The 57,671-nt window shown below is 72.8% G+C and carries 40 protein-coding genes (2 of these 40 cut by a window edge); 25 read left to right on the top strand and 15 right to left on the bottom strand.

The window, feature by feature from the left end:
* On the top strand, positions 1 to 655 hold the 3' end of the coding sequence (gene argG, locus ACZ562_RS19765) for an argininosuccinate synthase (RefSeq protein ID WP_471180529.1). 800 nt of this gene lie to the left of the window's left edge; only the last 655 of its 1,455 coding nucleotides appear in the window; the start codon falls outside the window, past its left edge; the stop codon is at positions 653 to 655.
* A 162-nt stretch (positions 656 to 817) separates the two neighbouring features.
* Here the strand turns inward: argG and ACZ562_RS19760 are convergent, their stop codons facing one another.
* Entirely contained in the window at positions 818 to 1,402 is a 585-nt protein-coding gene (locus tag ACZ562_RS19760; RefSeq protein ID WP_471180526.1) for a CGNR zinc finger domain-containing protein, read from the bottom strand.
* Between the two features lie 85 nt (positions 1,403 to 1,487).
* Here ACZ562_RS19760 and ACZ562_RS19755 point away from each other — a divergent pair, with 85 nt between their 5' ends.
* Together ACZ562_RS19755 and ACZ562_RS19750 are read left to right on the top strand one after the other, a co-directional pair.
* Positions 1,488 to 2,384 (top strand): alpha/beta fold hydrolase, encoded by an 897-nt coding sequence (locus ACZ562_RS19755; protein ID WP_471180524.1) that lies wholly within the window; start codon positions 1,488 to 1,490, stop codon positions 2,382 to 2,384.
* A gap of 204 nt (positions 2,385 to 2,588) precedes the next feature.
* Positions 2,589 to 3,980, top strand: a complete 1,392-nt coding sequence (locus ACZ562_RS19750; protein ID WP_471180523.1) for a Tat pathway signal sequence domain protein — start codon at positions 2,589 to 2,591, stop codon at positions 3,978 to 3,980.
* A gap of 135 nt (positions 3,981 to 4,115) precedes the next feature.
* Here ACZ562_RS19750 and ACZ562_RS19745 read toward each other — a convergent pair whose 3' ends face one another.
* Genes ACZ562_RS19745 through ACZ562_RS19700 form a run of 10 tightly spaced genes read right to left on the bottom strand, consistent with a single transcriptional unit; the run spans position 4,116 to position 12,813 of the window.
* On the bottom strand, positions 4,116 to 4,247 hold the full coding sequence (locus ACZ562_RS19745) for a DUF6893 family small protein (protein WP_471180521.1): 132 nt from the start codon (positions 4,245 to 4,247) through the stop codon (positions 4,116 to 4,118).
* An 8-nt stretch (positions 4,248 to 4,255) separates the two neighbouring features.
* On the bottom strand, positions 4,256 to 5,020 hold the full coding sequence (locus tag ACZ562_RS19740) for a hydrogenase maturation protease (protein WP_471180518.1): 765 nt from the start codon (positions 5,018 to 5,020) through the stop codon (positions 4,256 to 4,258).
* Complete coding sequence (locus tag ACZ562_RS19735) at positions 5,017 to 6,042, bottom strand: hypothetical protein (RefSeq protein WP_471180515.1); 1,026 nt, start codon at positions 6,040 to 6,042, stop codon at positions 5,017 to 5,019. Before ACZ562_RS19735 ends, ACZ562_RS19740 begins: the two co-directional genes overlap by 4 nt.
* Entirely contained in the window at positions 6,039 to 6,737 is a 699-nt protein-coding gene (locus ACZ562_RS19730) for a DUF6084 family protein (protein ID WP_471180513.1), read from the bottom strand. Before ACZ562_RS19730 ends, ACZ562_RS19735 begins: the two co-directional genes overlap by 4 nt.
* Positions 6,734 to 6,940: a hypothetical protein gene (locus ACZ562_RS19725; RefSeq protein WP_471180510.1), complete on the bottom strand. Its 207-nt coding sequence runs from the start codon at positions 6,938 to 6,940 to the stop codon at positions 6,734 to 6,736. Before ACZ562_RS19725 ends, ACZ562_RS19730 begins: the two co-directional genes overlap by 4 nt.
* Positions 6,925 to 7,575 carry a DUF5947 family protein gene (locus tag ACZ562_RS19720; protein WP_471180508.1) on the bottom strand — a complete coding sequence of 217 codons (651 nt, stop codon included), beginning with the start codon at positions 7,573 to 7,575 and terminating at the stop codon, positions 6,925 to 6,927. The genes ACZ562_RS19725 and ACZ562_RS19720 overlap by 16 nt, the downstream gene beginning before the upstream one ends.
* A complete protein-coding gene (locus ACZ562_RS19715) occupies positions 7,572 to 8,102 on the bottom strand; it encodes a NifU family protein (protein WP_471180505.1) in 531 nt (176 codons plus the stop codon). Before ACZ562_RS19715 ends, ACZ562_RS19720 begins: the two co-directional genes overlap by 4 nt.
* The gene (locus ACZ562_RS19710) at positions 8,099 to 9,904 is read right to left on the bottom strand and encodes a nickel-dependent hydrogenase large subunit (RefSeq protein ID WP_471180503.1); all 1,806 of its coding nucleotides are present in this window, start codon (positions 9,902 to 9,904) and stop codon (positions 8,099 to 8,101) included. Before ACZ562_RS19710 ends, ACZ562_RS19715 begins: the two co-directional genes overlap by 4 nt.
* Before the next feature lie 48 nt (positions 9,905 to 9,952).
* Entirely contained in the window at positions 9,953 to 11,011 is a 1,059-nt protein-coding gene (locus ACZ562_RS19705; protein ID WP_471180501.1) for an NADH-quinone oxidoreductase subunit B family protein, read from the bottom strand.
* 50 nt (positions 11,012 to 11,061) lie between these two features.
* Positions 11,062 to 12,813, bottom strand: a complete 1,752-nt coding sequence (locus ACZ562_RS19700) for an enoyl-CoA hydratase-related protein (protein WP_471180978.1) — start codon at positions 12,811 to 12,813, stop codon at positions 11,062 to 11,064.
* A 145-nt stretch (positions 12,814 to 12,958) separates the two neighbouring features.
* Between ACZ562_RS19700 and hypA the strand changes: the two genes are divergently transcribed.
* The 6 genes from hypA (at position 12,959) to hypE (ending at position 18,949) form a co-directional block, all read left to right on the top strand.
* On the top strand, positions 12,959 to 13,312 hold the full coding sequence (gene hypA / locus ACZ562_RS19695) for a hydrogenase maturation nickel metallochaperone HypA (protein ID WP_471180499.1): 354 nt from the start codon (positions 12,959 to 12,961) through the stop codon (positions 13,310 to 13,312).
* Positions 13,312 to 14,133, top strand: a complete 822-nt coding sequence (gene hypB, locus ACZ562_RS19690) for a hydrogenase nickel incorporation protein HypB (RefSeq protein WP_471180496.1) — start codon at positions 13,312 to 13,314, stop codon at positions 14,131 to 14,133. Before hypA ends, hypB begins: the two co-directional genes overlap by 1 nt.
* A complete protein-coding gene (hypF, locus tag ACZ562_RS19685) occupies positions 14,130 to 16,481 on the top strand; it encodes a carbamoyltransferase HypF (protein ID WP_471180495.1) in 2,352 nt (783 codons plus the stop codon). The genes hypB and hypF overlap by 4 nt, the downstream gene beginning before the upstream one ends.
* Positions 16,481 to 16,780, top strand: a complete 300-nt coding sequence (locus tag ACZ562_RS19680) for a HypC/HybG/HupF family hydrogenase formation chaperone (RefSeq protein WP_471180493.1) — start codon at positions 16,481 to 16,483, stop codon at positions 16,778 to 16,780. The genes hypF and ACZ562_RS19680 overlap by 1 nt, the downstream gene beginning before the upstream one ends.
* The gene (gene hypD / locus ACZ562_RS19675; protein ID WP_471180490.1) at positions 16,777 to 17,880 is read left to right on the top strand and encodes a hydrogenase formation protein HypD; all 1,104 of its coding nucleotides are present in this window, start codon (positions 16,777 to 16,779) and stop codon (positions 17,878 to 17,880) included. Before ACZ562_RS19680 ends, hypD begins: the two co-directional genes overlap by 4 nt.
* A gap of 79 nt (positions 17,881 to 17,959) precedes the next feature.
* On the top strand, positions 17,960 to 18,949 hold the full coding sequence (gene hypE, locus ACZ562_RS19670) for a hydrogenase expression/formation protein HypE (protein WP_471180976.1): 990 nt from the start codon (positions 17,960 to 17,962) through the stop codon (positions 18,947 to 18,949).
* 42 nt (positions 18,950 to 18,991) lie between these two features.
* On the opposite strand, the gene ACZ562_RS19665 is transcribed toward hypE, so the two are convergent.
* Positions 18,992 to 20,617 (bottom strand): glycosyltransferase family 2 protein, encoded by a 1,626-nt coding sequence (locus tag ACZ562_RS19665; RefSeq protein ID WP_471180488.1) that lies wholly within the window; start codon positions 20,615 to 20,617, stop codon positions 18,992 to 18,994.
* 477 nt (positions 20,618 to 21,094) lie between these two features.
* On the opposite strand from ACZ562_RS19665, the gene ACZ562_RS19660 reads away from it, so the two are divergent.
* The 5 genes from ACZ562_RS19660 to ACZ562_RS19640 all read left to right on the top strand — a co-directional run bounded on the left by ACZ562_RS19660 (position 21,095) and on the right by ACZ562_RS19640 (position 33,716).
* Positions 21,095 to 21,961 carry a DUF4132 domain-containing protein gene (locus ACZ562_RS19660; protein ID WP_471180485.1) on the top strand — a complete coding sequence of 289 codons (867 nt, stop codon included), beginning with the start codon at positions 21,095 to 21,097 and terminating at the stop codon, positions 21,959 to 21,961.
* The gene (locus tag ACZ562_RS19655) at positions 21,958 to 26,871 is read left to right on the top strand and encodes a DNA-binding protein (protein ID WP_471180483.1); all 4,914 of its coding nucleotides are present in this window, start codon (positions 21,958 to 21,960) and stop codon (positions 26,869 to 26,871) included. Before ACZ562_RS19660 ends, ACZ562_RS19655 begins: the two co-directional genes overlap by 4 nt.
* Before the next feature lie 94 nt (positions 26,872 to 26,965).
* Entirely contained in the window at positions 26,966 to 28,126 is a 1,161-nt protein-coding gene (locus tag ACZ562_RS19650) for an ATP-binding protein (RefSeq protein ID WP_471180480.1), read from the top strand.
* Positions 28,123 to 31,782, top strand: a complete 3,660-nt coding sequence (locus ACZ562_RS19645) for a vWA domain-containing protein (RefSeq protein ID WP_471180478.1) — start codon at positions 28,123 to 28,125, stop codon at positions 31,780 to 31,782. Before ACZ562_RS19650 ends, ACZ562_RS19645 begins: the two co-directional genes overlap by 4 nt.
* Positions 31,779 to 33,716, top strand: a complete 1,938-nt coding sequence (locus ACZ562_RS19640; RefSeq protein WP_471180475.1) for a hypothetical protein — start codon at positions 31,779 to 31,781, stop codon at positions 33,714 to 33,716. The genes ACZ562_RS19645 and ACZ562_RS19640 overlap by 4 nt, the downstream gene beginning before the upstream one ends.
* Positions 33,717 to 33,746: 30 nt before the next feature.
* Here the strand turns inward: ACZ562_RS19640 and ACZ562_RS19635 are convergent, their stop codons facing one another.
* The 3 genes from ACZ562_RS19635 to ACZ562_RS19625 form a co-directional block, all read right to left on the bottom strand.
* The gene (locus tag ACZ562_RS19635; RefSeq protein ID WP_471180472.1) at positions 33,747 to 34,361 is read right to left on the bottom strand and encodes a TetR/AcrR family transcriptional regulator; all 615 of its coding nucleotides are present in this window, start codon (positions 34,359 to 34,361) and stop codon (positions 33,747 to 33,749) included.
* A 28-nt stretch (positions 34,362 to 34,389) separates the two neighbouring features.
* Positions 34,390 to 36,453: a galactose-binding domain-containing protein gene (locus ACZ562_RS19630; RefSeq protein WP_471180470.1), complete on the bottom strand. Its 2,064-nt coding sequence runs from the start codon at positions 36,451 to 36,453 to the stop codon at positions 34,390 to 34,392.
* Between the two features lie 368 nt (positions 36,454 to 36,821).
* Complete coding sequence (locus tag ACZ562_RS19625; RefSeq protein WP_471180468.1) at positions 36,822 to 37,412, bottom strand: TetR/AcrR family transcriptional regulator; 591 nt, start codon at positions 37,410 to 37,412, stop codon at positions 36,822 to 36,824.
* 45 nt (positions 37,413 to 37,457) lie between these two features.
* Here ACZ562_RS19625 and ACZ562_RS19620 point away from each other — a divergent pair, with 45 nt between their 5' ends.
* The 11 genes from ACZ562_RS19620 to ACZ562_RS19570 form a co-directional block, all read left to right on the top strand.
* Positions 37,458 to 37,871 (top strand): hypothetical protein, encoded by a 414-nt coding sequence (locus ACZ562_RS19620; RefSeq protein WP_471180466.1) that lies wholly within the window; start codon positions 37,458 to 37,460, stop codon positions 37,869 to 37,871.
* A 733-nt stretch (positions 37,872 to 38,604) separates the two neighbouring features.
* Complete coding sequence (locus tag ACZ562_RS19615; RefSeq protein WP_471180463.1) at positions 38,605 to 43,239, top strand: trypsin-like peptidase domain-containing protein; 4,635 nt, start codon at positions 38,605 to 38,607, stop codon at positions 43,237 to 43,239.
* A 45-nt stretch (positions 43,240 to 43,284) separates the two neighbouring features.
* On the top strand, positions 43,285 to 43,950 hold the full coding sequence (locus ACZ562_RS19610; protein WP_471180461.1) for a 4Fe-4S single cluster domain-containing protein: 666 nt from the start codon (positions 43,285 to 43,287) through the stop codon (positions 43,948 to 43,950).
* Positions 43,947 to 45,356, top strand: coding sequence for a hypothetical protein (locus ACZ562_RS19605; protein WP_471180459.1), 1,410 nt, complete (start codon positions 43,947 to 43,949; stop codon positions 45,354 to 45,356). Before ACZ562_RS19610 ends, ACZ562_RS19605 begins: the two co-directional genes overlap by 4 nt.
* Positions 45,353 to 47,197, top strand: coding sequence for an AAA family ATPase (locus ACZ562_RS19600; RefSeq protein ID WP_471180456.1), 1,845 nt, complete (start codon positions 45,353 to 45,355; stop codon positions 47,195 to 47,197). Before ACZ562_RS19605 ends, ACZ562_RS19600 begins: the two co-directional genes overlap by 4 nt.
* A complete protein-coding gene (locus tag ACZ562_RS19595) occupies positions 47,194 to 49,074 on the top strand; it encodes a hypothetical protein (RefSeq protein WP_471180454.1) in 1,881 nt (626 codons plus the stop codon). Before ACZ562_RS19600 ends, ACZ562_RS19595 begins: the two co-directional genes overlap by 4 nt.
* Positions 49,075 to 49,115: 41 nt before the next feature.
* Positions 49,116 to 50,210 (top strand): hypothetical protein, encoded by a 1,095-nt coding sequence (locus ACZ562_RS19590; RefSeq protein ID WP_471180451.1) that lies wholly within the window; start codon positions 49,116 to 49,118, stop codon positions 50,208 to 50,210.
* On the top strand, positions 50,207 to 53,521 hold the full coding sequence (locus ACZ562_RS19585; protein WP_471180449.1) for a hypothetical protein: 3,315 nt from the start codon (positions 50,207 to 50,209) through the stop codon (positions 53,519 to 53,521). The genes ACZ562_RS19590 and ACZ562_RS19585 overlap by 4 nt, the downstream gene beginning before the upstream one ends.
* A complete protein-coding gene (locus ACZ562_RS19580) occupies positions 53,518 to 55,053 on the top strand; it encodes a hypothetical protein (protein WP_471180446.1) in 1,536 nt (511 codons plus the stop codon). The genes ACZ562_RS19585 and ACZ562_RS19580 overlap by 4 nt, the downstream gene beginning before the upstream one ends.
* A complete protein-coding gene (locus tag ACZ562_RS19575; protein ID WP_471180443.1) occupies positions 55,050 to 56,318 on the top strand; it encodes a hypothetical protein in 1,269 nt (422 codons plus the stop codon). Before ACZ562_RS19580 ends, ACZ562_RS19575 begins: the two co-directional genes overlap by 4 nt.
* A protein-coding gene (locus ACZ562_RS19570) for a vWA domain-containing protein (protein WP_471180441.1) crosses the window boundary here: on the top strand, positions 56,315 to 57,671 show its 5' portion. The gene runs 293 nt beyond the window's last position; 1,357 of the gene's 1,650 nt are visible here — the first part of the coding sequence; the start codon lies at positions 56,315 to 56,317; its stop codon lies off the right edge, out of view. The genes ACZ562_RS19575 and ACZ562_RS19570 overlap by 4 nt, the downstream gene beginning before the upstream one ends.

Here is a 57,671-nt window from a genome sequence, read left to right as displayed (position 1 = left end):
CGGCGGCCGCCACGGCCTCGGCATGTCCGACCAGATCGAGAACCGGATCATCGAGGCCAAGAGCCGCGGCATCTACGAGGCGCCCGGCATGGCCCTGCTGCACGCGGCGTACGAGCGCCTGGTCAACGCGATCCACAACGAGGACACCCTCGCTCAGTACCACAACGAGGGACGCCGCCTCGGCCGGTTGATGTACGAGGGCCGCTGGCTGGACCCGCAGTCGCTGATGATCCGCGAGTCGCTGCAGCGCTGGGTCGGCGCGGCCGTCACCGGCGAGGTCACCCTGCGGCTGCGGCGCGGTGAGGACTACTCGATCCTCGACACCACGGGCCAGGCGTTCAGCTACCACCCGGACAAGCTGTCCATGGAGCGCACCGAGGACTCCGCGTTCGGCCCGTTGGACCGGATCGGCCAGCTCACCATGCGCAACCTCGACATCGCCGACTCGCGCGCCAAGCTGGAGCAGTACGCCGGGCTCGGCCTGATCGGCACCGGCAGTCCCGCCATCGGTGCCGCCCAGGCGGCCGCGACCGGCCTGATCGGCACCATGCCGGAGATGCCGGAGGGCGGCGCCGAGGCCATCGCCTCCCGCGGCGAGGTCTCCGAGGACGAGGAGCTGCTGGACCGCGCCGCGATGGAGTTCGGCACGGACTGACCGGCCCGTCGAGCGGAATGCTCGGCACCCCCGAGGACGATGCACCACCGGAAAGGCCGGCTCGACGCCCACCGCGTCGAGCCGGCCTTCGCCTTCTCCGCTCTCCCGGCCCCCCTCGGTTTCACCGGCACCGCACTCCGCCCGACGGGCCGGCCGCGTTCACTACTGCCCGTCGGCGGGCTGTTTGTGGCGCTGGTAGTAGCGGGCCACCCGGGCGCGGTTGCCGCAGCGGGCGGGAGAACACCAGCGGCGGCGGGGGTGGGCCGGCAGGAAGAGCATCACGCAGTCATGGGCCTCGCACTGTCTGACCTTGCCGATGGCGGGGTCGGTGAGCAGGTCTGCCGCGGCATCGGCCAGCAGACCAGCGAGGCGGACACCGAGTGGGCCGGTGCGACGGAGCGCGGACGTGACCGTGCTGCCGTCCCAGGAGAGTTCGCGTACGGCGGGCGCGGTGCGCTGGGCCTCGGTGAGGGCGCGCAGGGCGGCTGCGGGAGGCACCTGCCCGTGCAGCAGGGCCAGGACCGCCTCCTCGGTGTGGGCGCGTACGGCGTGGATGGCGGCGAGGTCGGCCTCTGCCGGTACGGCGCTGTCCGTCTCCGGGGCGAGCCGGTCACCCTCCAGTGCCAGCCAGATGGCCAGACGCTCGGGTGTGTCGAGCAGGTCGGTACGGCCGTCGGCGCCCGCGGGGCGGGTGTTGACGAGGTCCAGGGCCAGGGGCTCGCCAGTCATCGGTTCGGTGTCACGCACGCGACTAACGGTACATGAGGCAGTTGACGCATTAGAACCTGGCGGGCTATATCTAATGCACCATCCAGCCAAGGAGGCATGTGAAATGACGGTCCCCGCCGCTCTTTCCCGCATCTCGGTACCGGCCCGTGCGACGCATCGCTTCGTCGAGGTCGACGGCGTGGAGGTCTTCTACCGGGAGTCACTCCCGGAGCGCCCCGACGCCCCCGTCCTGCTGCTCCTGCACGGCTTCCCCTCCGCATCGCACCAGTTCCGGCGGTTGATCGACAGCCTGGGCCGGCACTACCGGCTGATCGCCCCCGACTACCCCGGCTTCGGACACACCCGCACCCCCGACGGCTTCACCTACTCCTTCGAGCGCCTGACCGACATCGTCGAGGGCTTCACCGAGCGGCTCGGACTGACCCGGTACGCGATGTACCTCTTCGACTTCGGCGCCCCGGTCGGCTTCCGCCTCGCCCTGCGCCACCCCGAGCGGGTGACCGGCCTGGTGGTGCAGAACGGCAACGCCTACACCGAGGGCCTGTCCGACGCCGCCCGCGGCCTCACAGCGCTCACCCCGGACACTCCCGGCGCGGAGGAGACCATCCTCGACCTGCTCTCCCTCCCGGCCACCCGTGCGCAGTACGAGGGCGGCACCGCCGACCCCACGCTGGTCGCGCCGGAGGGCTGGCTGCTCGACCAGCACTTTCTGGACCAGCCCGGCCGCGATCAGGCCCAACTCGCCCTCGTCTACGACTACAAGAACAACGTCGCCGCCTACGCCGGCTGGCACGCCTGGCTGCGGGAGCACCGCCCGCCCGTGCTCATCGCCTGGGGCACCGGCGACCCCTTCTTTTCCGAACCCGGCGCCCGCGCCTACCTGCGCGACGTACCCGACGCGGAACTCCACCTCTTTCCCGCCGGCCACTTCGCCCTGGAGGACCACCTCCCCGAAATCGCCCCGCTCATCGCCGACTTCCTCGACCGCCTCCCCACCTGACCCTCCCACCCGACCCTCCGCTCCCGCCCGCCGGCCACGAGGCCACGCCTGTGTCCACTGCACCTTCCTCCTGATGCGTGTCACAGGCGTTGACCCCAAACTGACAGAACAGCAACAATGAGCGCCCAACGCCGTGAGAGCGCTCTCAAAGCCTGCCTCACATCTCCACGTCCCGCACGAGACCCGCGACTTCCAAGGAGATCGATGACCGGCAGCCAAGGCCCGGTATTCAGCCGCCGCGCGCTCATCGGGACCGGACTCGGCGTCGGCGCCGCTGTCTTCACCACCGCCGGCTCCGGCGCGGCCCGGGCGACGGAGCACCCGTACGCCGCCAGAGCCTCAGCCCAGCGCCGGGCGTATGCCTTCCTCGACGCCGCCATGGACGCCTACCCGGATCACGGCACCACCCGCCTGGCCCAGAGCTACACCGACCAGGCCGGCCTGTTCAGCACGGCGTTCACCTACGACAACGCCCTCGTGATCCTGGCGAACCTCGCGTCTCGCACCAAGGACGGCCGCTCCCGCGCCACGGCGCTGGGAGACGCGCTCCTCTACGCCCAGTCCCACGACCCCGCGTACGATGACGGCAGACTGCGCCAGGCCTACAACGTCGGGCCGTACACCTACTACGACGGTTCGCCGCAGCCGGACGGCTTCGTCCGGGCGGACGGCACGGCCAACGTCGGAACCCAGTTCGGCTTCACCGGCACGGCGGTGGGCGACATGGCCTGGGCCGGCATCGCGCTCGGCGCGCTCGCCCGCCGGACCGGGAAGCGCCGTTACCTCACCGGCGCCGTACGGATCGGCGAGTGGATCGACCGTGCCGGCCGCACCGACGAACCCCTCGGCGGCTACAAGTTCGGAGTCAACGGGGCCAACGAGAAACTGCCCTTCACCGCGACGGAGCACAACACCGACCTGGTCGGTCTCTTCGGACACCTCGCCCGACTCACCGGGGACCGGGTGTGGCTGGAGCGGCGCGCTCGTGCCGAGTCCTTCGTCAAGAAGATGTGGGAGCCGTCCGGAGGCTTCTTCTACACCGGTACGAACGACGGCGTGACGGTCAACAAGTCTCCGGTTCCCGAGGACACCCAGACCTGGACCCAACTCGCCCTGTCCTCCCCCGCCCATTCCCGCTCGCTGGACTGGGCCCGGACCGAACTGGCCGTCCTTGACACGGCGGACCGGCGCAACAGCACGGTGCCCGCGGGCCAGTCGTACGAAGGGGTCACGTTCAGCTCCGCAAGCCTCCTGGCGAACGAGGACGCCCCGATCGCCGAGTTCCAGCCCAAGCCCGACCGCAACGGAGTGTGGTTCGAGGGAACGGCCCACCTGGCGCTCGCCCTGCGCAACCGGCACGCCCCAGGAGACGAGACGCGCTCCCGGCGTCTCATCGCCTCCATCGAGCGGGCACAGGACCTGCTCGGTGGCGACCAGACCGTCGGGGGCAAGGCGCTGCCGGCCGAGTCCGGAATCGTCTCGGCGAGCAGTCCGCTCGGGACCGGTTTCGGGTTCGGCTACTACCCCTACCGGCACACGGGGTCCACGGCCTGGTACCTGATGGCAGTGGCACGGGCGAACCCCCTGCGGGCCTGACCGGAACGACGAGGCTGCCGCACATGAGCAACACCGAGCGGGGGTGGAGAGAGCACCTGCGTTCCCCCCACCCCGCGGGGCCGTCGGCGCAGCCGTCGCAGTCCGTTCGACGCCTTGCGCGACGGCCGCCGGGGATCACATGCTCTTCAGTCTCAAGTAGCGGCGGGCCTCCGGAAGTTCGGTCAGGGCGATCGCGGCCAGGGCGGCCGTGACCGCTCCCACGACGGCTCTCACTACTTTGGCGGGGATGAAGATGCCGTTCTTCATGGCGGGGTTCACCTCCTCTCGGCGGCGTCGGTGAGGATGTCGGCGACCACGGACTCGACGAAGGGCACGGAGCGCTCGACGGCGTCGCGGACCGGTTCGCTGAGGCCGACCACGACATCGACTTCGTCGCCGTTCATGCGGACCTGCGGCTCGCAGCCGACGACGAGTACGCGCGGCAGCTGTCCGTCGCCCAGGCTCCGGGCGAGGGCGAGGACCTTGACGGGGTCCATGGCATGCGCCTCGGGGGCGCCCCCGGCGGGCAGTTCCGCGAGGTCGGGTTCGATGAGGCTGAGCGTCCCGGGCGGCTGGCCGTGGGGGGTGGCGTCCAGCAGGACGACGGTGTCGTAGCCGTCCAGCATGCGGTAGGCGAGGTCCATTCCGCGGATGCCGAAGTCGGCGACGTGGACGCCGTCGGGGAGCGGCCGGCGGGCCAGGGCGGCGGCGGCCTCGGGGCCGAAGCCGTCGTCGGCCATGAAGATGTTGCCGACGCCCGCGACGAGCACACGGTGGCCCGGCGGGTCGCCGGCGGGCCCGGTGAGCGGTTCGAGTTCGTCGGGGGCGAAGAAGAACCGGTGGCCGATCTGGCTCGCGGAACCGAGGTCGCGGCCCGGGTCGCCTTCGAGGACGACGGCGACGTGCACCTGTCCCTCGAAGTCCTCCTCCACGGCGGCGACTTCGGCGATCCGCCCGGCCAGCGCCAGGTCCATGATGTCCGCCCGCCGGGACGGCCGCAGCCGCACCCGTGTGCCAGGACGGTAGGAGACGCCGTTCACTTTCCCTCCCCCGGGGCCGCGTTGAACTCGCGGATGGTGCCGTGCAGGGCCATCAGGTCGTCGGTGCCGAGCCCGGCGCAGCGCTCGAGGATCTCTCGCGCGCGCGGGTCGCTCGCCCGCGCCTCGGCCCGTTCCTCCTCGGTCAGGCTCAGCACGCTCAGCACCAGCAGCTGGTCGATCTCGGTTCCGTCGAAGAGGTCGCCCGGGCTCTCGGGCGCGACCCGTGGGAAGTCGTACAGCGTGACCGGCGAGGACAGCACGGTGTGGGCCCGGCCGTCGCCCTGGTCGGTGCCGACCAGTACCGGCCAGGTGCCCTCGTTGCCGCAGGCGGCGGCATGGTCGCGCAGCGCAGCGGGCGGGTCGAGGAGGGAGAGGAAGCTGCCACGGTCCGTGTGCAGCACGGTGTGGGTGGAGACGAAGGCGTACGAGGCCGCGGCCTCCCTCGCGTGCCGGGCGCCGGGGTCCGGCACCGGGCAGGGCGTGCTGTTGGCGATCCGCACGGTCAGCCGGCGTACGCCGTCCGCGACCGGCTCGGCCGTGACCTCGACCGTACCGGTGAGCCGCTGCCAGCTCCGCACGAGGCAGGCGGGTCCGCCCGGCAGTTCCTCGGTGTCGGTGCCCTCGGGGATGTCGACGGCCGCGGTGCCGGGGGCACCGGTCAGCACGACCTCACGTTCGGTCACCTCCTGCCAGCTGACGTAGCGCTCCCCGGCCACGGTCAGTTCGTCGACGGGACGGCCGTCCTGGGTCACGGTGCGGTCCACCACCTGGAGGAAGCGCACCCGCACCGTGAGGTCGTCGGCGGGCCCCTCGTGGAGCACCTGAGTGGTCATGGTGGCCCGTTCGCCGAGCGCGCCGGCGCAGGCGGAGGGGAAGACACCGCCGAAGGTCCAGCGTTTGGCGTTCTTCAGCGCGGACCGGCGGTAGGGCCACAGCAGGTAGCCCTCGTAGAGGCAGGTCCGGGTGATCTTCTCGACGTCCGAGAGGCCGGCCGAAAGGTCCGAGTGGTCGGTGAGGGTCATGTGGTGGAGGTTCCCGAGTGGTGGAGGGCGGCGCTGTCGAGCAGGGCGCGCACGGCGTGGTCGGGGGTGCCGAGGACGTGCCGGGCGCGGTAGGCGTCGAGGCGGTCGTAGGTCTCACGGGACAGCCGCAGCCAGGGGCTGTCAGCGTGGTATCGGTCGGTCAGGGAGTGCCAGAGCTCGGCGGGCAGTGCGTATCGGGTGTCGCCGTCCGACCAGGAGATGCGGGAGGCGGTGAGTGCGCCCGAGCCCGGGGCCCGGTGGAAGACGGTGCCGCTGAACAGGAAGTCGAGCGGCAGGTCGCCGTCGCCGACGGCGCGCAGGTACTTGGTGAGGGCGAGCTCGGTGTCGTACGAGCACTCGACGGGGATCTGTACCGTCGTGCGGTCGTCGAAGGCCGGGACGTGGACCGTGGTCCGCGTCCAGGTGAGCGGGCGCATGCCGGCCGCCCACTGCTCGGGCGCCCCGAACAGCTCGCACAGCGCCTCCTCGGCCTGCGGGCCGTAGCGGCGGCGGGCGACATCGATGCGGATGACGGTGGTCAGGGCGACGGAGCTGACGGGTCCGCCGCCCGTTCTTGCGATCTCCAGGCCGAAGCGGAGGGTGGGCAGCGCGGCGAAGCGCTCCTCCTCCGCTCCGGTGACGGTGAAGGCCAGATCCGGCGCCGCGGGAGCGGACAGCGCGGGCGGCGCCGTCATGCCGGGGAGAGATTCGGCATGTCCGGCAGGACCGGGTTGTGCTGCCGGGCGTTGATGCCGGTCGAGCGGCGGGCCGTCGAGCGGTCGTCGCGGCGGTGGCCCGGCTGACGCTTGTAGAAACCCCGGTGGTTGCCGCGCCGTACGCCGGCGACGTGCGCGGGCTTGTCGGGCTCGACGTCGGGTTTGCCTACGGTGATGCCCATGCCGCCTCCTCGGTGGTGATGGGGGTGGGTTCGGTCAGTCCTCGGAAGAAGTCCTCGACCCGCTGCCACACCTCAGGGCCGCCGTCCAGTCCCTTCCAGTGTGCGCGCACGACGGCGACCAGGCGGTAGCAGTCGTCGAGCGGGAGCAGCCAGTGCTCGCTCGCCCCGTGGGCCCGGTACACAAGCAGGGCCTGCACGTCTGGGATCAGCTTCGGCAGGTCGGGATGGCACTGCTCGACCTCCCGCCAGCTGTCCGGCAGGACGGTCGCGCGCAGTGCGCCCAGAGGGCTCGGATAAGCCGCGGTGACCTCCCCGCTCTCGCCCGAACGGGTGAAGAAGGCGAGAGAGACGGGGACGCCGAGGCTCGCCCATACGGCGTCCTCGACGCGGCAGCCGTCGAGCCGCCGCCGCTCCTGCGGCAGCAGCCGGAAGCCGCCGGCCGAGGTGGCGTCGTGGTCGAACAGCACGGCGCAGGCGCGGCATGCACAGGAGACGGCGCCGGTGGCGGGCTGGAGCACATGGCGGTGCGGGACTCCCGGGGGCAGCGGCTCGGCGCACAGGTCGCACCGCTCCTCCCGGGTGTCCTGTCCCTCGGCCCGGGCGGCCTGCCGGGCCACGCGCCGCAGCCCGCTCATCCGCAGGCACCTCCGGCGACGGGCGTACGGTCGCGGAACAGCGCGTCCACGGGGATCAGCGCCCCCTCCCCCGCGCCGCTGTCCACCTGTACGTCCTCGACCTCCGGTGCCCGGGCGGCGAGGGCCTCCCGTACGGCTTGCTCGCTCCCCGCGGAGCCGCAGCCGCCTCCCTGGATCCGGACCCGTACGGCACTTCCGGACAGCTCCAACAGCTCGGGAGGACCGGGCAGTTCGGCGAGCGCCTCCCGCACCCGGGTCTCGACCGGGTCGGGGTGCAGGTCGTGGACGAGCAGGAGGTGGCCGACCAGTTCGTCGGCGGCCAGCTGTCCCAGGAGGTCGGGGTGGTCGGCCAGTTGGGCGGTGATCCGGCCCAGGCACTGCCCGTAGAGTCCGACGAGTGTCTCGACGGTCTGGGCGGCCCGGGCCGCCGCGAGGCCGTCCGGCAGGGTGTCCAGGCCGGACAGCCGTTCCTCGGCCAGCGCCACCTGGCCGCGGGCGAACGCCTCGTCCCAGGGTTCCCAGGTCATCCGCGGTCGCCCTGGTCCGCGAGGGCGCCGAAGGTCGGCGAGTGGGACTGGGTGAGGGTGCGGCCGCCGCCGAGGTACATGTGGACGCCGCACGGCAGACAGGGGTCGAAACTGCGGACGGTGCGCATGATGTCGATGCCCTTGAAGTTCTCCGGCCCGTTCTCCTCGAAGATCGGGCAGCCCTGCACCGCGTCCTCGTAGGGCCCCGGGGTGCCGTAGAAGTCGCGCGGGCTGGCGTTCCACGGGGTCGGCGGGTAGGGGTGGTAGTTGGCGATCTTGCCGTCGCGGATCACCATGTGGTGGCTGAGCACACCGCGCACGGCCTCGTGGAAGCCGACCCCGATCGCGTCCTTGGGCACCTTGAAGTCCTGGAAGGTCTTCGTGACACCGGAGCGGACCTCGTTCAGGGCCTGGTCGACGAAGTGCAGCGCCATGCCCGCCGCGTAGGCGACGAAGTACATGCGGGCCCGGTTGCGCTCGATGGTGTTGGGGAACGGCGGCGGGTTCCACTCCAGCCGGACCTCTGGCGAGGACGGGGTCCTGGGCAGGTCGATCTGCACGCTGTGCCCGGTGGAGCGCACGTACGGGGTGTTGACCTTCCCGGCGAGAGCGGTGGCCCACAGGCGGGCGATGGGGCCGCCGCCGGTGTCCAGGGCGAGGAAGTCACTGGTGCGCTTGTCGAACCAGCGCGGGCTCATCACCCAGCTGTAGTTGCCGCCGTCCAGGTCACGCTTCTGCGGTGCGGGCAGGGTGGTCTGGTTCCAGGGGTGGCGCTTGTCGACCGGGTTGCCGAGCGGGTCCTTGTCGACGAAGGTCTCCTCGCCCGTCCAGTCCTCGTAGTAGGAGCTGCCGAGCAGGATGCGCATGCCGAGGTTGATGTCGACCAGGTCGGTGGTGACGAGCTCGTTGTCGACCACGATGCCCGGGGTGACGAACATGCTGTTGCCCCACTCGTTCATCTTCTTGTAGCTGTAGTCGACGACCTCGGGGTCCTGGAAGGCACCCCAGCAGCCGAGCAGGGTACGGCGGCGGCCGACCTCCTCGTAGCCGGGCAGGGCCTCGTAGAAGAAGTCGAAGACGTCGTCGTTCATGGCGACGGCCCGCTTGACGAAGTCCAGGCAACGAGTGAGGCGGACCAGGTAGTCGGTGAACAGCTGCGGGGTGGCGACCGTGCCGACGCCGCCCGGATAGAGGGTGGAGGGGTGCACATGGCGGCCCTCCATCAGGCAGATCATCTCCCGGGTGAGGCGGCTCATGACGAGCGCCTCCTTGTAGGTGGCGCCCTCGAAGGGGTTGTACGAGCTCATGATGTCGCCGATGGTGCGGTGCCCGTGCTGGTCGCCGCGCGGCGCGGGGGTGCGCTCGGCCCGCTCCCACACCCCCGGGTTGGTCTCCTTGACCATGCGTTCGCAGTAGTCGACGAAGACCATGTTGTCCTGGAAGATCGTGTGGTCGAACATGTACTCGGCGGCCTCGCCGAGGTTGACGATCCACTCGCCGAGCGGCGGCGTCTTCACCCCGTACGCCATGTTCTGCGCGTACACCGAACAGGTGGCGTGGTTGTCCCCGCAGATGCCGCAGATGCGGCTGGTGATGAAGTGTGCGTCGCGGGGGTCCTTGCCCTTCATGAAGACGCTGTAGCCACGGAAGATCGACGAGGTGCTCTTGCACTCCACGACCTCGCGCGCAGTGAAGTCGATCTTCGTGTAGATGCCCAGGTTGCCGACGATCCGGGTGATGGGGTCGAAGGCGACATCCGTGAGGATGCGCTGCTCCGCGGGGGCGGCCTGCCTCGTCGTCACTGGACGGGTTCCTTTCGCATGAAGGACGTTCGCTGAGTTCGGGGGGGGTTACTTGCCGGGCCGGTAGCGCGGAGCGAAACCGGAGGTGAGCTGCGGGCGGTTGTGCCGCCACTTGGGCTCACGGTTGACGGAGCGGTTGGTGATGGCGCGCAGGGTGCGCACGAGCGGGCCGTAGGAGGAGGCGAGGAAGCCCGAGGAGAGGCTGCCGCCGGGGGGCTCGTCCATGAACGGCATGAACTTGTCCGGGAAGCCGGGCATGGTGCAGCCGATGCAGATGCCGCCGACGTTGGGGCAGCCGCCGATGCCGTCCATCCAGCCGCGCTTGGTGACGTTGCAGTTGACGACCGGCCCCCAGCAGCCGATCTTCACCTGGCACTTGGGCGAGTTGTAGTCCTTGGCGAAGTCGCCCTGCTCGTAGTACGCGGCGCGGTCGCAGCCCTCGTGCACCGTCTTGCCGAACAGCCAGGTGGGCCGCAGCTGCTCGTCGAGCGGAATGGGCGGGGCCATCCCGGCGGCCTGGTAGAGCAGCCAGGTCACGGTCTCCATGAAGTTGTCGGGCTGGACGGGGCAGCCGGGCACGTTGACGATCGGCAGTCCGCCGGCGGAGCGGAAGTCCCAGCCCAGGTAGTCGGCCAGGCCCATACAGCCGGTGGGGTTGCCCGCCATGGCGTGGATACCGCCGTACGTGGCGCAGGTGCCGACGGCGATCACGGCGAAGGCGCCGGGGGCGAGGCGGTCGATCCACGTGTTGAAGGTGATGGGCTCGCCCGTGCGGGGGTCGTTGCCCATCGAGGTCCAGTAACCCTCGCCGTTGATGCGCTCGTTGGGGATCGAGCCTTCCACGACGAGGACGTACGGGGCACCCAGCTCGCCGTCGGCGGCCTGGTGGAACGGGCGGGTGAAATCGTCGGCGCTCTCGTAGGCGAGCACCTTGTTGTGCAGGACGACCTTCGGCAGTCCCGGGATGGCGCCGAGGACCACGTCTTCCAGACTGGGCAGCGATGCCGCCGTGACCGAGATGGTGTCGCCATCGCAGCTCATGCCCTCGGAGGTCCACAGGATGTGAACCTCGTCCACGGCCGTGGGGGCCTCGGTGTCGGTGCTCATGGAATCCCTTCCTGACGGCGTCCCCCGCAGCAGGCTGACATAACAGTCATTCAGTCACCATTCGGACACTCCGTTCGGAGATGTTCCGGCGTCCCGTTCGGCCGTCGCTTGCGTACGAAGGCGGAGCGCAGCGCGTGGTAGGGAGCTTCCGGGTCGTCGAAGACGGCACGCATGCGCGCCAGCTCGGCAGCGCGGTAGGCGCTCAGCGGTCGTACGGCCTCGTCGCGCTCCCGCGCGACCTTCTTCGCTCCCAGCCGGGCAGGCAGCCCCTGCGACCGGGCCAGCCGGTCGGCCATTCGGGTGATCTCTCCCGCGAATCCGCTCGGGGCGCACTCCACGACACGGTCCACCAGCCCGAGGGCCTCGGCGGCGTGGGCGGTGAGCGGCAGCGCGTCCTCGGTGAGCCGCGCGGCGAGGGCCGGGCCGACCCGGCGCGGCAGGGTGTAGGTCCAGTACTCGGAGCCGTACAGGCCCATCAGGCGATAGTGCGGATTGAGGAGGGCACCGCGGCGGCACCAGACCTCGTCCGCGGCGAGCGCCAGCATGGCGCCGCCCGCGGCCGCGTTGCCGGGGAGGGCCGCGACGACGATGCGGTCGGTGGTGGTGAGGATCTGCTCGACCAGGTCGTCGATGGCCTCGATGTTGGCCAGGGACTCGGCGGCGGGGTCGGCTGACGCCTCGATGACGTTGAGGTGGATGCCGTTGGAGAAGAAGTCCCTTCTTCCGCCCAGGACGATGACGTCCACCGGGCGGGTTCGGGCGTGGCGGTATGCGGAGAGGAGCCGTCGGCACTGGTCGGTGCTCATGGCTCCGCCGGGGAAGCGGAAGCGTACGTAGCCGACGGTTCCCTGTTCCTCGTAGGCGATGTCGAAGTGGCTTCCGCCTGTTGCTGGCCGGCCGCGGGTTGTGGTGGGTTGCTCGCGCAGTTCCCCGCGCCCCCATCGTCGCTCCCGTGCGTCGTCGGGTGCGGGGTGTACCTGCGGCAGCAGATCGCCCAGTGCCTGCGTCGCCGGGAGCTTGAACGTCGGCGAGCCGCCCGCCCTGCGGCGGGGGCGTAGCTCGGGAATCCATACGGCGCCGTCTCGCGTCGCTCGGCAGATGGCGCCATGGCGCGTGGCCAGGATCTCGCCCGGAGTTCCCGTGAGCCGGTCCTCCGCGTGGCCGCCGTGGAGGTACCACTCGCCGCCGAGGAACGTGTCGAGGACACCCGGCTGTGAGTCGGCGGCGCGGAGTTTGCGCAGCACCGTGTCCGTGGTGTCGCGGTCCCAGTCGATGCGGCGCTCCTCCTGGCGCAGGTAGGGCTGCCACGTGTGGGCGGGGGGCGTGACCGGTGTGAAGGTGCCCGAGGCGAAGCGTTCGACGGCGAGCAGGACCGCCCGGAGGGCCGCGTCGGCCAGTTCGCCGCGGTACAGGTCGCTCTTGCCGACGCCCGGGGGCACGGTGAAGTCGGCCGACGCCCACACCGGTCCGGCGTCCATCTCGGCGACCGCCTGAAGGACCGTCACACCCCATCGTTCGAGGCCGGCCTGCACCGCCCGGTCGAGGGACGACGGGCCCCGGTCGCCGGGCGGTCCCGGATGCACGATCAGGCAGGGGTACGCCGACCAGACCTCTTCCGGGACGGCGGTCGTCAGCATGGGCGCGATCACCAGCTCGGGCGCGTGACGGCGCACCGCGGCGATGAGCCGCTCGTCGTCGCCGAGGGCCAGCTCCACGGCGACCGGGTGCCCGAGATCGCGCAGCTCGGCGAAGACCCGCTGCGTGAGGCTGTTGAACGCGCTGGCAAGGAGCAGAATCCGTATCACGCGCCGATGCTGCCCGGCGACCGCCGCACTGTCTGCGAGGCGCGCCCCGCAGACCGTGCGCTTGGGCCGCCCGGGGGAAAACACACTCCGTCCCCTGCCACGTGCCGGACCGGGGCTTCGGCCGTGCCTACCGTGGCGGACCATGCACGAGCTGTCGATCGCCGCCGCCGTGGTGGAGAGCGCCGAGGGCGTCGCCCGCGAACACGGGGCCGACGCGGTGGCAGGCGTGACGCTGCGGATCGGTGAACTGGCGGGCGTGGTCCCGGACGCACTGCGGTTCTCCTTCTCACTGGTCGCCGAGGGCACCGCACTTCAGAGCGCCGAGCTGGTCATCGAAGAGGTGCCGGCCCGGGCCCGCTGCGGCGGCTGCGACGCCCGCTTCGCGGTCGGCTCACCGCCCGCGCTGTGGTGCCCGCACTGCGACGCGGCGGCGGCCGAACTGCTGAGCGGGCGGGAACTGGAACTGGCGGAGGTACGAATGGCAGGGAGCCCGTGATGTGCCGAAGCGTCGACGTACGAACGGCCGTACTGGCCAAGAACGATTCCCTGGCGGCGCAGCTCCGCGCCGACCTGGCGAAACGGCGGGTGACCGCGGTCAACCTGCTCTCCAGTCCCGGCAGCGGCAAGACCGCGCTCCTCGAGCTGGTGCTGCGCCGTGCCCGGGAACGCGATGTGGCCGTAGCAGCCCTCACCGCGGACCTGGCCACGGAGAACGACGCCCGCCGCCTGGCCCGGTCCGGAGCGCCGGTGAAGCAGGTGCTGACCGGCGGCCTGTGCCATCTGGAGTCCGCCCAGCTGCGCGGGCTCATCGACGGCTGGCTCCCGGAGGCGACCCGGCTCCTGTTCGTCGAGAACGTCGGGAATCTCGTCTGTCCCGCCTCCTACGACCTGGGCGAGACGCTGCGCGTGACGCTCATGTCCGTGACGGAGGGCGAGGACAAGCCGCTGAAGTACCCGACCGCCTTCGGGGCGGCCCATCTCGTGGTGCTGACGAAGACCGATCTCGCCGACGCCGCCGGCTTCGACGACTCCGCCTTCACCTCGGCCGTGGAACGCGTGAACCCAGGGGTGGAGATCCTGCGCACCTCGGCCCGTGACGGGCGCGGTGTCGACATCCTGCTCGACCGCGTCCTCACCGTCGCCGACGGAGCGGCGCCGCACGCGCCCCTGCTCGCGGCAGACCATCTGCGCAACCACGGGCACCACCACGGTCCCGCCCATGACCACGGCGACGCCCGCGCGGACGACCACGACCACGGCACCGCCCACCCCCCGGGGCACGCGCACGGCCGCGCGACCCGGCCCGCCACCGCGTGACCTCCACGACGACGGCCCGGGACACGGCGGACCCGCCGGCAGTACGGCGCCGGGTCATCGTGCGCGGGACCGTGCAGGGGGTCGGGTTCAGGCCCTTCGTGCACGGTCTGGCGGCGGAGCTGTGCCTCGCCGGCCATGTACGCAACGGCGGCGAAGGCGTGATCGCCGAGGTGGAGGGCGCCCCGGAGTCCGTGGCGGAGTTCTGCCTGGCCCTGACCGAGAGGCCGCCGCCCCTGGCCGACGTCCAAGAGGTGACGTACGAGAGCGTCCCGGCCGTCGGCGCGCCCGGCTTCGTCATCCACCCTTCCGACGGCAACGGCACGAGCCTGACGCTCATTCCTCCGGACACCGCGACCTGCCAGGACTGTCTGCGGGAGCTGGCCGACCCGGCGGACCGCCGCCATCGGCACCCCTTCATCACATGCACGCACTGCGGGCCCCGCTTCACCATCTCCACCCGTCTGCCCTACGACCGGGCGACGACCACGATGGCCGCCTTCGATCTGTGCCGGCAGTGCGCCACCGAGTACGCGGACCCGGCCGACCGCCGTTTCCACGCCCAGCCGGTGGCCTGCCACGACTGCGGGCCCAGGCTGCGGCTCACCGTTCCCGGCGGGCGTCCGTACGAGGGCGGGACGGCGCTCGCCGAGGCGCGGCGGATGCTGGCGCGGGGATCCGTGCTGGCCGTCAAGGGGCTCGGCGGCTACCACCTGGCCTGCGACGCCACCGACGAGCGGGCGGTCGCCGGCCTGCGCGAGCGCAAGGAGCGCGGCGGCAAACCGTTCGCCGTCATGTGCGCCGACCTGGCCGCGGCCGAGCGGCTGGCCCACGTCGGACCGGAGGAGGAGGCGGCGCTGACGGGCCGTCGGCGGCCGATCGTGCTGCTGCGCCGCCGGGCGGGGGCCCGCGGGCTCGCCGACGCGGTGTGCCCGGGCAGTCCGGACGTCGGCGTGCTGCTGCCGTACACCCCGCTGCACCGGCTGCTGTTCGGTCTTCCGGGCGATCCGCCGGGCCCCCAGGTACTGGTGATGACCAGCGGCAACCGTTCCGGGGAGCCGATCGTCACCGACGACGCCGGGGCTCTGGAGAGGCTCGCCGGGATCGCCGACGCCTGGCTGTGGCACGACCGGGTCATCGAAATGCCCTGTGACGACTCGGTGGTCCGGGTCCGCCCGGACGGGGGCGGCGAGGTCGTGCTGCGCCGGTCGCGCGGCCATGTCCCGGAGCCGGTCGCGCTGCCCGTCGCTGTCGCCCCGGCGCTCGCCGTGGGCGGTGACCTGAAGAACGCCCTGTGTCTGGGAGCGGACGGCCGCGCCTGGTTCTCCCCGCACATCGGCGACATGGGCGACCTGGCCACCGTCAGGGCCTTCGAGCGCGCCGGGAGCCGTCTGCGGGCGCTGACCGGGATCACCCCGGCTGTGCTGGCGGCCGACAGGCACCCGGGCCACCACTCCGCCCGTTGGGCACGGCGTACCGCAGCGGCGGGCGGTCTCCCGCTGCGTCTGGTCCAGCATCACCACGCCCACATCGCCTCGGCCATGGCCGAGCACGGCCTGGACGGCGATGCGCGGGTCATCGGCGTCGCCTTCGACGGCACCGGTTACGGCGACGACGGGGCGGTCTGGGGCGGCGAGGTGCTGATCGCCGGATACGACGGCTACCACCGGTTCGCGCATCTGCCGTACGCCCAGCTCCCCGGCGGTGACGCGGGCGTGGCCAACCCGTGCCGCACGGCTCTGGCCCGGCTGTACGCCGCCGGCCTGCCCTGGCACGCGGGCCTGCCCTGCGTCGCCGCCTGCGCCCCGGACGAACTGCGTCTGCTGCGCCGGCAGTTGGACCGCGGGATCGCGTGCGTGCCGACTTCCAGCATGGGCCGGCTCTTCGACGCGGTCTCCTCCCTGACCGGGATCTGCCACCGGGCCCGCTACGAGGCTCAGGCGGCCATCGAGCTGGAGGCCGCGGCGGTCCTCGCGTGGCCGGAGGAGACCGGGGCGTACGCCTTCACCCGCGGTCTGGACCCGGGCCCGGTGCTCGCCGCGATCGTGGCCGACCTGCGGCACGGCGTGCCGGTGCCGGTGATCGCCGCCCGTTTCCACCGCGCGGTCGCGGCGGCCGTGGCGGAGGTCTGCCGGTCCGCCCGCCGGGAGACGGGAGCGGATGTGGCCGCTCTGTCGGGCGGGGTGTTCGCCAACACGCTGCTCGACACCGAATGCGCCGCGCTGCTGGCGGCGGACGGTTTCACGGTCCTCCGCCACCGGCGGGTGCCACCCAACGACGGCGGACTCGCGCTCGGCCAACTGGTCGTGGCGGCCCGGACGAATCGCTGCGAACGACAAGGAGAACGCTGATGTGCCTGGCGGTACCCGGCCGCGTGGTCGGGATCGAGGACCGGGACGGCACGCGCATGGCGCGGGTCGACTTCGGCGGGGTGGTCAAGGACGTGTGTCTGGCCTACGTCCCGGACGCGGAGGTGGGCGAGTACGTCATCGTCCACGTCGGCTTCGCGCTGCAGCGGCTGGACGAGGAGTCGGCCCGCGCCTCACTGGAGCTGTTCGAGCAACTCGGGCTGCTGGAGGAGGAGTTCGGCGACGCATGGGCGCGCGCCGAGGCGGAGGGGACGGCCCACGAGCAGGAGGGCACGCGATGAAGTACATCGAGGAGTTCAACGACCCGGAGCTGGCCCGCCGGCTGCTGGACGACATCCACGCCACCGTCACCCGCCCCTGGGCGATGATGGAGGTCTGCGGCGGACAGACCCATTCGATCATCCGCCATGGCATCGACCAACTTCTGCCCGACGAAGTCGAGTTGATCCACGGACCAGGCTGTCCGGTGTGTGTCACACCGCTGGAGATGATCGACAAGGCGCTGGCGATCGCGTCCAGAGCGAACGTCGTCTTCTGCTCGTTCGGCGACATGCTGCGTGTACCCGGCACCGACCGCGACCTCTTCCGCGTCCGGGGCGAGGGCGGTGACGTCCGGGTGGTGTACTCGCCGCTCGACGCCCTGGACATCGCCCGGCGCGAGCCGGACAAGGAGGTCGTGTTCTTCGGCATCGGCTTCGAGACCACCGCCCCGGCCAACGCGATGACCGTCCACGAGGCCCGCCGCCTCGGCATCCGCAACTTCAGCCTGCTGGTGTCGCATGTACGCGTCCCGCCCGCGGTCGAGGCGATCATGCAGGCGCCCGACTGCCGGGTCCAGGCGTTCCTGGCGGCCGGTCACGTGTGCAGCGTGATGGGGACGGCCGAGTACCCGGAGCTGGCCGAACGTCACCGGGTGCCGATCGTGGTGACGGGATTCGAACCGCTGGACATCCTGGAGGGCGTCCGCCGTACCGTCCGTCAACTCGAACGCGGGGAGCACCGGGTGGAGAACGCCTACCCGCGAGCGGTGCGCGAGGCGGGCAATCCGGCCGCGCTGCGCATGATCGAGGAGGTCTTCGAGATCACCGACCGCGCCTGGCGCGGCATCGGCACCATCCCGGACAGCGGCTGGCGGCTGTCCGAGGCCTTCCGGCCGTACGACGCCGAGCACCGCTTCGACGTCGGCGACGTACGGACCGTCGAGTCTCCCGAGTGCCGCAGCGGCGAGGTCCTGCAGGGCCTGATCAAGCCCAACGAATGCCCCGCCTTCGGCACGACCTGCACCCCGCGCACCCCCCTGGGCGCGACGATGGTCTCCAGCGAGGGTGCCTGCGCGGCGTACTACCTGTACCGGCGACTGGAGGTGGCCCCCGTTGGCTGACACCGAGACGGCCGAGACGACCGTGAATCCGGCGAACTGGACGTGCCCCGTTCCCCTGCGCGACCACCCGGTGGTCGTCATGGGTCACGGAGGCGGCGGTGCCCTGTCCGGCGAGCTGACGGAGCATCTGTTCGCCGCGGCGTACGGCAACGAGACGCTGGCCGCGCTCACCGACTCCGCGGCCGTCGAACTGGGCGGCGCCCGGCTGGCGTTCTCCACCGACTCCTACGTCGTACGACCGCTGTTCTTCCCCGGCGGCAGCATCGGCGACCTGGCGGTCAACGGCACCGTCAACGACTTGGCGATGAGCGGCGCCCGGGCGGCGTATCTGTCCACGGCCTTCATCCTGGAGGAGGGCGTCGAGCTGGACGTGGTGGGCCGCATCGCCCAGGCGATGGGGGCGGCCGCCTGCGCCGCCGGGGTGACGGTGGCGACGGGCGACACCAAGGTCGTCGAGTCGGGGCACGGCGACGGCGTGTACGTGAACACCTCCGGGATCGGCCTCATCCCGGAGGGCGTCGACATCCGCCCCCAGCGGGCGACACCGGGGGACGTGGTCATCGTCAGCGGCCCGGTCGGTGCGCACGGAGTCGCCGTGCTCAGCGTGCGCGAAGGGCTGGAGTTCGGTTCCGACGTGGTCAGCGACACCGCGCCGCTGGGCGGCCTGGTGGCCGCGATGCTGGAGGTCACCCCGGACCTCCACGTCCTGCGCGACCCCACCCGGGGCGGGCTCGCCACATCCCTGTGCGAGATCGCCGCCGCCTCCGGCACCGGTGTCGTCCTCACCGAGAGCGCCGTCCCCGTGCCCGGCTCCGTGGCCGCCGCCTGCGGCTTCCTCGGCCTCGACCCGCTGTACGTGGCCAACGAGGGGCGCCTGGTGGCCTTCGTACCGCCCGAGCACGCCGACGCCGTCCTCGCCGCGATGCACGCCCACCCGCAGGGCGCCGGCGCCGCCGTCATCGGCACCTGCGTGTCCGAGCACCCCGGCATGGTCGTCGCCCGGACGGGCCTCGGCGGTACCCGGGTCGTGGACCTGCCGCTGGGCGAGCAACTGCCGCGCATCTGCTGAACAGCGCCGGCGCCGGTCTCCGTGGTGGCCGGCGCCGGCAGCTCATCGGCTTCGCAGGTAACGCAGCGCCCTCCCCACCGGGCGCCTGACCGGTTGCGGCACGGGAACGCGCCGCCACAGCGCGGCCCGCGCCGGGACATCGCTGAGCCGGTGGTAGAACTCCCCCACGTCCAAGGCGAGTTGCCGGCTCGCCGTCCAGTACGGGATGACCGCCAGGGGCGGTGTGCCCACCTGCCTCGCCTGCCCGGCGAGCGGCCTGCTCTTCAAGACCCCGCGCAGCGCCGGACCGCGGCCGAGCCCGAGGAACTGGAAGTACGCGGAGACGTCGTACACGCCCCCTTCCAGGGGGCCGCCGCCGGCCGCGGTGAACGGATCGATCCGCAGCGTTCCGGACACGACAGGCTTCTTCCGGCCGCGCCCCGCCCTCTCCAGCCCGACCGAGAGATCGCACTCGGGATGCCACCCCGTGTGCCGGCCCCGGTGGGAGAGCCGGATCTCCCCGTAGGCGGCATTGTGAAGATCGCCGACCTCCCACTCCTCCACGCCGGCGATTCCCTCCGTCAGCGCCGGATCGAGCAGCAGCCGCCCCCGGCGCTCCACGACGGTCAGCGGCCGGCCGTCGGGGTGAACGATGTGCAGCCGCACGGGCGCGGTGAGGGCGCCTTCACGCCAGCGGGGCCTGCCGAGGGCGGCGCACGCGGTCAGCTGTCTGGTGCGTTCGGCCAGCCGGCGCAGGGCGTCGAGGTCTCCCCGCTCCAGCAGATGGGCCCGCAGGCGTGTCACCGCGGGCATGCCCTCGCGGACGGACGCGGGGAACTCCTCCAGCACGAGCCGGCGTACGGCTTCGAAACGCTCCTGGATCTGCGGGTGGGCGCTGAGTACATAGGGCTCGCCGACGTGCCGGAGAATCTCGACGCGGTAGGTGCGGCGCAGCATCCTGTCCTGCACGGGGCCCGGCGGCGTGTGGGCCTTGACGGTCCGGACCACCTTGCGCAGATAGCCGAAGTACTCGTCGACGACGAACTTTCCGCTGCTGGTGTTCTTTCCGTCCTCCCGGCGCATCCAGTGGTAGCAGGGGTAGTCCCCGAGGACCGACACGCACTTGGCCACCGAGTAGGCGTGGGCCATGAAGAGCTGGTCCTCGAGTCGGCACCGCCCCTCGGGGAACCTGATCCCGTTCTCCAGGAGGAAGGCGCGCCGGAACATCTTGTGGGGGGTCAGGCTCTCGAAGAGCGGATGGGTCTCCACGGTGCACTTCTCGATCGTGCGGGCGAAGACGTTGCTGGGGCCCGCCATCGTGCCGGCCGTTTTGCCGAGCACGATGTCGGACGTGTTGCGCCGGGCGAGGGAGTACAGCCGGGCCAGCGCCTCCAGGCCCAACTCGTCGTCCTGGTCGACGAACTGCACGTACTCGCCACGGCTCATGAGCACGCCGACGTTCCGGGGCTTGCCCGGCCACCCGGAGTTCTCCTGGTGATGCACCCGGACATGGGGATGCAGCGCTGCGAGCCGGTCGAGACGTTCCGCCGATCCGTCGGTGGAGCCGTCGTCGACGTAGACGACTTCGTAGCAGTCCGGCCCGATGCTCTGCCGCAGAAGGGAATCCGCGCATTTCTCGATGTAGGGGCCGGCGTTGTGGACGGGAACGACGACGCTGACTTTGAGCATGGGGGGCTCCTCTTGCTGCGCACCCTCGACGCGAACGAATGCCGGACAAATTCACATTTGGGGACATTCATTACTATCTGCGGCTGCCGGGTGATACGGAGGCGGCGCGCCGGGCAGCGGCACAAGAGGCCGCCGGCCGCCAGCCGCGCGGTCACGGCATGCCCGGCCGTACCGCCCAGGGAGGGCCCACGACGACGTACCACCAGCGGTGACCGGCCGGTAGTACGTATTCCATTAGGTAGGTCTACGGATGCGTCGGCGGTCTCGCTCGGATTGGCTTGCCGCACGCCGGAGGGATCGTCTCGCGTGCCTGCTCGTCGCCGGGTCTCCGGCACATCGCACGGGCCCGTCGGGAGGCGCCCCGGACCGATTGTCAGTGGCCGCCGCTAGCGTTCCGCACATCGTCGCACTGGGGCCGGGATTCCCCGGCTGAAATGTGCTTTCTTCTTGTTGACCGGATGCGGAAGGCGGGGGCTCGTGGGTTGGCTGTCGGCGGGTGACGGGTATGAAGTCGCCCTGGTGGAGGGACGGGTGGCGGCACGCGCCACCTCGGGCAGGGCGGCGGGACGGCAGCTGAAGTCGCTGCCGCGGGCGCTGAAGGACCACCCGGAGGTGGACCGGCTGCGGCGGTTCGCCGAGTGGCTGGATCGGCACGCCGCCGCGTGCGTCGCGCAGGTCGACTCCTGGATGGTGTCGTCACTGCCTGTGCCCACCGGCCTGCTGGCCCGGGTATGGCCGGACGATGCATGGCAGTCCGCGCTGCGCGACCTGGCGGTGGTCGGCGACGACCCGGACGAGGTGGGCTTCCTGCGGGGCGCCACCGAGTCCGGCGAGCTGCAGATCGTGAACCTGGACGGCGAGACGGTCCGCCTGTCCCCGCGCACGGTGACGCTGCCGCACCCCGTGCTGCTGCCGGACCTCGACGACCTGCGCGAGTTCGCCGCGGAGCTGGGCATCGTCCAGCGCGTCGAGCAGATACACCGGGCGATCTGGCGGCGGCCGGACGAGCTCGACGCAAAGGCCACCGACGTGCGGGACTTCGCCGGGGGCTCGTTCCGCTCCCGCTTCGCCCTCGCCGCGCGCGCCTCCTCGCTGGGCTACCGAGTGTCCGGTGGTTACGCCACCGCCCGGGTGCGGGACGGCGGGCGCACCGTCGAGGCCTGTGTGTGGATCGGGGAGCCGTACTGGGACTCCGAGGTGGAGACCGGCAGCCTCACCTGGCAGGACCAGGACGGCCGCGCCCTGCCGCTGCGCGAGGTGGGGCCGGTGGCCTGGTCGGAGGGAATGCGGATGGCCGCGGCACTGCACGCCGGGCGCGTGATCGAGGAGGGCAAGGACGCATGAGCGGGGGGACGCAGGTGTCGTACGAGGAGCTGCTGACGGCGGGCGGGGTACTGCCGCCGGACACCGACGGGGCCGGTGAGCGCGCTGTGCCGCTGACGGCACGGACGTACCGTCACCCGGGGCTCGACGACCGGGTGGTGGTGCGGCTGGTCGCCGGGGAGCTGGGCGCGGCGGAGGACCTGGCAGCCGGCTTCCTCGGTCTGGAGGCGGACGCGGAGCCGGCCGTGGTGGGCCTCGGACTGCGCCAGTCGCTGGGCTTCCCGGAGTGGGTGCTGGTGCACCATCCGCAGGACGGGCACCACGCGCTGGGCGTCGTACCGGACCTGGAGCGGGCGGCCCGGCAGGTGAAGTCCAAGCCGAAGGCGGCCCTGGACGCCTACCTGGAGCTGGGCGCGCGCCTCGCGGCCTCCGTGCCGCACTTCCTGCCGACGTTCTACGAGCAGGCCGGGCGCGCGTTCCTCGCGGAGGAGAACGCCACGTACGCGGCCCAGCTGTTCACCCGCGCCCGCAAGGCCGAGGCCGAGCACGGGCTGGCGGTGGACGAGGAGCGGCTGGACGCCGTGTTCCTGGAGTTCGCGCTGGCCGGTGCGCTCCCGGTGAAGGTGCTGTCGGCGTACGCGAAGGAGCTGGCCGCGCGGGTGCCCGCCGAGGAGGCGCTGCGGCGCTTCACCCGGCTCTGCCTGCGCCGCACCGCGGGCGGTCTGCCGCCGTCGGCGCAGATGGCCAACGACCTGCGCAAGCTCGCCCGCGCCGCCGGCCGGGACGCGGATCTGACCGAACAGGACTACCTCGCCGAGCTGCTCGGTCTGCCGTCGACGCTGCGCGCGGCGGCCGGCTGGTGGAAGGGCCACCGTACGGCCCTTGTGGCGCTGGCCCGGCGGGAGCCGCAGGTGCGGGGCGCTCTGCTGGATCTGATCCCCTCCTGCCACGACGACGAGATGCCCGCGCTGTGGCTGGGGGTGCTGGAGACGTCGGGTGCCACGGCGGGGTTGTGGGACGCCTCCCTGCCCGAGGAGGAGCGACCGCGGGACGGCGTCGCGGGCTGGCTGGAGCGGTTCCTGACGTTCCGGGAGCGGGTGCGCTCGTGGCGCGGCTCCACCCGGATGCCCGAGCTGTACCCGCTGGTGGAGCGGGTGGCGGACCGGTTGCGGGCCGAACTCGCGGATTCCGGCGGTGCGTTGAAGGTCGTCCATGACGTCGACCTGATCGACCTGCTGCTGTCCCTGGACGTGCCCGTGGCCGCCCCGGAGAAGGACGGCGAGCTGCTGCTGGCGCAGTGGGCCCCGGGCGACGGGCATCGCGAGCTGTTGTCGCTGGCCGCCGACCCCCGTTTCCACGACGCCTTCCGGCGGGGTGCGGACCGGTTCGGCGACGACGACCACGGTCTGCGGGCGATCCGGCTGCTGGCGGCGTCGCCGGGCGGGCGCCCGATGCTGGCGCAGTGGGTCCGTGTCGTCGTCCGGCGGTTCACCGCGGTCGGCCTGCCCCAGCTGCCCGACGCGCTGACCCGGCTGAAGTGGCTGCCGGCAGAAGCGCTGGTGCTGGCCGAGGAGGAGGTGCGCGAGGCCGTCGGCACCGACCTCGCGCCCGTGCTGGCGCGCACGCTGCGGGCCGGACTCTTCGACGAACTCGGCTGGCCCGCCTGGGAGGACGCGGCCGCCACCCTCGTCCCCAAGGACGACATCGAGGACCTGATCGTCGCCGACGCCTGGCCCCACCTCGTCGTGGCGGGCGCAGCCCAGGCCCGCGTGATCGGCGCCGAGGGCACCCTCCTCACCCATGACCTGCGCATCCCCGCGAACGACAGCTGGGGCGACCCGGGCTTCCACCACGTGGACGGCGAACTCCTCGTCTACTGGAACAACCGCAGCGACGGCCTGCGCGGCTACTGGCACACCCGCGCCGACCGCCCGCAGACCCTTCAGGGGGCCCGGAGCACCCGCGGCACCCAGATGAACTGGTACAACGGCAACCTCGCACTCACCCTGCCCCTGCCCGGCGGCGGCCGGACCACCGGCGGCGGCGTCCTGCACGCCGGGGACACCACCCTGCCCGAGGAGCGGCCGGTGGTCTCCGACGGTGTCTCGTACTGGGTGTGGAACGCGGAGGGCGAGGACCGCGACACGCACGGCTGGTACGAGTACAACCCGGCCACGGGCGAGCGCGGACGTATGAGCAGGCCCGCCTTCCTCGCCGACGCCCTGCGCGACGCCCCGGCGGGCAGCACCTACAACGGCGGCTGGCTGGGCCCCTCGCCGACGACCGGTGCCGCGCCGGCCTCCGCGCCCGTGGACGGACTCGTGGGCCTGCGCGTGGTGAAGCTGCCCGACGGCTCCCGGCGCGCTCAGGACCTCGCCGGACACACCGTCACCCTGCCCGCGGACATGGGCAGGCCGTCCGCGCTCGTGGTGTTCCCCGGTGACGACCGGGCCCGTGCCGTCGTCCGCAACGGCTGGCAGCTCGACCTGGTCGACACGGACGGCGTCGTCACCTCCGTGGCCAAGACGGACCGCGCGCCCGGTGTCTTCGGCGAGGGCTCGCTGCTGCTGCCGCCGGTGCAGTACTGGGAGTGTCTGACCCCCCGCGACCCGGCGGGCTCCGAGGCGCTGCGGCGCATCGACCGGGTCACGTCGGCGGCCCTGCTGGCCGCCGCCGCGCACGACGACAAGAACGCGCTGCCCGAAGCGATCCGTACGCTCCTGCCCGTCACCCATGACGCGCTCGTCGCGGGCATCGCCGGGGTCGTGCGCCACGCCGCAGGTCAGCAGGCGGTCCTCGACGCGGCGGCCACCCGGCTCACCCGGGCCCTCGACGGCGAGTTGGAGGACGAGGGGCCGGCCGGGCCGGCGGACACCGTGCTCCAGGACGCGATGAGCGGCCTCGGCGGAGCCGGCGGCTACTGGTGGTACCGCGACGAGGAGGCCGACACCGTCTTCCGCGCCCTGCGCGTGATGAAAAGGGCCGCCGGGCTCTCGGGCGCCGCCGTACCGGAGGGGCCGACCGTACGCCTCCACCTCGACGGGCCCGGCCTGCCGACCGGACACCCGGACCTGGAGACGCTGGTCGCCCGAGCCACGGCCCTGGCGTTCCGGGCGGCGGCCGGCACCACCACGGAGCAGCACCGCGAGGCGCTGCGCGCGCTGCTCGCCGAGTTCGACGCGCTGGGGGTGGGGGCCGCCGCCGCTTCCGGACGCTGGCGCAAGGTGCTCCTGCACGTGGCGGCCGGTCCGCTGCGCACCCCGTCGGGCGAGTGGCGCGAAGGCACGTGGGAGGGTCTGTTGCCGCTGGGCGGCGGCGCCTTCGTCGCCTTCGTGAAGCGCCACTCGGCCAGCGAGACCGAGGGCTGCTCCTTCACCGGGTTCTTCCACGACCCGACGGGGCGGTTCGAGACACCGGAGCACTACACGCTCCTCTCGTCGTCCCCACTGGGTGAGGACGGCGACGCGGGCCGGCTCGGTACGTTCCTGGCGGAGCTGGCGGCGCGTGGACCGGCGCCCTGGTTCCCTGAGGCCGCCGAGGAGTTCGGCCGCCTCACCGGGGTCACCGAGACGACGGCACGGCTGATCGTGGCCGGTCTGCCGCAGGTCGACGTCCACGAGCGGACGTTCCTGACGACACAGGCGCGGAACCTCATCGGTGTGAAGGCCGCGCCCGCGGCCGTCGCCAAGGACGAGCTGCGCGGCATCGACGACGGAATCCGCGCGGCCGTGGTGGCCGCACTGCTGCCCGCGGAACCCGCCCGTCTGTGGACCGACGGGCCGGACGTGGCCGCCGCCGCAGAGGTCTGGAACAGCATGGTCGGCAAGCGGACGGCCGTCCCCGAGGAACTGCTCGGCGACGCGCTGCGCGCCATCAAGTACGCCCGCTGGGAGGTGCGGAAGGCGCTGCCCGCGCTGTTGCACCCGGCCGGTGAGCCCCGGCTCACCCGGGACCTGGAGTGGGCGGTCAGCGGCGACCGGGTCCGGCCCGTCGGAGACGACGCGGTCGGGTTCACGGCGGACACGCTGGTCGGCTCGATCGGCCTCGCCCTCTGGCTCGCCCACCGCCTGCCCGCCGGCGACCCGATCCGGGCCGCGCTGCCCCCCGCGCTCACCGCCGTGCGCGAGCGGCTGGCCCACCCCGGGCTGGTGCTCGACCTCGGGCGGTACATCAACCTTCCGGCGTTCCGGAAGACCGCGGGTGCCCCGACCGAGGTCGGCCAGGGCTTCGAGCGGTACGGCGCCGTCATCCTGGCGACCCACGACGACCAGCCGGCCCCGGGCATCCGGGTCGCCCTGCTCGACGAGGCCGGCCAGGACCCGTACCTGCCCGCGCTGCGCGTCGACGACCAGCGGCCCCACCCGGCCGAGGTGGCGCTGCGCCTGGCCCGGGACCCCCGGTTCGCGGCCCTCCTCGCCGACCCGGGCAACCCGTTGGCGGGCGAGCGCGGCAAGGACGGCACCTGGTGGCCGCAGGACCCGAGCCGCTCCGTGCCGGACCTGGTGACCGAGGCGGCCAAGGAGTACGGCGTCAGCGAGGACGCCGCCACGCTCTACCTGATGCTGCTCGCCATGCCCGACCCGACCGACCGCATGACGGCCCGCTGGACGGGGTGGAAGCCTGCCCGGCTCAAGGCGGCCCGAGCCGAACTGGCCGCGGGTGACCGGGTGGTCGAGGCCAGCCGGACGCGGGCGGGGCGTTCGCTCTTCCTGCCCGGCGGCTGGGTCGACACGAAGGCGCCGCGCGTTCCGCTGGAGCGGTGGAAGCTGCCGCTGTTCGGCGACCTGATCAGCGACGAGGACACGCCGTTCGGCGTGATCGTGCCGGCCGAACCGGCCGCCGAGCTGTACCGCAGGGCCTGGCAGCGGGTCCAGGACGGCGACGCGCCCCGGTTCGAGGAGCTGAAGGTGCGGCGGGGACGCCGCCGCTGACGGACGGGTGGCGGGGCGCCGGTCACGGCCGGCGCCTCGCCACCGCGGGTCCCCACCCCCTCACGACGTACAGACCTACCGAGCAAGGACATCCATGACCCCGACCGACACGGCGACGGCCCTTCCGGCCCGGCAGACCCTGCCCGCCGAGGAGCACCACGCCACCGAACTCGCCTTCCTCGCCGCTCATGACGAGGGCCCCCGCCCGCCCGGCTGGCGGCTGACCCCGCGCTCCGTGGTCACCTTCGTCTGCGGCAGCGGCGGCGAGGCCCTGAAGCTGCCCAAGCCGCACGAGACGCTGCCCGACCGACTGGTGATCACCCCCAAGTTCGTCGGCGAACGCGCCCTGGTGGAACGGTGCGTGGTCACCCTCGCCGGTGAGCGCGGCCTGCTGCTCGTCGGCGAACCCGGCACGGCCAAGTCGATGCTCTCCGAACTGCTGTCGGCCGCCGTGTGCGGCACCAGCGCGCTCACCGTGCAGGGCACCGCCGGCACCACCGAGGACGCCTTCCGCTACGGCTGGAACTACGCCCTGCTGCTCGCTCAGGGCCCGACCCCGCAGGCGCTGGTCGACTCTCCGGTGCTCGGCGCCATGCGCTCCGGCCGGGTGGCGCGGGTCGAGGAGATCACCCGCTGTCTGCCCGAGGTGCAGGACGCCCTGGTGTCGATCCTGTCCGACCGGCGGGTGAGCGTGCCCGAGCTGTCCGGCACGGACGACGCCCAGGTCGCGGCCGCCCCCGGGTTCACCGTCATCGCCACGGCCAACCTGCGCGACCGCGGTGTCTCGGAGATGTCCGCCGCGCTCAAGCGCCGCTTCAACTTCGAGACCGTGCACCCGATAGCCGACGTCGACGCCGAGACCGCGCTCGTCCGGCGGCAGGCCGAGGCGGCCGTCGAGCGGGCGGGCGCGGCCTTCGGAGTCGACGACGCCGTCCTCGACGTGCTGGTCACCGTCTTCCGCGACCTGCGCGCCGGGCGCTCCGCCGAGGGCTGGGACGTGGAGCGGCCCGGCACGGTGATGTCCACCGCCGAGGCCGTGCATGTGGCCGCCTCCCTCGGGGTGGCCGCCGCCTATCTGCCCGGCGGGGACGCCCTCGACCTCGTCCCCGGCCACCTCCTGGGAGTGGTCCACAAGGACGACCCGGCCGACCACGCGCGGCTGCTCGGCTACTGGGACGGCCCGGTGCGCCGACGCGCCGAGGACGGTTCGGCGATGTGGCGCCGCCTCTGGGACCTGCGGGAGAACCTCCGGTGACGCTCACTCAGGATCCGCGGGCGGCCGTCACGGCCCTCACCGACTCCGTGGTCCCGTACCTGCTGGGCGTACGGCACCACAGCCCGGCCCTCGCCGCGGCCGTGCCGGCCCTGCTGGACGCCTCCGGCGCCGAGGTCGTGTGCGTGGAGCTGCCCGCGGACTTCCAGCCGTGGCTCACCCATCTGGCCAGCCCCGGCACTCTCGCCCCGGTCGCGCTGGCCGGGGCCGGTGAGGGCGGGCGGCTCGGCTTCTACCCGTTCGCCGACTTCTCCCCCGAACTCGCCGCGGTCCGCTGGGCGCGGCAGCGGGGGGCGGAGGTCGTGTGCTGCGATCTGCCGATGTCCGATCCGGGGTGGAGCACGGTGGATCACGCCCTGGCGGGGGACACGCGGAACGCGGTCGTCGAGGCCGCAGCCGTCGCCCCGCCCACCGCCTTCGCGGACGCGCTCACTGCCGCCGGGACCGGCCGCGACGGGGACGACCTGTGGGACCGCTGCGTGGAGGTCCTCGCCCCCGGCTGCGCCCCCGAGGCGGTCCGCCGCGCCGCCCTCGGCGTGGGGTGGGCCCTTCGACGCGACGCCGAGTCGGCGGGCGGCGTACCGCCGGTGGATCTGGCCCGCGAGTCCCACATGCGCGAGACCATCGCCCGTGCCGCGGCGGGCGGGCGCGTGGTCGCGGCCGTCATCGGCGCGTTCCACGCCCCGGCTCTGACGGACGGGGCGGAGTCGGACGGTGCCGCACCGGCCCCGCGCGCGGCCGACACGGCGTCAGCGGTCGCCGGGGAATCCCTGGTCGGAGAGCGCCCGCCCGTCGTCACCTCCCTCGTCCCGTACGCCTTCGATCTGCTGGACTCCCGTTCCGGCTACCCGGCGGGCATCCGGGACCCGCGCTGGCAGCAGGCGGTGTTCACGGCCGGGGGCGACCCCGAGCAGCTGCACGCCGCCGCCGCGCGGGCGATCACCGACGTGTGCCGGGAGCTGCGCGCCGCCGGTCACACCGCGGGAACGGGCGAGGCCACCGAGACCCTGCGGATGGCATCCGACCTTGCCCGGCTGCGAGGGCTCGCGGCCCCGGGGCGGGGCGAGGTACTGGAGGCGCTGACGACCGTGATGGGCCAGGGCGAGCCGCTCGGCCGCGGCCGGGCCCTCGCGCGGGCCCTGGAAGTGGTCCTGGTCGGCACCGACCGCGGCCGGATCGCGCCGGGCACACCGCGGTCCGGACTCGGTCCGTCCGTCGAGGCGGAGCTCGCCGCGGTGCGGCTGCCCGGCCCGGACGACCCCGCCTCGCGCGAGGTGCGGCTCGACCCGCTCCGCTCCGCCCTCGACGGGCGCCGCGAGGTCCTGCTCCAGCGCCTCGCGGTGTGCGGCGCGGGCTACGGCGAGCCCGTGGAGGTGGCCGGCACGGGCGACGGGACGGCGCTCACCACCCGGTGGCGTCTGTCGTGGACCCCCGCCGTTCCCGTACGACTCGACCTGGCCGGCATACGGGGCGTGACCGCTGCCCTGGCCGCCGAGGGCACCCTGCGGGAGACCTTCCGCCGGGAGTCGGCGGAGGGCGGGCCCACCTGCGCACTCGTCCTCGCGGGGCTCCGGGCGGCCGCCCGCTGCGACCTGCCCGCGCTGGTCGCCGAGCGCCTGGCCGACGCCGCCGCCGTGCTCCCCGCCGCCGCCACGCTGCCCGAACTCCTCCAGGCACTGGATCTGCTGGAGGCGCTGCGCCGGGGCCATCTGCCCGGCACCACGCCCGAGGGCAGGCAGGAGGCCGCCGACCTGGCCGCCGACCTGCTGGAGGCGGCGGTCCGTGCCCTGCCCGGCCTGGCGGGCAGCGACCAGCCGGAGGACGCGGCCGCACTCGTCGCGCTGGCCTCGCGGGCCGGTGAACACCGTCTGGGGCTGCGGATGGACGACGCCCTCGGCACCCTCGCGCGCACCGGCTCCCCGCTCGTCCAGGGTGCCGCCCTGGCCACACGGGTCCTGCTCGACCTCGACGCCGCCGGCACCCTCGGCGCGCGCGCCGCCGGATGGATCGTCACGGCCACCAGCCCCGGCGCACGCCACGGCCTGGCTCGCCGGCTCACCGGGCTGCTCAGCTGTGCCGCTCCGCTGCTCGAGTCGGCGCCGACCGCGCTGGACCCACTGCTCGACCGGATCGAAACGCTCACCGACCAGGGGTTCCTGGACCGGCTGCCCGCGCTGCGCGGCGGCTTCGACACACTCAGCCCGGCCGGCCGCGACCGCCTGCTGAACACCGTGACCGAGCGTCTCGGCGACCGCCTCGACCTGTCGCTCGGCGCCTCACCGGGGCTCCTCGCGCTGTGGACGGCCGCGGATACGGCGGGCCTTGCGGCGGTGGACTCCCTGCTCCTGTCCCTCCGGACGGACACGGTGGCATCCCAGGACCTTGTAGTGCGGGACTCGCACGAAGCGCACGACAGTGCCGTACCGGCCTCCCCCGGGCAGCCGACCGACTCCGCCGCCGGGACCGAGCCCGTCGCCGCGGTGCCCGAAGGCGGCCCCGCGACGGCCGCCCTTCACCTCACCCCCGCCGACCGCTGGCGGCTGCTCCTCGGCCGGGAGAGCGAGAAGCTGCCACCGGGCGCCCGCCGTTACGCGCACGCGCTCGACGAGCTGTACGGCACCGGCCGGGGCGAGGGCGCCACGGACCTCGGCCGGGACGGCGGCCAGGGCCAGGGCGGCGGCCAGGACGCGTCCTTCCCCACGGCCCGTGAATGGGCCGAGGAACTGGACGCGCTGTTCGGCGCGGAGGTCCGCGAGGAGGTGCTGGCGCGGGCCGCCGACCAGGGCCGTACCGACGTGCTGGCCGAGCTCGACCCGCAGGCCGTCCGCCCGTCCGTCGCCCTGCTGACCTCCGTGCTGTCCCTCGCCGGGGGCATGCCCGAGCAGCAACTGGCCAAGCTGCGCCCGCTCGTGCGCCGCCTGGTCGACGAACTGGCCAAGGAGCTCGCCACCCGCATGCGCCCCGCCCTGACGGGTCTGGCCACACCACGCCCGACCCGCCGTCCCGGCGGCCGGCTCGACCTGCCGCGTACGCTGCGGGCCAACCTGGCGCACACGCGCCGGACGGCCGACGGCAGGACGGTGGTCGTCCCGGAGCGGCCGGTGTTCAGCACCCGCTCCCGCAAGGAGGCGGACTGGCGGCTGATCCTGGTGGTGGACGTGTCCGGGTCGATGGAGGCCTCCGTCATCTGGTCCGCGCTCACCGCGGCCGTACTGGGCGGGGTGCCCACCCTGTCCACCCACTTCCTCACGTTCTCGACCGACGTGATCGACCTCACGGACCGGGTGGACGACCCCTTGTCGCTGCTCCTGGAGGTACGGGTCGGCGGCGGCACCCACATCGCGGCCGGGCTCGCCCACGCCCGCTCCCTGGTGACCGTGCCCAGCCGGACCCTCGTGGTGGTGGTGAGCGACTTCGAGGAGGGGTACCCGCTCGGAGGACTCCTCGGCGAGGTACGGGCCCTGGCGAGCTCCGGGGTGCACCTGATGGGGTGCGCCGCCCTGGACGACACCGGCACCCCGCGCTACTCGGTGCCCGTCGCCCGGCAACTCGTCGCGGCCGGAATGCCCGTCGCGGCCCTCAGTCCCCTCGCCCTCGCCCGCTGGGTGGGCGACCGCCTCCGCGGAGAGACCCGATGAACGCCGAACTGCCCCCGGCGGCGCCCGACGTGGTCGCCGCCGCTGTCGAGAGCCTCACCTCCCGGCTGCGCAAGAAGCTGGACGCCGCGATCGAGTCGTACGCGGCCACGCCCGTCACCGCCGACGGCGCCCTGCTGCGCGTCCGGTGCGGTGAGGACGCCGAGGTCACCCTCACGCCCGGCCCCTCGGGCGTGGTCACGGACGCCGGGCAGGCGCGGTGCAGCTGTCTGCTCGCCCCCCGGTGCCTGCACCGCGCCGCCGTGCTCGGCGCCTGCCCGGTGGCCGACGCGGACGCGGCGGACGAGCCGTTGACCGCGGCAGCGGGCACCGAGGGCGCCGCCGTGTCAGAGGGAGGAGCCGACGCCGAGGCAGCCGGGACGACCGGCGCTCCTGCGGTTCCGAAGGGGGCCGTGTCCGGCGCCTCTCCGAGCGACGAACCCGCCTCGGAACCGTCAGCACCCGCCGGACCCACCGACACCCAAGTGGCCGCCGCGACCGGGCTGTGGGCAGCGACCGCGGCCGTACTCACCGCCGGGATACCCGCCGCGGGCGCGGTGCCGCAGGCAGAGCTGCTACGGGCCGCCCACACGGCCCGGCTCGCCGGGCTGCACCGCGCCGAGGCGGCCGCCCTGCGGGTCGTCCGCGGGCTGCGCGGCGCCCGCGCCCGTCACGACGGCCACCGGCTGGCCGATCTGGTCGCAGGCGTGCGGGAACTGCTGCTCACCACCGGCCTGCTGGCGGCGGCAGACCCGGAACCGGCCCTGGTCGGCACCGCCCGCCGCAGCTACCGGCCTGGCGGCAGTCTGCGCGTCCACGGTGTGTGCCGGGAGCCGGTGATCGCAGCCACCGGCTACGGCGGTGTCGTCACCCATCTCCTCTCCGACGACGGGCGCTGGTTCTCCGTCGCCGACGTCAAGCCCGGTGGCCCGGCCCGCGCCCGGGGTGCCGCCACGGCCACCGTCGCGGTCGGCTCGGGCAGCCTCAACCACGCCCAACTCGCCCGTGGCGGGCTGCTGGTCTCCGGCGCGACGCTCTCCCCGGACGGCCGCCTCGGCTCCGGCAAGGGCGTACGGGCCACTCCGGTCACCGGTCTGTCCTGGACGTCGGGCCCGCTCGCCGCCCTGTTCGCCCGCCCACTGGCCGAGGCCGTCGCCGAACGGCTCACGGGGACTCCGGGGAGCGACCCGGAGCAGGCCGAGCAGGCGGTACGTGAGCTGATCGGCTGCGACCTGGTTCTCGTCGGCGCGGCCGGCGACCACCTGCTCGCCCGCGAGCTGACCCCCGGACGACCGGACGCGGACGGCCTCCTGATCCGGCTGACACCGGCCAGCGGCCACCCCGACCTGGCCCACACGGCCAACTTCCGCCGGCTCGCGTCCCGGCCCGGACTGCGGCTCCGTGTCATCGGCCGCCTGGACCCCGACCGCGCCGCGACGCTCCGCCCCCTCGCGGTCGGTCCCCTGCCGGACACCGAGGCGACACTGCGGCTGCCCGCGGACTGGCTGGGCCACGCCGACCTGGGCTACGACCGTCTGGAGGGCGCGCACTTCCCCCCGCCGGACGCCCTGACCCCGGTGGACGGCCTCACCGACCTCCCGCCGGATCCGCTGGCCGACGCCCCTCTGTGGCGCCTGCGGCGGCTGGTCGAGGTTGCCGTGTCGGGGGGACGTCGGGCCGTCGCCGAACCGGCGCGCGACGGCGACCGGGGCGGCGGTGGGGCGGTGCTGCGGCGCAGCGGATTCCGGACGGCCGCGAACCTGGCGGCCGCCCTCACCGCGGAGGCCGACCGCCGCAGCCGCGACGTCTTCGGCCGCGCCGGCGAGGCCGACCCGGACCGCTACGCGCGGGCCTGGCTCGCCGCGGCCGTATATCTGGCCGGCACCGAACGGGCCCTGGTACAGGCCACCTGGCGGCTGCCGGACCCCGATGCCTGACCATCGGGCCGTCCGACACCGAGGGCCCCCTCACCACCCGGTCTGTCGGATGTCGTCGTGTACCAGGCCGGCGATGTGCGCGGTGACCGTGTCCAGGATGTCGGACCAGGCGGCTTCGTCACCGAGCACGAGGTAGTTGAGGGTCAGTCCGTCGGTCATGGCGGCCAGATAGCGGGCCAGTACGGAAACGGGCACGCGGAGCCGGAGGTCCATGCTCCGGCTCAACTCCTCGATGAGCTCGGCGTATGCCTCGCCGTACAGCTCGTACTGCCGTCGTGCCAGGTGCTCGAACCCCGGCTGGCGCAGCGCGTACTGCGTCAGTTCGTAGGTGAGCATGTGCTCGTCGGGGTGGGCGCGGACATGGTCCCAGTACGCCTGGAAGCCGGCTCGCACGGTCTCCTGGAGTGAGGAACCGGGACGTAGGGCCTCCTTCACCATGGTGACGGAGTGGTCGGTGATGGTCGTGATGACCGACTCGACCAGCTCCTGCTTGGAGTCGAAGCAGTAGTGGAAGACGCTCAGGGACACGCCCGCCTCGGTGGCGATGGACCGGGTCGTCGTCTTGGCGACGCCGTCCCGGGCCATCGCCCTGATCGCCGCCTCGGTCAGCTGCCGGCGTCGCTCGGCCGACGGCATTCGTGCCATCCGTGTGTCCTTCGGCTCGTGCTGCAGGTCAGCTGCTGTAGACGCCCACCTCGTAGAGTGAGTATCCCCAGTCGGTGCCGCGGTCGATACCATGGATGCGGACATAGCGGGCCGGTGTACCGGTGAACTGCGCGGTGTCCAGGCCGCCGTCGCCGGAGGTGGTGGACCAGGCGGTCTGCCAGTCCACGCCGTCGCCGGAGAGCTCGACGCGGTACGACTTGCCGTACGCGCGTTCCCAGTCGAGCGTGACGCGCTTGACCAGGTCGGTGGAGCCCAGGTCGAGCCGCAGCCACTGGTCGTCGCTCCAGTCGCTGGCCCAGCGGGTGTCCCGCGTGCCGTCCGCGACCCGGCCCGGCGCGTAGCTCGTGAACAGGCTCCACTCAGTGGAACTGGCCGTGGCCGGAGCGCCCTTGGCGAGGTTGACCGAGGACTGGTGCTTCTCGGAAGCGCCCCAGGTGTCGAGATAGGACTCGGCACCGCGGAAGAGATCGTCGACCACGTCCTGGCCGCCGACGAGCCGGATGTCCTCGATCCAGTCCGGGACGAGACCGTAGTGCGCGGCTCCGTCGGTGTTCAGGTCCCAGGTGCGCTGCCCTGTGGTCTGCCTGTCGATGACGGAGCCGCCGTCGACGCTCTTGAACGGGTACGTGACCTTGTTCGCGGCGTCCGCGCCACGGGGTGCCGGCCAGCCGCCGACGCCGTTCATGTCGGTGCCGAAGCCGTAGCCGACGTCGTACTTCTCGCGCAGGGCGTCCGTGCGCTTCGCCTCCGCGCCGAACCCTTCGGACCCGTGCATGTACTGGGCGATGAAGCCGCCGAGGCCGTACACCCGCTCGGTCCAGTTCAGGTCCATCCAGCTGTGCGAGGAGATGACGCCGGGGTAGGAGTCGGCCTCGAAGATGTCGAGCACCCGGCCGACGGCCTTGACGCTCATGTGGTCGATCTCCAGCATCATCTTGCGTTTCATCATGCCGCGCACGGCGTACTCACCGAGGCCGGTGAGCCCACGGACGTTGCACTGGGCGTCGGAGCCGTACGAGGGGACCTCCACGCCCGCCGGCAGGTCCTCCTCGGCCTCGGACGCCGAGGCTCCGTTGACGGGGTTGTCGTGCTGGGGGCCCGTGCACCTCTCGGTCTTCCAGAAGGTGCCGGTCGACAGGAACTGCCCGACGTTGATGGCCGTTCCGAGGCCGCCCGAGTCGAAGCGGACCCCGCACAGCGCGTTGTCGAACTTGTGGCACAGGAACATGCTGCGCACGCCCAGCGCGTACAGCTCGTCGAGCCCGGCGTCGATGTCGGCCTTGCCGCACTGCGCGATGTCCAGGATCTGCTTGCAGCCGAACGGCTCGGAGGTCTCCACTCCCAGGATGACGGCGAGCTTGCCCTGCTTGATGACCTCACGGGCCTGCGCGCTGTCGGTGACGATCCGGAACCAGCCCTTGCCGGTGCCTCCGTACATCTGGTCGATGTAGGCCTGCAGGTCGTACGTCAGCTTCGCCTGGAGCCGGATCGACGTCATCTCGTCGCAGCTGCGGTCCTTGAAGAAGTACACCGAGCAGATCACGCCGTTGGTGACGAGGTCGTTCACGAGCACCCGCTGGCCGCCGCGCCAGGCCCGCTCCACCCAGGCGTAGTAGTTCTGCTGATGGGTCAGCGAGTCGTGCGCGGGCCAGTCCTTGAACGTGGGCCAGCCGACCGGATCGTGCTTGCCGTCACCGCCGTTGGTGATGTAGTCGAAGATCGCGAGAGTGCCGTCGGGGTAGTGCTCGGGACAGTCCTTGAGCGCTTCGGCGATTCCGGCCTCGGAGAACGTCTTGCCGCAGATGAGCCGCCCGCCGAAGGCCTCGTTGGCGAACAGGTGGTCGTGGGCGTCGGCGAAGCCGCGCACCTCTCCCCGGGAGTTCGTCCCCGTGAACGGCTCGCCGGTGACGTTGATCCGGGAGTCCGGCGTGGGCCGTGCGGTCGGGGTCCACCAGTCGGTGCCGGCCGCCGAGCTCGGCGCGGGACCGAGAGCCATGGTCAGTACAAGGAGGAGCAGCGACACGACGGTGACGTGTTTGCGTCTGCGGTACGGGCGTTCGGCGATGGTCACGGCCCACGTCCCTGGGTCGGCGGGATGGCGCGGTCGACGAGCCGGGCGGACCGGGGCCGAAGACCCCATGGCTGGGTTGTCATGACCGGCACAAGGTTGTGGGACGAGGATCGCGACTGCCGCATTCCGAGTCAAGAGTCCGGGACACTTGACCTGATGCGGGCCGCGGGGGCCTTTCCGAGACGGGCCGAGCGTGAGCAGGCCGCTGCCGGCGCCCGCGAGTTCGCTCTCGGCCGGCGCGAGGGCCAGGCACAGCAGTGCGAGTGGCGGCAGCCCGCTCCCCAGGCCGGGCATCCCGGCATCCTCCAGGGACTTGGCGTCCCGGCAGGCGAACCGGCCATTGGCACGAGGAGGAGGGCCGTGAGGCGTTACTCGCGCCGCAGCAGCGCGTCCATCGTCGCCTCCAGGTAGGCGGGGAACTCCTCGCGCGAGGGCAGCGTCGACGGCACGGCGTGGCCGAGCTGGGTGTGGCCCAGATAGAAGCTGTACGCCATCAGCGCACGCCGCCGCGCCTCGTTCTCGGCGAAGCCGAGCCCTGCGAAGAGCCCGGCCAGGTAGCCGACCCGGCGCTCGGTGACCTGCCGCAGGGCGGCGGCGACCCGAGGGTGGTCGGTGCTCGCGAGCAGCGAGAGCTCAAGCGGATCGGCGCCGGCCGGCAGGGTGACCTCGGTGAACAGTCTGCGCAGACGCTTCTCGGGGTCCGGCTCGGTCTCCACCGCCGCGATGATCTCCTCGGTGTCCGCCTCGACCCAGCGGGCGAGCGCGGCCTCGATCAGTGCCTCGCGATTGTCGAAGTGCCAGTAGAAGCTGCCCTTCGTGGTACCGAGGCGCGCCGCGAGCGGCTCGACCGCCACCGCCGCGAGGCCGCCACCCTCTCCGATGGCGCCAAGCGCCGCATCCGCCCAGTCGCGGGCACTGAGCCTGGCCTTCCTGGTCTGCTGCCGTTGCACCATGTCCATACGCTATCGTATGGTTCACCGTACGCCAGCGTATGGAGGTACACGATGCTCAAGGAAAAGCCCGTAGCGGTGGTGTTTCCCGAAGGCGCCCGGCTGATCAGGACAGCCGTGGAGCGGCCCGACTACCAGGACGCGTACGCCATGGAACTGCGGCCGGGAATGCCACGCGATCCGGCGGCCTGGACGGGCATCCTGCGGGACGCGTTCCCGATCGCGGCGCAGCAGGACGGCGAAGCACTCATGGACGTGAGCACGGCAGGTCTCGACGCCTGGGCCTCGATCGTCATCGACGAGAAGTACGTCACCCTCTGCAGTTCGGTGAGGACGAACGCGTGGCGCTCCAGGCTCTATTGGGGTGCCGTGAAGAGGGTTCACCCCTTCATGGCACGCGCCATGATGGTCCGCACGCACCGCAAGCTCGCCCTCGCGGCACAGAACGGCGCACAGACAGTCGCTTGACGGCGCTCCGGTGCGCGGCACGCCGGTCCGCGGCACCGATGACCGACGCCGTCAGCACGGAACAGATCCGGCCCGTCGGGCAGTTGAGGCCGGGCCACGACAACCGCGAGCACTACAAGCCAAGGCGCCACCGGCCACCTCCTCGACCACGGGCCGGGCCCACCGAAGCCGGAACCGCCGTCCACGGTCGCCGGCGTCGGCACGAACGGCGGCGGGGCCGGCCTTCCGTCGGCCTGGAACCCGGCCTGGCCGGGCGTGCACCGCAACCGGCTTGTGGCGCCGCGCGGGAAAGCCAAGCCATGGCCGGGCTCCGGCTCCGACCGGCTCGTGGTCACCGGCCGCCGGGCCGTGCACCAGGGCTCCGGCGCGGTCAACGGCACCGGCGGCTACGCCTTCCGAATCACCACCCCAACGGCCCGGACACCTTCCACATAAAGATCCGGAAGAAGTCAACCTCAATTCTTTCACCTCACGCATCACACGAGTCAGAAGTGATCAAATTGCGACACGACCGAAAGGAGTGCCCTGCCGAGACAATTACGATCTTGAATTGCCGAAGAAAGAGATGACACCCATTCCGTTACCTTCAATTCCCTTGCAACCGTAGCCCGTTGACCGGCCACTCCCTATGATTGAGCTCCATTCCCTGGGGGTGGACCGCAACGCAGCACAGGCGCGCAGGATCATGCCGGCCACCGCACCGCGGCCGAAATGCATGAGCTGGGGGAACTGCATGGCCGAGGCACTCACCAGCCTCCTGAAATCCGTCACCGTCAGAATCGAAAGCGGCAAGCACACCTCGGGCACCGGATTCTTCATAGCCCCGGGGACGGTTCTCACCGCCGCCCACGTCGCCACCGAGGACACCTGCACAGTCCACTGGCGCACGCACACCTTTCCGGGAACCGTCCTGTGGCGTATGCCGGACCGGCAGCACGTGGCCGGCGGCCATCACCCCCTGCCCGATCTGGCGGCGATACGTCTCGACGAACCGCCGGGACACCCCTACGCCGAACTCGACGACGACTCGGCTTGGGACGGCACCCCCACCTCCCTGCTCACCGTCGGGTACTCCAGGAAGTACGAGAACGAGTCCTGGCAGCTGGAGGAGTGCAAGCACGAGACATTCGGCCCCCTCCTCATCCACGGCACCTCCCTGCTACGGCTCGGCGACGCCCAGCTGACCGCCGGCATGAGCGGCTCGCCCGTACTGAACCTGCGCACGGGGCGAGTCTGCGGGGTCGTCAAACGCTCCGCGCCCGACGACGGTGACGGAGGATGGGCCGTCCTCCTCGACCCCCATCTCAACGGCCGGACCTCACCACTGTCGGCATCCATCGCGCGCAGCGGACTCTGGCGTGACGCCCGGCGCACGACGCTCTTCCCCGAACTCGGCGAACTCCTGCGCGTCGTCACGGGCGATCCGGACCCGCAGTTCCAGGCCCACGGGCTCGCCCTGGTGCTGCATCCGCAGAGCGCGGTCGTGCCCTTCCACGGCCGGGACGAATGGCGCGAGACACTCGCCGACTGGTGCGACGGCGACGAGGCGTTCGCCCTCAAACTGATCACCGGCCAGGGCGGCTGCGGCAAGACACGGCTCGCCCTCGACCTCGCGGCCGACCGGTACCGGCGCGGCTGGATCTCGGGCTTCCTCGGCAAGAAGGCCCTCCAGAGGGTGGGCGGCCGCCTCACGGAACACGTGCGCAAGCTGGCCAAGCTCGGCGAGTCCGTCCTCCTCGTCATCGACTACGCGGAGGGCGTGGAGAATCTCGACGAGCTGCTGGAGCTGCTGGCCGGGTACTTCCCCGCATCACCCGGCCCGGCCGGGGCCGCGACAGGTGAACCCGCCGGGGGTCCCCGGCTGCGGATCCTGATGCTGGCACGGCACGACGGCTCCTGGTGGAGTCGCATCCTGCCGGAACTTCTCGACAGCCCCGCCCTGATCGGAAGGGTGACCCGGCGGGACGCGGTGGACCCCCTCAACGAGCTGGCGGACAACACGGACGGCTGGCACGACGAATTCCGCCTCGCGCTGGCTGCCTTCGCCCGTGACCGGTCCTGCCCCGTACCCGACCACGCCGAACTGGAGATCCCGCCCGGCGACACCCCTCCCGTGCTTCAAGTGCACGCGGCCGCGTTGATCGCCGTGCTGCAGGCACAGGAGAACCCCACCGGCGACCTACGGGTGACGGTGGGCGAGGAAGTCATCAACGAGCTGCTGCGGAGGGAGCGGAACTACTGGAAGATCAGCGCCGTTGTGCGCGGGGTACCCCTCCAGGACTACGAGCGGCCCCTGGCCGTCGCACACTCCGTCCTCCTCGGCGCCGACGACAAGGAGGAGGGCACCCGACTGCTCCGGGTCGGCCTGGGGCTGAGCGATCTCGCCGGTGCCGAGGTGGCGAAGTGGCTGGCGGCGCTCTACCCGGGGGACACCTCCGACGTCTCCCGGTACTGGGCCCCGCTCCGTCCCGACCTGGTCGGCGAACAGCTCGTGGCCCTCGAGTTCGACGGCAAGGTCGAGCTGGTGAACCGGCTGATCGGCGATCTGCCGGACACGCGCAGCCGCCACATGTTCACGGTCCTCGCGCGCGCAGCCCAGCACCACGAGGAGGCCCGCACCCTGTTGCGGCGCGTCCTTCGCGAACGCCCCATGGACCACCTCCCCCTCGCGATCCGGCTCGCCCCGTACGCCGGAAACCGGCTCGGCCTGATCATCCAGGAGGTGCTCGACGAACTCGACAAGCTCGAGGGGGGCGTGGACGAAGCCCTGCTCGGAGTCGTCCTGGACGCCCTGCCCGCCGGGCCGGGCGACAGCGTGGAACTGGCCTCCACCTGGACCTTCCTGCTGGAACGCATCGACCCCGACTTCCTGACCCCCCAGATGCTCATGGAGCAGGGGCAGAGCTTCCTGACCGTGGGCGACACCCGGCAGGCGGTGACGGTACTGCGGCGCGCCCTCGAAGGCTGCGAACAGCGTCTGCGGGACCGCCCCGAGGACTCGCAGGAGGAACTGAGCCTGGCGTGCGCCGCACTCGGCTCCGCGCTCGCACAGCACGGGCAGCAGAAAGAGGCCGAGGTCCTCTGCCGTCGGGCCGTCGAACTGTCCGAGCAGGCCGCCGAGGTGAGCCTCGCCCAGGTGTCGGCGCTGCTCGCCAGCATCGACGCCCTGCTCGGCGCCTTCCGCTGGGACGAGGCCGAACAGCTCGCGGAGCGGGTCCTCGACCTGCTGCCCGAGATGCAGGACGGAGGCACCAACGAGGCACGCCACGCTCTGGTGCTCACCGTCATGGCACAGATCCACCTGGCCCGCGGCTGGGTGGGCAGGGCCAGAGCCACCGCCGACGCCGCGTACCAGGCCCTGCCGCCGAGCGTGCTCAACGACCTCGATCTGTACGGCAGTGAGATCGCCCGCGTGTGCGGCGTGCGGGCGCTGGCCGCGCTGTGCACCGGCCCGGAGGACGAGGCCGAGCGACTGGCGCGCGAGGCGCTGCGCCTGCTGAACTGGCTCCACGAGCACAGCGTGCGCTCCGAGAACCCGCTCCTCGCCCTGCTGCTGGTGGTGCTCGCCCACCAGGCGCACGCGGCGGGCGACATACCGCGCGCCCGCGCGCTGAGCCGCCGTGCCGCCGACCTCGCCGCCGACCGCATGGAAGCGGGCAACCAGCGTGTGCAGATCGTCCTCGCGCAGGCGCTTCGCGCCCTCAGCCGGACCGGCGGCGCCGTGCCTCCCTCGCTGGGAGCTCTCGTCCCGCGCGTGGATCCCGAGTTCGGTCCGGCGGCGGACGATCCCATCGGCCGTATGGCCCGCCAGAGCCACCGCATGCTGGGCCGCGAATCGCCGGAACTGATCGCCGAGCTGCTCGACCTGTGCGCCCAGGCGCAGCACCTCGCCGACCACGATCGCGCGGGTGCCGTGGACCGGGGCCGCGAGGCGCTCCGGCTGCTCACTGCCGAAGGTGACATCGCGGACGGTCCTCTGCCGAGCGACACCGCGGAACTCCTCGCCGGACTCAGCCGGTGGACCGAACCCTCCCCGGGCAGCCCCGCCGGGGCCTGGCACGAGTCGCGCGGCCACGCCCGCCAGTGTGTGGTCCTGCGTCGCCAGATCGCCGACGCCGACCCGAGCGCGGGACCCGTCACCGCGCTGCTGGAGGAACGGATCCAGCTGGCCAGGACCGAACAGGGCGCCGGCGACGGCCCCGAGGCGGCACGGATCCTCGACTCCGCGACGCACGACGCCGCGATGGCCATGGAACCCAGGCCCCCCGCCCTGACCGAGACACTGCTGCGGGCCCTGCTGACCCAGGCGGCCGTTCTGGAACGGCTTGGCCGCACCGACGACGCCCTGGCGGCGGCCGAACGCTTCCAGGCCTATCACCGGCAGGCCCCGGACGCGCTGCGCCGGCTCAACCCGGCCCTCGTCGGAGCGTCGCTCGTCCGGCACACCCGCCTGCTGACGGTGCTGGGGCGCGGCACCGACGCGGTCGGCCTCCTGGAACAGGCCCTGACGAACGAGTACTTCCCGTCCACCGCTGCCGGCGTCCCGCCCGTCCACGCGGTGGAACCGATGCTGCACCTGGTGGGCCTGAATCTCGCCCTCGGCCGGACGGAACAGGCCCATGACAGCGCGATCCGCGCCGAGCAGGTGTGCCGGTCCCTCGGTGACCGCCCCGACCTGCTCGTGGCCGCGCTGCGCCGGCGAGGGCAGGTACTGCGAGCCCGCGGACTGGCCGAGGCGGCGCTGCTCCCGCTGGGGGAAGCCCTGGACCTGGCCCGCCGCACCCCCGCGACGGCGGCCGAGGTGGCCGACGCCCGGGAAGTCCTCGCGCTGGCACTGACCGACGCCGGGCAACCGCGAGCCGCACTGGAACACTTCGACTCCCTCGTGGCCCACCACGCCTCCCCCGACCGGGAAGGGCGGTGGCGGGTGCACCGGGCGCACGCGTGCTCCGCCGTCGGCGACTGGGACGAGGCCGTACGGGACTGCGAGCGGGCGGAGTTCCTCTACGCCGGCTGCGGCGACCGGCGCGGACTGCGCGACGCCCTGTCCCGGCTGGCGTACCACCTGCTGGGAGCCGGCCGGGCCGCCCAGGCCCTGCGTGCGGCCGACGCCGCCGAGGCGGAGGCCCGCCCGCTGGCCCGCGGCGGCGCCACCGAGGACGTACGACGGCAGTGGGAGACCCTGCTGATCCGTGCCGCGGTCCTGCGGGAGACGGGAGCGGCCGCCGACCGCGAGGAGGCGGAGGCCACGGCCCTGCTCGCCCTCCACGAGCTGACGGCCGGAGACTTCCCGGCCTTGCTCGAGACGGCTGTCCGGGCCCACCGTGCGAGCCGCCAACACCGCGCCCGCGGGCGCCCCGACGCGTGAGACACCCGCCCGCCCCGCCTCCGCATCACGGAAAGGCACCCCCGGATGACAGCCACGATGCTCAACATCGCCGACGCCACCACCACCCGGATGCTCGGTCCCGGGCTGCGCGCGGCCGTCTGGGTGCAGGGGTGCCCGTTCCGGTGCCAGGGATGCATGGCCCCGCAGTGGATCCCCCGGCGCCGTGCCCACCTCGTCTCCGCCGACGACCTCGCGGAGCGGCTGCTCGCGCTGCCGGGCCTGCGCGGACTGACGTTCTCCGGGGGCGAGCCGATGGAACAGGCCGCGGGCCTCGCCTCGGTGTGCGCCCGCGTCAGGTCCCGCGCACCCGACTTCGACGTCATCTGCTTCACCGGATACCAGTTGACCAGGCTGCGGCGCGATCCTCCGGCTCCGGCCGTGGCGGACCTGCTCGCCCAGGTCGACGTCCTCATCGACGGGCCGTACGTCGCGGCCCTCGACGACGGCCTTGGACTGCGCGGCAGTTCGAACCAGACCGTGCACCACCTCACCGAACGCCTGCGCGACCACGCCGACGACCTGGCCCGCGCGCCCCGTTCCGCGGAGGTGCTGGTGCGTGGCGACGACGTGGTCATCACGGGCGTCCCGCCGCGCCATCTGCTCCACAGCGTTCGCCAGACCCTCGGCAGCCGGGCGACGGCACCGGGGACACAGCCGGCCGACCCCATGTCCCGGAGGGATGCACCATGAGCCGAGGCAAGCTTGTGCACATCACCGAAGCCGAGTGGCAGCGGCTCAACGAGGCCGCCCGTAAGCTGCGGACGCTCAACGAGAGCCTGCCGCAGCTCATCGACGACGTGCGCCGCACCACTCAGCAGGACTTCGAGCGGGGCTTCGAGACCGTGGCCGAACGCCAAAGGGCCTTCGAGGACCAGCTGGACGCCGCCGGCGTGCGCGTGGCGGAGATGGAGAAGGACACCAACCGGCGTCTGCGGGACCACGCCCGGCGCATCGCCGACCAGGAGATCCAGCTCGTCGCGCGCATCGACACGGAGACGGACCGCCTACGCCAGGAAACGGGCGAACTGCTCCGGGCGGAACACGAGTGGACACACGAACTGCTCACCGCCGAGCACGAGCAGCGGGTCCGGGAGACGGACCGGCTCCAGCGGGAGATCGACTCGTTGTATCTCGACAAGGAGCGGGCCGCCCGGATGACGCAGGAAATGCTTGCCCAGGCCGAGTTGACAGTCCGTCATATTCTGCGTGATCCCGCCCTGTCCCGCCTGGCCGCCGGACGTGTCGAGAAGCTGGAGCAGCGCCTCGCCCTCAGCCGTGCCAACCTCGACGCCGGCCTGGCCGAAGCCGCCCTGCCCGTGGCCCAGGAGTCGTGGCTGCAACTCGGCGAACTGCGTGTCGAGGTGGAGGCCGCCGACCTCGAATGGCGCATTCTGCGCAATCGCGCGACGCGGCTGCTGCGCCTCCTCGCGGACGCCGTCGACCGCAACCGGTTCCGCAACGGGGTCGACCTCGACGGCGAGGAGAACGAGTCCGAGGTGTTCGTCGACCGGTGGAGCAACGGCGGCCTGACCCGCCTCGAAGGACATATCGCTGCACAGCAGCGGCGGCTCGGGGACGAGCTGTCGCCGCCGTCCACCGACGAACTGCGCCAGCTGCTGGACGAGCGCATCCCCCGGCTGCACACGGCACTCAAGGACATCACCCAGCTCGCCGGCGCCGAGCAGCTCGCCTCGCAGCTGCGTGCCGACATCGCCAGCACGGCCGCAGACGTCCTCGCGGCCAGCGGCTACGAGCTCCAGGGCTGGTCGTACCAGGGCAGCGACGAGCGCGGACCGGTCAGCGTCAAGCTGGTCCACCCCGACAAGAGCGAGATCGTCATCCTCGTCTCCCAGCTGCCCGGAGACGACCCCGACTGCATCCTGGAACTCACCACGCACAACGAGGGCATCGGCGACGACACCGTACGCCGGTCGCGCGCCCGGGACGTGGTGGAAAGTCTGCGGGACGCCAACATCCGGGTGCGGGACCCCGAGGAGACCGGTGAACCCGAGCCGGGCCGCGCGGACATCGAGGGGTTCCAGTCCCAGACCTTCGTGCCGCCCGTCCGCAAGCACTCACGGATCGAGTTCGCGTGAACGCCCGGCCCGTGGTGGCCGAACGGCTCCGGGACGCCCTGCACCTGGAGTCCTGCGAACCCCTCCTCGTGCTGTACGGGCCGGGAACGGAGGACACCTTCGTCTGCACCGACTACCAGGAACGCTCCCTCGCCGACGCGCTGCTCGTCCTGCTGCGCGCGGCCGGCTACCAGCGGATCGCCTTCTGCAGCCCGGCCGAGCCCCTCTACTTCCGCGACACCGCCTCGCTCGCCGCCGCGAGCGGGCCCCTCCCGGGCCGGGCCGGTGCGGGCACCCAAGCCGTACGTACCGCGCCGACCGGGCCGATCCGCGGTCCGCAGGGCATCCGCAGACAGTTCGGCCGCCGTAACTCCGTCGCCCCCGCCCCGACGGCCGCAGCGGCTCCCGTACCGCCGCGGCCCGATCCGCTGTGGGAACCCGATCCGCTGGCGGTCGCGCCGGTGGCAGCACGGGACCGTCCGCTGCGCGTGGTCCGGGGCCGGCGGTCCACGTCCCGCAGCGCCGCCGAGCAGATGCTCCACCAGTACATGACCCAGGACGGCATCCTCACCGCCGTCGTGATCGAGCAGGCCGAGGCGTATCTGCACCGCGCCCCGCGGGACTCGGAGATCAACATCCGGATCGGGGAGTGGCTCCAGGGGGCGACCGGCGGAAACCTTTGTGTGCTGATCTTCTCGGCCACGACCGAGACGCAGATCGTCGAGCAGATCCGGGCCCACGGGGGGTCCGCCGCGCTCGCGGGCTATCTGGAGCGGCGCGCGGGCCGCGGCGTCTCCCCCGTCGCCGGGGCCGTCCGTGCCCCCGCCCGGCCGGAACTCTGCCGCCTGGTGCAGTTGAGCCGGCTGCGGGACGGACTGGCCTTTCCCGACTGGGCGGACACCGACCGCCTCCTCAACGGGATGAACGCTCAGGCGGAGGTGCTCGCCCGGGCCTGGCTCGCACGGCTCGCCCGGGCTCCCGAGCTGAGCGCGAGCGTGCTCGGCGGATGGGGCGTACGGCTGCCGGACGTGTCCGCCCTGGAGGAGCTGGAGGCCCTGCCCGGCCTTGAGGAGGTCAAGGATTTCGTACGGCGCCTCGTCGCCGTGCACCGTGTGGAGCGACAGCTCGCCGCCCGAGGAGGCGGCGGCCAGGCACCGTCCCGGCACCTGGTCTTCCGGGGCAATCCGGGAACCGGCAAGACGACCGTGGCCCGCATCGTCGCACGGGTCTACCAGGAACTCGGCGTCCTCCCCCGGGGCCACGTGGTGGAACCCGAACTCCACGAACTCATCCATGAGCACGTCGGCGGCACCACGCAGCGCACCACTCAGGTCATCGACCGCGCCCTGGACGGGGTCCTGTTCATCGACGAGGTGTACCGGCTCACCGCGGAGGACCGGGGCGGCTTCGGCCAGGAGGCCGTGGACACCCTCCTCAGCCGGATGGAGAACCAGCGCGACCGCCTGGTGGTGATCGTCGCCGGCTACTCCGCGCCCATGGAGCAGTTCCTCCGCAGCAACCCTGGCCTCAGGCGACGCTTCCCGGTCACCAATGAGCTGGAGTTCAAGGACTACACCCCCGACCTGCTCGTCGAGATCCTGCTGCGGAATCTGAAGGAGCTCGGCCATGTGCCCGACGCTCCCATGTCCGACCTGCTGGGGCGCGTGGTGCGCGACCTGCACCGCCGCAAGGACAGATCGCCGGAGTCGTTCGGCAACGGCGGTGAGATGCGCAACCTCGCTCAGGCCCTGCACGAGCGCTGGGCCCAGCGCATCAGCCTCGGGACGGCCGTCCCCGACCTGGACGCCCCGCTGGCCCCCGCCGATCTGCCGCCGGAGTACCACCAGAGGAGCACACCGTGAGCACGCCCCCGCCCCCGCTGCCCGGCCCGCCGCAGCCTGTCCCGGACTGCCCCGTGTGCGGTGCCCCCGCCGACCTGGGCGGGGAGCACTGCGGTTGGCCGGCCCTCGGCCCGCTGACCGCCGGACCGGCCACCGCCGCCCTGCGCTCGGCCGCCGCCGCGGAGCTGTCGACGGCCCGGCGGCGCGGGCGGCTCGCCGCGGCCCTCCGCGTCCTCGACGGCTACGCGAGCGCGGACCGTCCGGGCTGGCTCACCGGGCTGGTGGCGGGGGCCGCGCCGGACGATCTGTACGCCGCCGAGACCGCGGCGCGGGCGGACGGCGGCACCGGGAACGCGGACGGCGGTTGGCCGTTGCCCGACACCCTGGCCGAGGGCGGGCCGCGCCGTGTGCGGGTCCTCGCCCTGGACGCCGAAGGACTCGCGGAGCTCCGGGTGTCCCAGGGAGCCGGCAACAGGCCGCAGGTCAAGGAAATCCACCGGACCGGGTGGGACAGGCTGCTGCCCGGCCTCCCCCGGGATTCCGCGCAGGCCCGGTTCACGCTGGCCGGGGGCGGCGCCGACGACACGGCGCCGCCGGCCCCCGCGCACGGCCGGCTGCCCGACTGGTGCACCGCGGCGGGCGACGACGAGGCCGTCGTACTGCTGGACCGGTGCGCGGCCTGGCCCGGCGTGAGCCGGATCCGGTCCGCACTCGGACGGCAGTGCCGTCCATCGGCCACCCTCCAGGCAGCCATGTCCCCGACACCGACGGCGCAGGTGATCACCGGGATGCTCAGATCCGCTCCGTTCCAGCACCCGGTCGCCCTCGCGGTGGCCGAACGCGAGCCCGTCACGCAGGGGTTCGTGACCTCGTCCGTCTCCCTGTTCCCGGCGGGCACCCGGCCGGGGTGCACCCGTACGGGCCGGGTACGGGTAAGGACGCCCGCCGCGGGCGACGCGTCGGGGCGGGTCTCTCTGACGATCGCGGTGGTCGCCCTCACCGGACCGCGCCCGCAGGACTGGCGTCTGCTGCACGCCGTCGAGGCGGACCTTCCCGAGGACACCGAGGTCGACATCGAGATCACGCCGGCCGCCGTCGACGAGATAGGCATCGCCGTCGAGGGGCACCCGGCGCCCACGACCGTCCACACGGCCTGGCCGGATCTGCTCAGGCGCGTGGCCCGTGCCCGGCGGGAACTGCCACTGGACCTCGTCGTGCTGCTTGAGCTGGGGGGCGAGGAGAACGACCGAAGGGTCGGTGCGGCGACCCGGATCATCGAGCACATGGCCGCCGCCCGGCCGGCGGGCGGCCTGCGGGTGCGTACCGTCCCCTACTGGGAACACCGGCGCCAGCCGGGCTCGGGCCGCCTCGAACCGACGCACACCGTGTGGCCGTTCCTGCCGCCCGCCCAGGCAGTGGAGGACATGGCCGACCTGTACGGCCACGACGAGCCCGTCCACAACGTGTTCGCGGCGGCACTCGAGGAACCGCTCGCCGAACTGGCCGCCCTGGACGGCTGGACCGACGGGGACCGCTGCCTGCTGGTGGTGGCGACGCGGCCGCCGCACCTCGGCCCCGACGACGAGCTGGGGAGCGTGTCCCGCCGCTGCCCCCAGGACCGGGACTGGCGCGACGGCCTCGCGGCCAGCGCCGAGTGGCTCGGCCGCACCGCCGTACTGGTGCCCGCCACGGACTGGGGCAACAGCTTCGACGCGCGGCAGGCGACGAAGTTCACGGACGACCTGTGGCGCACGTCCCGGGAACACGGCTGGCACGTCCTCGACGCCGACGGAGCGGACGTGCTGGAGAAGGCCGCCGCGCTGACCGCGCCGGAGGCGGCCACGGCCAGACCCGTGCCCTTCCCCTTCGCCGCGCCCACCGCACCGGCCCCGGCCTGACCCGACCGGTCGGCCGCTTCGTGTACAGGAACGAGGACCCGATGGCAAACGACGAGGGACGCTCCGCGGACGATCTCTTCGGAGGCGAACAGCCGCGACAGGACGACGACTTGAAGGAGGTTCGCTGGCCTCGGGACAACGGGGCGCGCGTCGCCCTGTGGGGGCCTTCCGGATCCGGCAAGACCACGTTTCTGTGGGCGCTGCTGGTGGCCGACAACGGCACGCACTCCAGCTCGGACTGGCGCGTCACGCCCCAGGACCGGACAGCCTGGAATCAGACCGAGTCCGCGTTCTCCAACCTCGCCCTGAACAACGGTCTGCCCCCTGCTGACCTCACCCTCACAGCGCCCTCGGCGTGGATTCTGTCCCGGGACCCCGACGCCCCGCGCAAGGCTCCTGTGGGCGTGCCGCCGTTCCTGCGCGGCAAACGCTGGCAGGACGCGGGCGAGGAAAACCGCATCCCGGTCCACATCCAGGATCTTCCGGGCCAGGTCTTCAACTTCGACAACGAGCAGGCGAAGCCGTTCCGTGCCAACGCGATACGTCAACTCGCCGAGGCGGACGCCTTCGTGTATCTCCACGACCCGCTGGTGGACCTCGACACCGAGAGCCAGAAGTCCGTGGCCTTCTTCCGTCGGATGCTCGACGCGATCGAGGCCGTCCGCCCGTCCGAGCTGACCGGACGGCGCCTGGAGCAGCACGTGTCCGTGTGCATCACGAAGTTCGACCACCCCGCCGTGTTCGCCCCGGCCTGGGAACAGGGCTTCGCCACGATGGACCCGGCGCCGCACATCAGCCAGGAGAACGCCCGCGCGTACTTCGACTGGCTCTGCGAGACACACGACTACCACCGCCGCACCGAACTCCTGCGCAAGGACCTGCACACCCGGTTCCACCAGGACCGGGTCCGTTACTACGCCACCTCGTCCCTCGGTTATTTCCGGGAACCCGGCGGCCCTTACAACCGGCACAACATGCGGATGGACAGCCCCACCGGTCAACGCGGCCCCAGGGAGTCGCCGCAGATCGAAGGCCCCGTCAAGCCGGTCAACGTAATGGAACCCTTCGTCGATCTGGTACGGGCCGTCCGGCGGAACCCGCCGAGGCACAACGGGTACGAGGGAGGCCACCCGTGACGGACGCGGCCGGCGCCGAGGCCTACGGCGGCCCGCAGACGCGCAGCGCGCTGGCCGCGTGGGCCGTTCTCGGAAAAAGGGAGGGAAGCCGACTGGACTACGAGGTGCTCGCGGCCTTGCAGAACCGGATCCACTTCTTCGACGACCAGATCCGCGGCCACCTGCCCGGCAACCCCGTGGACCTGCTCCGCCAGCCGCCCTCGCCGTACTACGTGTTCTGGCCCGGGCCCACGACGAAGCAGGGCGCCGCGACGCTGAACTGCAGCCGTACCGGGCCGTCCGAGGTCCGCGACGGCACCAGTCGCCCCAGCCTGCGGCTGGACTACTTCAACGTGCGGCTCGACGACATCCACGAGGACCGGGGCGCCGCCGCGGGGTACACGGACCTGGCCCACGCCATGGACCGGACGTCGGGTTCCATGCCGGAGGACCCCGACGAGTTCGCGCGGATGGACTTCCATGTGGCCGCCCTGGCCGCGGCGCGGGAAGGCGCCGAGCTGTGCGACTTCGACTGGCTCGCCACCGGGGCCGCCGCGGTGCTGGCCGGGCGGGTGGTCATCACGGGGGCCCAGCACGTCGGCGTTCCGGACAGGCTGCGCGCTCTGGACGCGATCGGGGCTCTCCTGCCGTACGGCGCGCGGGCGAGGCTCTCGGCCGCCACCTTCGCGCGGGGCAACGGCATGCACGCGATCCGGCTCTTCTTCGACGACCTCACCCCCGAGGGGGCGTTCGAACTGCCCTGGCGGGGGCCGGTTTCCGAGCCACCGTCGGCCGTCGGCCGCAACTACCGCGACCTGCTGCTGCGCCAGCAGGCCGCGACGGGGCCGACGGCGCTGTTCGCCGCCCTGCTCGGCACCTCGCAGCCGCGTTCCCTGCACGACCCGCAGTCCGTGCTCGACGTCGCCGAAGGCGCGTTGCGCCCCCATGCCGATGTCACCGCCCGATTCCGGGAGGCCGTGTCGACCGCGGACCGGGCCCGTCTGCTGCTCGAACAGCAGCGAGAGGCACCGCCGCTCGACGAGGACGAGAAGGCCCTGTGGTGGCAGTGGCTGCTCGCCGATCCCGGCACGCGGCCCTGCCATGTGCGCGCCCTGGCCCGGACACCCGACCCGAAGAGCCTCGACACCATCGCGAGCGGGCTGTTGGCGGTACTGGCGTCTCCGGACGGTGTCGACACCGCTCTGTGGTACTGCCGGCGCGCCGACGAGGCCGGGCTGCCCGGGGAACTGCAGGCCCGGCTCGTCCGGTCTGTCGACCAGGACGCGCAAGAGGCGTTGCGCGCCCTGCTTCGCGTACTGACACTCCGGGCCCTGGACCCGGTCCAGGCCATGACCGTGGCCCGGGCCGTGGACAAGCGGAAGGGGCTGCTGTCCCGGCTGCGGTACGCCGACTTCCCCGCGACGCTGGAGCTTCTCACCGGGCTGAGCGGGGTCCCCGATACCGGCTCCCTCGCCTGGCTCCGCCCGTTCCGGGCCCTGCTGCACGACGGACCCGCGCCGAGCGAGGACGACATCTGGGCCGCCCACCGGAACATCGCCGGATTCGTCGGCCTCCTCACGGAGACGGCCCGGCAGCGGCGGCCCGAACGCACGGCGGACACCCGCCGCTGGCTGGCACCCGTCCACCTGCAAGAAGCGCGGACGGCGACCCGCGACGCCGGTGAGGCGGCCCTGCTTCTGCTCCGGGACCGCGCCGCCGGCTCGGACACGGCACGCATCGTGGAAGCCGCCCGCACGGCACGGGAGCTGCGCTGTGCTTGCAGCGACGTGGTGGACGTGCTCGTACGAGGCGCTCCCGAACGTGGGGCGCCGCAACTCGACCGGCTGCTGCAGGACGTGGCGGGCGGCCGGGCCGAGGAGCTGGGATGGCTGCGGCAGGCCGCCGTGCGGACGGGCGGGGCACTCGACCGGGCGGGCGGAGCGTCCGGCTTGCACCGTCACATCGAGGGTGAACTCGCCTCGGACGAACGCCGAAAAGAGCTGGAGCTCAAGGAACTCACCAGGAGGCAGCGCCTGTTGGCGAGGTTTCAGGCGTTGTTCCGGCGCCCGTGGCGCTCCCTCCGGAGAACCCGGAGAGGCGGCGGGCTCGAGAGCGCCGGGCATCGGGCCGCCGAAAGCCCGGACGAGTCCGGTGAGGAGTCTTCCCTGCCGGAGGGGTCTCACGGGGAGGCGTCCCTGTCCAAGGAGTCTCACGCGGAGGCGTACTCTCCCACGGCGCACGTGGCGTGGGACGGCTGGGAGCGGGACGCCGCACAGCGAGTGGCGGACCGGCCGCGGCACTACGCCATGGCCGCCGACGCCCTTCTCTCCCCCTGGCCGCCCGGCAGTCCCGCCGCCCCGCGGACCGGAGAGGGGGCCGGTCCCCGGGAAGTGGACGCCGTGGCCTCCCTGCTGCCCTGGGGGTTGCGTGCCCGACTGCACGTGACCACCTCCGGCACGCCGGTCGACGGCACGTCCTTCACCATCGTTCCCGAGTGCCACGAAACGACGGAGATCGAGCCACCCGCGGGCAGCTACGCGTCCCTGCTGGTGCAGTTCATCGAGCGGGCGCCGACCGCCACGGAGCGCGTCGAACGCGTGCTGTTCCTGACCCGGGGACTCCGCGGGTTCCAGCAGCCCCTGGACCCCGACGACGCGCAGACGCCGGTCAGGGCCCTGGAGCGCCTGCGGGAGGTGCTGCAGGCGTGGCGGGAACGGCCGTACGCGCAACTGCTCGCCGTTCTCGGGCACGCGCCGGACACGGTACGGCGGGAGGTGGACGCACTCCTCGGCGGGAGCCGTACCGCCGCCGACGACGAAGACCGCGGTGCCGCCGAGGTGCTGGTCGACGTCGTACGGGAGCGCTTCACCGCCCGTCACGGCCACCCCTGGGCGGCAGTGCCCCGTCTGCTGTGTCTGGCCGGCATCGCCGATCGAGTCGACGCGGAGGTCGCTCGGGCCCTCCGGGCCATGCCCGCCCAGGCTTCGCACGAACCTGCCGACGCGCGGACGGAAGCGCTGTGCGCCGGGGACCGTTTCGAGGCCGCGCTCAGGCTGCTGGACGAGGTGTTCCCCCACCCGCCCGAGCAAAGCGCCGGCACCGACGACACCTCCGCCATCCCGGCCGGGCTAGTGGAGGTGCTGATCCCCGCCTTCCGCACCGAGGCGGAGCGTGTACTCCCCGGCCTCGCGGCGGACGTCGACCGCCGTCTGTACACCATCGAACTGCGCCGCGCCGAGCGTGTTCTCGCCCGCCACGCCCTACGGCCACCCCGTCCGGAACCTTCGGAGGGCGAAACGACCGGTCCCGAGGACGGAGGGCCTGAGAGATGACGAGCCAACCACCCGGTACGGCCTCACCGGGCACCGCGTACGGGGTCGACGTGGGCAGCGGCCTGGTGCGCGTGGTCAGGGCGGAGAGCGACGGCACGTTCTCCTCGTGGCAGCGGCCCGCACCCGTGCGCCCCGGCGGAGACGGCCGGGGCAGCCGGGACGACGCGGCCCTGCCGGCACTGCTGCGTCCCCGGATCGAGGCGGCCCACCGTGTCGTTGCGGCCGTGCCGCACGGCTGGCTGGTGGAAGGGACGGACCTCCCGGACGGAGCGGTGGGACCGGGCGGGCAGCCGGGCCGGGCACCGGTCGACGCGCTGCGCGCCGTGCTGTCCGCCTGCGGTGCCGCGCGTGCGGAGCTGGTGTCCGCACCGCTGGCCGCACTCGTGGTACCCGCCGTGCGCGCGGCGTTGTCCGGCCGCCACGAGCGGGTGGTGGTCGCCGATCTCGGACCGGGCCACTGTGAGCTGGTCGTGTGCGACATGACCGCGGGGGCCCCGCGTGTCCTGGCCCGGGTCTCCACCGGGACTTCCGGCAGTTGCCCGGATCCCCACTGGGCACTCGCCTGCGTCGGCCTGCCCGACGACGCGCCGTACGAAGAACGGCTCCAGGTCGCCCAGGAGCTGATCGCCCGGCTGAGTCACGACGATGCCGACCTTTCGGCGCAGGCCCTGAAGCGGGCCCGCCAGGAGCGTGCGGTCCGGGCACGTGGTGACGGGCCGGACGACGACATCAGACCGCTGTGGCAACGCGTCCCGGTGTACCGCAACGTGGTGCACCCGGACGAGGGCAGGATCCGCCTCGAAACCGGCCAGGTGCTGGATCTCCTGGACCGGCTGGCCGTCCCGCTGAGGGACCTCGCCGCCGGACTGCGGCAGACACATGCGGACGTCCGGGGCGCGGGCCTGCTGGTGGTGGGTGGCGGATCGGTCTTCGCGCCTCTGGTGGACGCCGTGCGACAGGGCCTCGGCCTTCGGGACGAGGCGCACGTGGCCGTCGCGCCCGATCCGGTGCTGACCGTGGCGCAGGGAGCCGCCATGGTGGCGGCGGGTGCGGCGGAGCTTCCTGTGTTCCTCGAAGCGGCGCGGCCATCCGGGGCCACGCGAGGGCCGGCCCCTTCCGGCGCCCCGCACCACCCCGCCCCGCCTGCCCGGCTCGCCGTCGTCGTGCACCGCCGGCTGGGCGAGGAGCTTCGGGAATGGCTCGCCGTGCTGCCGGTGCCCACCTCGCGTACCGAGTTCCTGGTCGACCCCTTCACCCGCGCCGAGGCCGTGGTCGACTGGGGCGGGCCCGCGTCGCTGTCCCTGTGGATACGGCCGCCCGGTGCGGACGGTTTCGCGCCGGCCGCCGTGGACGCGGCACGCGTGCCGGCCGGCCGCTACCGCCTCGGCAGCGGGCTGGACGACCGGGCCGGTCCCGTCCTGGTCTTCGCCGGGGCCGACGGCACGGGCCCCACCTTCTCGGTCCCCGTGACCGACGTGGCGCGCGAGATGCCGGCGGCCGGACGGACGGGACACACCGGGGAGGCCTCATGAACGCGGAACTCCGGTCGGCGGTGCGCGCCACGGACGACGCGTTCCGCCGCCTGGAACAGACCTTGGCCGGCGCGGAGGACCGGAAGGTCGAGTCCTTCCGGACGCTCGTGCAGCTCGACGAGCCGCTGAACGCCCTCGCCTCCTGTGCCGGGCGCATCCGCGCGCTGCTGGACGTCTCCGGCTTCGACCCGGCGCTGCACGAGCACTACGCGGAGCGCACACGACAACTGGAGGCGGTCGGCGACGGGTTGGCCGACCTGCGCGCCCTGAGCGCCACCTGGCGCGAGCCGGAGGCCGAACTCGTCGCCGGCGAGGCCGAGCACCAACGGCTGACGGAGGAGAAGGCGGAGTTCGACAGGCGCGCCCGACTGGTCCGCGAACTGCCCGCGCTGCGCGGGACGGTCGAGCGGCTGCGGCAGGCGGAGGCCGCCGCGCGGGTGGCCGAACGCGAGCTGCAGGAGCGAACGGCCCGGCTGGCGCGGCCGGTCGACGAGGCTCTCGCCGGCGAGCCGGACGAGGACGACGGCGAGACGGGGCGTCAGGCCGATCCGCCCGCAGGCTCCCCGGACGAGCGGCACCGGCCGACCGCCGCAGACGGGCAGAGCGGCGAACCGGAGACCATGAGGGAGCAGCGGAGTGAGGCGCGCGAGCCGAGGCCGTCCGGCGTGCGGCGGGAAGCCGGCGAGCCGCAGACATCCGAGGTACAGCGGGAACCCGACAGTTCCCTCGCGGCGCTGGAGAGTCTGCGGAGTGCCGCGCAGGACTGGTCCTTGGCCGCCACCGGTCTGCTGGACGTGCTCACCCCCGCCGTCGCCGACGTCTTCAAGCGAGCGCAGGCCCTTCAGGAGCAACTGGCCACGCAGTACGCCGCGCTGCGGGACGCCGAGGCCCACATCGACCACGTGGCCGCTCGGCTGAAGGCGAACGCCGAACGACAGCGCGCGGCCGCGCACCGCACGAAGGTGGGCTGCACGGCGCTGGACCTGCACGTCGAGGCCGACTCGGAGCTGGCACGCGCCCTCGGCGCCGCCACGCCGGAGCCGGACGTCAGCCATGTGGAGGCCCAGCTCAACAGGCTCCGGCAGGCGCTCGACGCCATCGACAAGGCGCTGCAGGCGCACCACGCGGCACGGCGGCAGCACAGCGAGTTCCTGCTGCTGGGCGACACCGTGGAACCGGCCGACGGCGAGCCGCCGTCCGGCGGGGGGCAGGCACCGCAGCAGTCCAGAGGATCCCGAGACGGCCGAGGCGGAGCGACGCGATGACACCTACTCACTGGCTGCGCGCCGCGGCACTCCTGTTGCTTCCCACGCTGTCGGGGTTCGCGCCCGCCGGACCCTCCTCTCCCGCCGAGGCAGGGCCGTGGTCCGCGGAGCGCCGGGCCGAGACCCCGGTCGCCCAGACGGACCGGACCACCGCTCTCAAGGAGCTGGGCCTGGACTCGGGTGCGGACTACGTCGTCGTGGTCGACAGCTCCGGCTCGATGAAGTCCCGGCGGCAGCAGGCGACGGGCGCCCTGGAGTCCCTGCTGGCCGGTCTCGGGCCCAAGGACCGGGCGGCTCTGGTGTCCTTCCGCGCCAAGCCCGATCCCGCCGGTGTGGTGGCTCCGCTGGCCCCGGTCGACGATCCTCGGGCGCTGGCCCGGAGTCTGCCCGCCGAATACGGATCGACCGACATCAGCAGCGGTGTGTCCCTGGCGCTGCGCATCCTGGAGCGCAGCCCCGATGTGCGGCCGGCCGCCGTGGTGGTGCTCACCGACGCCGGCCAGACCCCAGGGGCCGCCACACCGGGGACCTGGCGGCGGCTCACCGACCGCATCGAGCAGCTCCGTGCCCGGCAGGACCCGTCCGGGCCCCTGCGGCAGATGGTGCAGGGCGTGGTGCTGGACTGGGGCGGCGGCGACCGCGCGCCGGCCTTCGAGGTCGGGCCCGGCTGCGAGGCGACCAGCAGCTACACCATCCTGCAGTGCCTGTTCGGCCGGGCCGAGACCAGCCAGGTGGATCCCCGCCACGCGGCCCGCATGCTGCGCGCTCTGCCCGACGAGTTCGCCGACCGTGCGCTGGAGTCCCTCCTCGCCCCTGACGCGGCCCGCGTCCGGCAGGGCGACGCGGTGCGCGTGACCCTGGGCCGGCCCCGTCCCACCGGTGACGGAACCGCCACCGTGCCCGTCACGCTCACCTCACGCACCGGCCATCTGCCACTACGGGTCCAGGAACTCACGGCGCGCGTTCCTGGACTGAGGGGACTGACCGCGAGCCGGGCGGGTGAGGCACCGGCGGTGGACCTGGCGCCCGGCGGCAGGGCCACGACCGTGCTGCGGCTGCGCTGGGAGGGTAGCCCCAAGCCCTGGTACGCGGTCGGCTCACCCGCCTGGTCCGGCACCGTGACCGTCCGCTACACCCTCGCAAGCCGCTACAGCGCCCTGATGTCCCGCGCGGCAGTGCCCGCCGGCCGGTTCACTCCTCGGGCGGGAGCGGAGCGGGCCACGATCGTGCTGCCCGCTTCGTCGCTGTGGTGGGCCGAGTTGGGTGCGCTCGCCCTTGTCGTGCTGCTCGTCCTGATCCGATTCGGCGGCCTGCCCGCCCCGCTGTGGATCGTCTCCCACGCCGGTACGGAGC

The organism is Streptomyces sp. NPDC040410, assembly GCF_055595715.1.
Note: the sequence above shows the minus strand (reverse complement) of the source record. Positions and strands in the feature narration are given on the sequence as shown.

Coding starts and splice junctions, on each gene's coding strand:
- ACZ562_RS19705 (WP_471180501.1), bottom strand. CDS start 11,011: ATGAGCACCGACACCGAGGCCCCCACGGCCGTGGACGAGGTTCACATC.
- ACZ562_RS19735 (WP_471180515.1), bottom strand. CDS start 6,042: ATGACCCTCACCGACCACTCGGACCTTTCGGCCGGCCTCTCGGACGTC.
- hypB (WP_471180496.1), top strand. CDS start 13,312: ATGTGCCGAAGCGTCGACGTACGAACGGCCGTACTGGCCAAGAACGAT.
- ACZ562_RS19745 (WP_471180521.1), bottom strand. CDS start 4,247: ATGAAGAACGGCATCTTCATCCCCGCCAAAGTAGTGAGAGCCGTCGTG.
- ACZ562_RS19615 (WP_471180463.1), top strand. CDS start 38,605: ATGGCCGAGGCACTCACCAGCCTCCTGAAATCCGTCACCGTCAGAATC.
- hypE (WP_471180976.1), top strand. CDS start 17,960: ATGGGTCACGGAGGCGGCGGTGCCCTGTCCGGCGAGCTGACGGAGCAT.
- ACZ562_RS19655 (WP_471180483.1), top strand. CDS start 21,958: ATGAGCGGGGGGACGCAGGTGTCGTACGAGGAGCTGCTGACGGCGGGC.
- ACZ562_RS19720 (WP_471180508.1), bottom strand. CDS start 7,575: ATGAGCGGGCTGCGGCGCGTGGCCCGGCAGGCCGCCCGGGCCGAGGGA.
- ACZ562_RS19635 (WP_471180472.1), bottom strand. CDS start 34,361: ATGGCACGAATGCCGTCGGCCGAGCGACGCCGGCAGCTGACCGAGGCG.
- ACZ562_RS19580 (WP_471180446.1), top strand. CDS start 53,518: ATGACGAGCCAACCACCCGGTACGGCCTCACCGGGCACCGCGTACGGG.
- ACZ562_RS19755 (WP_471180524.1), top strand. CDS start 1,488: ATGACGGTCCCCGCCGCTCTTTCCCGCATCTCGGTACCGGCCCGTGCG.
- ACZ562_RS19625 (WP_471180468.1), bottom strand. CDS start 37,412: ATGGACATGGTGCAACGGCAGCAGACCAGGAAGGCCAGGCTCAGTGCC.
- ACZ562_RS19665 (WP_471180488.1), bottom strand. CDS start 20,617: ATGCTCAAAGTCAGCGTCGTCGTTCCCGTCCACAACGCCGGCCCCTAC.
- ACZ562_RS19575 (WP_471180443.1), top strand. CDS start 55,050: ATGAACGCGGAACTCCGGTCGGCGGTGCGCGCCACGGACGACGCGTTC.
- ACZ562_RS19620 (WP_471180466.1), top strand. CDS start 37,458: ATGCTCAAGGAAAAGCCCGTAGCGGTGGTGTTTCCCGAAGGCGCCCGG.
- ACZ562_RS19610 (WP_471180461.1), top strand. CDS start 43,285: ATGACAGCCACGATGCTCAACATCGCCGACGCCACCACCACCCGGATG.
- ACZ562_RS19640 (WP_471180475.1), top strand. CDS start 31,779: ATGAACGCCGAACTGCCCCCGGCGGCGCCCGACGTGGTCGCCGCCGCT.
- ACZ562_RS19590 (WP_471180451.1), top strand. CDS start 49,116: ATGGCAAACGACGAGGGACGCTCCGCGGACGATCTCTTCGGAGGCGAA.
- ACZ562_RS19680 (WP_471180493.1), top strand. CDS start 16,481: ATGTGCCTGGCGGTACCCGGCCGCGTGGTCGGGATCGAGGACCGGGAC.
- ACZ562_RS19715 (WP_471180505.1), bottom strand. CDS start 8,102: ATGACCTGGGAACCCTGGGACGAGGCGTTCGCCCGCGGCCAGGTGGCG.
- ACZ562_RS19650 (WP_471180480.1), top strand. CDS start 26,966: ATGACCCCGACCGACACGGCGACGGCCCTTCCGGCCCGGCAGACCCTG.
- ACZ562_RS19605 (WP_471180459.1), top strand. CDS start 43,947: ATGAGCCGAGGCAAGCTTGTGCACATCACCGAAGCCGAGTGGCAGCGG.
- ACZ562_RS19750 (WP_471180523.1), top strand. CDS start 2,589: ATGACCGGCAGCCAAGGCCCGGTATTCAGCCGCCGCGCGCTCATCGGG.
- ACZ562_RS19730 (WP_471180513.1), bottom strand. CDS start 6,737: ATGACGGCGCCGCCCGCGCTGTCCGCTCCCGCGGCGCCGGATCTGGCC.
- hypD (WP_471180490.1), top strand. CDS start 16,777: ATGAAGTACATCGAGGAGTTCAACGACCCGGAGCTGGCCCGCCGGCTG.
- ACZ562_RS19725 (WP_471180510.1), bottom strand. CDS start 6,940: ATGGGCATCACCGTAGGCAAACCCGACGTCGAGCCCGACAAGCCCGCG.
- hypA (WP_471180499.1), top strand. CDS start 12,959: ATGCACGAGCTGTCGATCGCCGCCGCCGTGGTGGAGAGCGCCGAGGGC.